Annotated in this window: 48 protein-coding genes (1 of these 48 only partly in view); 22 read left to right on the top strand and 26 right to left on the bottom strand. The window is 60.9% G+C overall.

What is annotated here, in order from left to right; translation table 11 throughout:
- Positions 1-621 precede the first annotated feature (621 nt).
- Complete coding sequence (locus HX839_RS22055) at positions 622-1,056, top strand: hypothetical protein (protein WP_177067686.1); 435 nt, start codon at positions 622-624, stop codon at positions 1,054-1,056.
- A 92-nt stretch (positions 1,057-1,148) separates the two neighbouring features.
- Here HX839_RS22055 and ccoP (HX839_RS22060) read toward each other — a convergent pair whose 3' ends face one another.
- The 8 genes from ccoP (HX839_RS22060) to ccoN (HX839_RS22095) form a co-directional block, all read right to left on the bottom strand.
- Positions 1,149-2,126 carry a cytochrome-c oxidase, cbb3-type subunit III gene (ccoP, locus tag HX839_RS22060; RefSeq protein WP_177019528.1) on the bottom strand — a complete coding sequence of 326 codons (978 nt, stop codon included), beginning with the start codon at positions 2,124-2,126 and terminating at the stop codon, positions 1,149-1,151.
- The gene (locus HX839_RS22065) at positions 2,123-2,308 is read right to left on the bottom strand and encodes a CcoQ/FixQ family Cbb3-type cytochrome c oxidase assembly chaperone (RefSeq protein ID WP_008437575.1); all 186 of its coding nucleotides are present in this window, start codon (positions 2,306-2,308) and stop codon (positions 2,123-2,125) included. The genes ccoP (HX839_RS22060) and HX839_RS22065 overlap by 4 nt, the downstream gene beginning before the upstream one ends.
- A gap of 5 nt (positions 2,309-2,313) precedes the next feature.
- On the bottom strand, positions 2,314-2,922 hold the full coding sequence (gene ccoO / locus HX839_RS22070) for a cytochrome-c oxidase, cbb3-type subunit II (protein ID WP_003193167.1): 609 nt from the start codon (positions 2,920-2,922) through the stop codon (positions 2,314-2,316).
- Entirely contained in the window at positions 2,922-4,364 is a 1,443-nt protein-coding gene (gene ccoN / locus HX839_RS22075) for a cytochrome-c oxidase, cbb3-type subunit I (protein ID WP_003219015.1), read from the bottom strand. The genes ccoO (HX839_RS22070) and ccoN (HX839_RS22075) overlap by 1 nt, the downstream gene beginning before the upstream one ends.
- 473 nt (positions 4,365-4,837) lie before the next feature.
- On the bottom strand, positions 4,838-5,785 hold the full coding sequence (gene ccoP, locus HX839_RS22080) for a cytochrome-c oxidase, cbb3-type subunit III (RefSeq protein WP_003219014.1): 948 nt from the start codon (positions 5,783-5,785) through the stop codon (positions 4,838-4,840).
- Positions 5,782-5,988 (bottom strand): cbb3-type cytochrome c oxidase subunit 3, encoded by a 207-nt coding sequence (locus HX839_RS22085; RefSeq protein WP_003219012.1) that lies wholly within the window; start codon positions 5,986-5,988, stop codon positions 5,782-5,784. Before HX839_RS22085 ends, ccoP (HX839_RS22080) begins: the two co-directional genes overlap by 4 nt.
- Before the next feature lie 3 nt (positions 5,989-5,991).
- Entirely contained in the window at positions 5,992-6,600 is a 609-nt protein-coding gene (gene ccoO, locus HX839_RS22090) for a cytochrome-c oxidase, cbb3-type subunit II (protein WP_003219010.1), read from the bottom strand.
- Between the two features lie 10 nt (positions 6,601-6,610).
- Positions 6,611-8,035: a cytochrome-c oxidase, cbb3-type subunit I gene (ccoN, locus tag HX839_RS22095; RefSeq protein ID WP_003219009.1), complete on the bottom strand. Its 1,425-nt coding sequence runs from the start codon at positions 8,033-8,035 to the stop codon at positions 6,611-6,613.
- Between the two features lie 79 nt (positions 8,036-8,114).
- On the opposite strand from ccoN (HX839_RS22095), the gene HX839_RS22100 reads away from it, so the two are divergent.
- Positions 8,115-8,804, top strand: a complete 690-nt coding sequence (locus HX839_RS22100; protein ID WP_177067687.1) for an alpha/beta family hydrolase — start codon at positions 8,115-8,117, stop codon at positions 8,802-8,804.
- A gap of 81 nt (positions 8,805-8,885) precedes the next feature.
- Here the strand turns inward: HX839_RS22100 and HX839_RS22105 are convergent, their stop codons facing one another.
- The 3 genes from HX839_RS22105 to acnA all read right to left on the bottom strand — a co-directional run bounded on the left by HX839_RS22105 (position 8,886) and on the right by acnA (position 14,181).
- Positions 8,886-10,451, bottom strand: coding sequence for a PAS domain-containing methyl-accepting chemotaxis protein (locus HX839_RS22105; protein ID WP_177067688.1), 1,566 nt, complete (start codon positions 10,449-10,451; stop codon positions 8,886-8,888).
- An 85-nt stretch (positions 10,452-10,536) separates the two neighbouring features.
- The gene (locus tag HX839_RS22110) at positions 10,537-11,328 is read right to left on the bottom strand and encodes a CPBP family intramembrane glutamic endopeptidase (protein ID WP_003219003.1); all 792 of its coding nucleotides are present in this window, start codon (positions 11,326-11,328) and stop codon (positions 10,537-10,539) included.
- Positions 11,329-11,439: 111 nt separating this feature from the next.
- Complete coding sequence (acnA, locus tag HX839_RS22115; protein ID WP_017477189.1) at positions 11,440-14,181, bottom strand: aconitate hydratase AcnA; 2,742 nt, start codon at positions 14,179-14,181, stop codon at positions 11,440-11,442.
- A 191-nt stretch (positions 14,182-14,372) separates the two neighbouring features.
- Between acnA and rlmM the strand changes: the two genes are divergently transcribed.
- Positions 14,373-15,446: a 23S rRNA (cytidine(2498)-2'-O)-methyltransferase RlmM gene (gene rlmM / locus HX839_RS22120; RefSeq protein ID WP_003219000.1), complete on the top strand. Its 1,074-nt coding sequence runs from the start codon at positions 14,373-14,375 to the stop codon at positions 15,444-15,446.
- 108 nt (positions 15,447-15,554) lie between these two features.
- Positions 15,555-15,806 carry a sulfurtransferase TusA gene (gene tusA, locus HX839_RS22125; RefSeq protein WP_003218998.1) on the top strand — a complete coding sequence of 84 codons (252 nt, stop codon included), beginning with the start codon at positions 15,555-15,557 and terminating at the stop codon, positions 15,804-15,806.
- Here the strand turns inward: tusA and HX839_RS22130 are convergent.
- Entirely contained in the window at positions 15,803-17,191 is a 1,389-nt protein-coding gene (locus HX839_RS22130; RefSeq protein WP_032899660.1) for an MATE family efflux transporter, read from the bottom strand. The two genes, tusA and HX839_RS22130, sit on opposite strands and share 4 nt — an antisense overlap.
- Before the next feature lie 309 nt (positions 17,192-17,500).
- Between HX839_RS22130 and pdxB the strand changes: the two genes are divergently transcribed.
- On the top strand, positions 17,501-18,643 hold the full coding sequence (gene pdxB / locus HX839_RS22135; protein ID WP_177067689.1) for a 4-phosphoerythronate dehydrogenase PdxB: 1,143 nt from the start codon (positions 17,501-17,503) through the stop codon (positions 18,641-18,643).
- 51 nt (positions 18,644-18,694) lie between these two features.
- Here pdxB and HX839_RS22140 read toward each other — a convergent pair whose 3' ends face one another.
- On the bottom strand, positions 18,695-18,868 hold the full coding sequence (locus HX839_RS22140) for a PA1571 family protein (RefSeq protein WP_003218992.1): 174 nt from the start codon (positions 18,866-18,868) through the stop codon (positions 18,695-18,697).
- A 216-nt stretch (positions 18,869-19,084) separates the two neighbouring features.
- Here HX839_RS22140 and HX839_RS22145 point away from each other — a divergent pair, with 216 nt between their 5' ends.
- The gene (locus HX839_RS22145) at positions 19,085-20,893 is read left to right on the top strand and encodes an ABC transporter transmembrane domain-containing protein (protein WP_177067690.1); all 1,809 of its coding nucleotides are present in this window, start codon (positions 19,085-19,087) and stop codon (positions 20,891-20,893) included.
- A 63-nt stretch (positions 20,894-20,956) separates the two neighbouring features.
- Here the strand turns inward: HX839_RS22145 and HX839_RS22150 are convergent, their stop codons facing one another.
- Positions 20,957-22,885 carry a transglycosylase SLT domain-containing protein gene (locus HX839_RS22150; protein ID WP_008437594.1) on the bottom strand — a complete coding sequence of 643 codons (1,929 nt, stop codon included), beginning with the start codon at positions 22,883-22,885 and terminating at the stop codon, positions 20,957-20,959.
- 212 nt (positions 22,886-23,097) lie between these two features.
- On the opposite strand from HX839_RS22150, the gene HX839_RS22155 reads away from it, so the two are divergent.
- Entirely contained in the window at positions 23,098-25,017 is a 1,920-nt protein-coding gene (locus HX839_RS22155; RefSeq protein ID WP_003218986.1) for an ATP-binding cassette domain-containing protein, read from the top strand.
- Between the two features lie 198 nt (positions 25,018-25,215).
- On the opposite strand, the gene HX839_RS22160 is transcribed toward HX839_RS22155, so the two are convergent.
- A complete protein-coding gene (locus tag HX839_RS22160) occupies positions 25,216-25,653 on the bottom strand; it encodes a universal stress protein (protein WP_003218985.1) in 438 nt (145 codons plus the stop codon).
- 104 nt (positions 25,654-25,757) lie between these two features.
- Here HX839_RS22160 and HX839_RS22165 point away from each other — a divergent pair, with 104 nt between their 5' ends.
- The 7 genes from HX839_RS22165 (at position 25,758) to HX839_RS22195 (ending at position 34,140) form a co-directional block, all read left to right on the top strand.
- Complete coding sequence (locus HX839_RS22165; RefSeq protein WP_177067691.1) at positions 25,758-26,195, top strand: hypothetical protein; 438 nt, start codon at positions 25,758-25,760, stop codon at positions 26,193-26,195.
- Positions 26,196-26,647: 452 nt separating this feature from the next.
- Positions 26,648-28,795 carry a fatty acid oxidation complex subunit alpha FadB gene (gene fadB, locus HX839_RS22170; RefSeq protein WP_003218979.1) on the top strand — a complete coding sequence of 716 codons (2,148 nt, stop codon included), beginning with the start codon at positions 26,648-26,650 and terminating at the stop codon, positions 28,793-28,795.
- Between the two features lie 29 nt (positions 28,796-28,824).
- Positions 28,825-30,000, top strand: a complete 1,176-nt coding sequence (gene fadA / locus HX839_RS22175) for an acetyl-CoA C-acyltransferase FadA (protein WP_003218978.1) — start codon at positions 28,825-28,827, stop codon at positions 29,998-30,000.
- Positions 30,001-30,097: 97 nt separating this feature from the next.
- Positions 30,098-30,334, top strand: coding sequence for a DUF1653 domain-containing protein (locus HX839_RS22180; protein ID WP_008437597.1), 237 nt, complete (start codon positions 30,098-30,100; stop codon positions 30,332-30,334).
- Positions 30,335-30,448: 114 nt separating this feature from the next.
- Positions 30,449-33,070 (top strand): type I DNA topoisomerase, encoded by a 2,622-nt coding sequence (gene topA, locus HX839_RS22185; protein ID WP_003218973.1) that lies wholly within the window; start codon positions 30,449-30,451, stop codon positions 33,068-33,070.
- Between the two features lie 126 nt (positions 33,071-33,196).
- The gene (locus tag HX839_RS22190) at positions 33,197-33,718 is read left to right on the top strand and encodes a DUF6586 family protein (protein ID WP_003218971.1); all 522 of its coding nucleotides are present in this window, start codon (positions 33,197-33,199) and stop codon (positions 33,716-33,718) included.
- 188 nt (positions 33,719-33,906) lie between these two features.
- The gene (locus HX839_RS22195) at positions 33,907-34,140 is read left to right on the top strand and encodes a hypothetical protein (RefSeq protein WP_003218969.1); all 234 of its coding nucleotides are present in this window, start codon (positions 33,907-33,909) and stop codon (positions 34,138-34,140) included.
- 112 nt (positions 34,141-34,252) lie between these two features.
- On the opposite strand, the gene sulA is transcribed toward HX839_RS22195, so the two are convergent.
- Together sulA and lexA are read right to left on the bottom strand one after the other, a co-directional pair.
- Complete coding sequence (gene sulA / locus HX839_RS22200; protein WP_003218967.1) at positions 34,253-34,726, bottom strand: SOS-induced cell division inhibitor SulA; 474 nt, start codon at positions 34,724-34,726, stop codon at positions 34,253-34,255.
- Positions 34,727-34,736: 10 nt separating this feature from the next.
- Complete coding sequence (gene lexA, locus HX839_RS22205; protein ID WP_003172575.1) at positions 34,737-35,345, bottom strand: transcriptional repressor LexA; 609 nt, start codon at positions 35,343-35,345, stop codon at positions 34,737-34,739.
- 262 nt (positions 35,346-35,607) lie between these two features.
- Between lexA and psrA the strand changes: the two genes are divergently transcribed.
- On the top strand, positions 35,608-36,315 hold the full coding sequence (psrA, locus tag HX839_RS22210) for a transcriptional regulator PsrA (RefSeq protein ID WP_003218964.1): 708 nt from the start codon (positions 35,608-35,610) through the stop codon (positions 36,313-36,315).
- A gap of 170 nt (positions 36,316-36,485) precedes the next feature.
- A complete protein-coding gene (gene nagZ, locus HX839_RS22215) occupies positions 36,486-37,496 on the top strand; it encodes a beta-N-acetylhexosaminidase (RefSeq protein WP_003218962.1) in 1,011 nt (336 codons plus the stop codon).
- Between the two features lie 112 nt (positions 37,497-37,608).
- Here nagZ and HX839_RS22220 read toward each other — a convergent pair whose 3' ends face one another.
- The 3 genes from HX839_RS22220 to mfd are packed head-to-tail and all read right to left on the bottom strand — an operon-like array spanning position 37,609 to position 44,339.
- Complete coding sequence (locus HX839_RS22220) at positions 37,609-40,299, bottom strand: DEAD/DEAH box helicase (protein WP_177067692.1); 2,691 nt, start codon at positions 40,297-40,299, stop codon at positions 37,609-37,611.
- Between the two features lie 9 nt (positions 40,300-40,308).
- On the bottom strand, positions 40,309-40,878 hold the full coding sequence (locus HX839_RS22225) for a CsiV family protein (RefSeq protein ID WP_003218957.1): 570 nt from the start codon (positions 40,876-40,878) through the stop codon (positions 40,309-40,311).
- An 11-nt stretch (positions 40,879-40,889) separates the two neighbouring features.
- A complete protein-coding gene (gene mfd, locus HX839_RS22230; RefSeq protein ID WP_003218956.1) occupies positions 40,890-44,339 on the bottom strand; it encodes a transcription-repair coupling factor in 3,450 nt (1,149 codons plus the stop codon).
- Between the two features lie 339 nt (positions 44,340-44,678).
- Here mfd and HX839_RS22235 point away from each other — a divergent pair, with 339 nt between their 5' ends.
- On the top strand, positions 44,679-46,142 hold the full coding sequence (locus HX839_RS22235) for a glyceraldehyde-3-phosphate dehydrogenase (protein ID WP_023659083.1): 1,464 nt from the start codon (positions 44,679-44,681) through the stop codon (positions 46,140-46,142).
- 162 nt (positions 46,143-46,304) lie between these two features.
- Here HX839_RS22235 and HX839_RS22240 read toward each other — a convergent pair whose 3' ends face one another.
- Positions 46,305-47,603 (bottom strand): MFS transporter, encoded by a 1,299-nt coding sequence (locus HX839_RS22240; RefSeq protein WP_003218952.1) that lies wholly within the window; start codon positions 47,601-47,603, stop codon positions 46,305-46,307.
- Positions 47,604-47,889: 286 nt separating this feature from the next.
- On the bottom strand, positions 47,890-48,432 hold the full coding sequence (locus tag HX839_RS22245) for a chalcone isomerase family protein (protein WP_177022895.1): 543 nt from the start codon (positions 48,430-48,432) through the stop codon (positions 47,890-47,892).
- 236 nt (positions 48,433-48,668) lie between these two features.
- Between HX839_RS22245 and sthA the strand changes: the two genes are divergently transcribed.
- A complete protein-coding gene (sthA, locus tag HX839_RS22250; protein WP_003218947.1) occupies positions 48,669-50,063 on the top strand; it encodes a Si-specific NAD(P)(+) transhydrogenase in 1,395 nt (464 codons plus the stop codon).
- A 42-nt stretch (positions 50,064-50,105) separates the two neighbouring features.
- Here the strand turns inward: sthA and HX839_RS22255 are convergent, their stop codons facing one another.
- Positions 50,106-50,828, bottom strand: a complete 723-nt coding sequence (locus HX839_RS22255; RefSeq protein ID WP_003218946.1) for a glycerophosphodiester phosphodiesterase family protein — start codon at positions 50,826-50,828, stop codon at positions 50,106-50,108.
- Positions 50,829-50,894: 66 nt separating this feature from the next.
- Positions 50,895-51,479 carry a PilZ domain-containing protein gene (locus HX839_RS22260; RefSeq protein ID WP_003218944.1) on the bottom strand — a complete coding sequence of 195 codons (585 nt, stop codon included), beginning with the start codon at positions 51,477-51,479 and terminating at the stop codon, positions 50,895-50,897.
- A 94-nt stretch (positions 51,480-51,573) separates the two neighbouring features.
- Between HX839_RS22260 and HX839_RS22265 the strand changes: the two genes are divergently transcribed.
- The 3 genes from HX839_RS22265 to HX839_RS22275 are packed head-to-tail and all read left to right on the top strand — an operon-like array spanning position 51,574 to position 54,818.
- Entirely contained in the window at positions 51,574-52,824 is a 1,251-nt protein-coding gene (locus HX839_RS22265; protein WP_003218943.1) for a lipoprotein-releasing ABC transporter permease subunit, read from the top strand.
- Between the two features lie 7 nt (positions 52,825-52,831).
- Positions 52,832-53,515: a lipoprotein-releasing ABC transporter ATP-binding protein LolD gene (lolD, locus tag HX839_RS22270; RefSeq protein ID WP_003218941.1), complete on the top strand. Its 684-nt coding sequence runs from the start codon at positions 52,832-52,834 to the stop codon at positions 53,513-53,515.
- 58 nt (positions 53,516-53,573) lie between these two features.
- A complete protein-coding gene (locus HX839_RS22275; protein ID WP_003218940.1) occupies positions 53,574-54,818 on the top strand; it encodes a lipoprotein-releasing ABC transporter permease subunit in 1,245 nt (414 codons plus the stop codon).
- A 118-nt stretch (positions 54,819-54,936) separates the two neighbouring features.
- On the opposite strand, the gene HX839_RS22280 is transcribed toward HX839_RS22275, so the two are convergent.
- Positions 54,937-56,289, bottom strand: a complete 1,353-nt coding sequence (locus HX839_RS22280) for a heavy metal sensor histidine kinase (RefSeq protein ID WP_177067693.1) — start codon at positions 56,287-56,289, stop codon at positions 54,937-54,939.
- A complete protein-coding gene (locus HX839_RS22285; protein ID WP_003218936.1) occupies positions 56,289-56,969 on the bottom strand; it encodes a heavy metal response regulator transcription factor in 681 nt (226 codons plus the stop codon). Before HX839_RS22285 ends, HX839_RS22280 begins: the two co-directional genes overlap by 1 nt.
- A 156-nt stretch (positions 56,970-57,125) precedes the next feature.
- On the opposite strand from HX839_RS22285, the gene HX839_RS22290 reads away from it, so the two are divergent.
- A protein-coding gene (locus tag HX839_RS22290) for a plastocyanin/azurin family copper-binding protein (protein ID WP_177036327.1) crosses the window boundary here: on the top strand, positions 57,126-57,349 show its beginning. Its footprint extends 301 nt past the window's final position; only the first 224 of its 525 coding nucleotides appear in the window; it begins with the start codon at positions 57,126-57,128; its stop codon lies beyond the right edge, outside the window.

Below are 57,349 nucleotides of genomic sequence, written 5' to 3' on the forward strand. Positions count from 1 at the left end.
GGTGTTGAGTAAGTAAATCAGGAGAGGTCTACGGGCCGGTGTGGTGGCGTTTTTATAACTGCTTTTTGCGCTGTTAAATAACCTACAACGATTGGTTAGGAAGCTGACGCTTCTGCGATATCAGTTCTTAGGCCCAAACGAGCCTTTGTTTACACAGAATGAAACGTTTGTTGTAGGAACGCTGATCGCGTTATTGCCACGCAGGAAATGCCGACGTTGAGATCAAGTCTGGATCAGTGTTCGGCAATGTTTTGTAGCAGCGCGTAGCGTTACCACGATGAAACCTTTGATGAGCAATTGTTGAACGTTATGCCTAGGTCTCTTGCGCGCCGATAAATTTATTTTGTTTTGACGTTATTCAAATCGAGGAAACCAATGACCATTCAACGTGCTAATGACACGCATAATGTTGGAGCCGTTCCACCATCGGCTTCGACGCTGCCAGTATCCTCTGGCATCAGCGTAGAGCAATTCAGTAGTTGAAATGATTATCGGGTGGCCGACCGTCTACTCAGAAACTTTGATAAGTATGCCGACCCTGCGCAACCAGACTACATCACCCGCGACTCTCTACGACAGGTAGCGTATGCCTCTGCGCAGAGTGGCTACAGCAGTGACGACATGAATTTCGCCCGTTCGCTGCTGGAAAATCCTGTACTCATGGAGAAACTCGATGGGTACGGAAAGCATAAGCACGATGGCAAAATCGATCGTGAAAGTATCATAACCGTGGGTCAGAATATGGGGTTTCCCCTGGCCACGATGAGTGATAAAGAACTGGCGCAAAAGCTCCTGAATGAATATGACACCTATTACCCGGAGCGCGGTTGGGGTGGGATTGATCGCAGGGAGGGTGTGACTTACGCTTCACTGAAGAACATCGCGGATGGGACGCGTCATGATCGCGGCCCAGATGAAGCGATGGTCGCGCGGGAAATCTTGAGTCGTCCTGAGTTAGTGGCACAGTTAGGACTGACGGATTGGTCTAAATCGGCTGATCGGGGGGCGATCAACGCTGCTATTAAAAGAGTGGACCAAGTGCATGAAGAACGGTAACGCCTCGTCCTCGGGGTAAGTTGAGTTCCACCAATGCCCATTACCAAAGCCCCGCGCAGCATTGGCTGCGCGGGGCTTTTTGGTTTTAATGCTTACTGCTCCTCAGCTGCCTTGTCTCCATGGGACAGGCTGTAAACATACGCCGCCAGCAAGTGCACCTTGTCATTGCCCTGCAACTGCTCCTGCGCAGGCATCTGGCCCTGACGGCCATAACGGATGGTCTGCTGCAGTTGCGCGAAGCTCGAGCCGTAGATGAACGCGCCAGGGTGGGTCAGGTCAGGTGCACCCATGGCGGGGGTACCTTTACCGGCGGGACCGTGGCACGCCACGCAGTTGGCGGCGAAGAGTTTCTCGCCGTTGGCCACGTCTGCCTTCGCGCCTTCCGGCAATTTGCGGCCATCGAGGTTGGTCACCACAAAGCCGGCCACATCGGCCACGCCTTGCTCGCCAATGACTTCGGCCCACGCCGGCATCACCGCGTGGCGGCCCTTCATGATGGTTTCCTTGATGGTGGCCGGGTCGCCGCCCCAGCGCCAGTCGGCGTCGGTCAGGTTGGGGAAGCCGTAGGCACCCTTGGCGTCGGAACCGTGGCACACCGAGCAGTTGGAGGCGAACAGGCGGCCACCCATCTTCAAGGCTTGCGGGTCCTTGGCCACTTCTTCGATCGGCATGGCGGCGAACTTGGCGAAGATCGGCCCGAACCGGGCGTCCGACTTGGCCATTTCCTTTTCCCATTCGTGCACGCCGGTCCAGCCGGTCTGGCCATTGGCAAACGGGGTTTGCTTGTCGTTGTCGAGGTAGCTGTAGCCCGGCAGCAGGCCTTTCCAGTTGCCCAGGCCAGGGTACAGCGCCAGGTAACCGAGGGCGAAGATGATGGTGCCGACGAACAGCATGAACCACCATTTGGGCAGCGGGTTGTCGTACTCCTCGATGCCGTCGAACGAGTGGCCGACGGTTTCATCGGTTTGCTCGGCGCGCTGGCCCTTGCGGGTCGACAGCAGCAGCCAGGTCAGGGCGAAAATGGTACCCAGACTGAGGACTGTGACGTACAGACTCCAGAACGTAGTCATTCTTTGTTACTCCTAGACGCTTCTACGACGTGCTTGATGGCTTCGGGATCATCCGCGAAGGGCAGCAACGTCGCGTCTTCAAACTCCGACTTGCGTTTGGGGCTGAACACCCACAAGGCCAGGCCGATAAAGGCCACCATCACGACAACGGTGCCCAGGCCTCGAATCATCCCGATATCCATCCAGATCACCGTTTGCTTTTGATGATGGTGCCAAGGCCTTGCAAGTAGGCCACCAGTGCGTCCATTTCGGTCTTGCCCTTCACGGCCGCTGCCGCGCCGGCGATGTCTTCGTCGGTGTAGGGCACGCCCAGGGTGCGCAAGACTTCCATCTTCTTGGCGGTGTCCTTGCCGTCGAGTTTGTTTTCGACCAGGAACGGGTACGCCGGCATTTTCGATTCGGGCACCACGTTGCGCGGGTTGTACAAGTGCGCACGCTGCCAGTCATCGGAGTAACGACCGCCGACCCGGGCCAGGTCCGGGCCGGTACGCTTGGAACCCCACAGGAATGGGTGGTCCCACACGCTTTCACCGGCGACCGAGTAGTGGCCGTAGCGTTCGGTTTCGGCACGGAACGGGCGGATCATCTGCGAATGGCAGCCGACACAACCGTTGGCGATGTAGACGTCGCGGCCTTCCAGTTCAAGGGCGGTGCGCGGCTTCATGCCTTCCACCGGCTTGTTGGTCACGTCCTGGAAAAACAGCGGAACGATCTGGGTCAGGCCGCCGATACTCACGGCGATGACCATGAAGAAGGCCAGCAGGCCGATATTCTTCTCGACTACTTCATGCTTCATCAGTGAGCTCCCACAACGGCGATCTTGGTAGCGGCTTCGGCTTCTACAGGGTCGGAGGCACGCACGGTGCGCCACACGTTGTAGGCCATGAACAGCATGCCGCTGGCAAAGATCGCACCGCCCAGGGCGCGCACGATGTAACCCGGATGGCTGGCTTGCAGCCCTTCGACGAAGGAGTAGGTGAGGGTGCCGTCATCGTTGATTGCACGCCACATCAGGCCCTGGGTGATGCCGTTGACCCACATCGAGGCGATGTAGAGCACGGTACCGATGGTGGCCAGCCAGAAGTGCGTGTTGATCAGGCTGACGCTGTGCATCTGCGCACGGCCGAACAGTTTCGGGATCATGTGGTACAGCGCGCCGATGGAAATCATCGCTACCCAACCGAGGGCGCCGGCGTGTACGTGGCCGATGGTCCAGTCGGTGTAGTGGGACAGCGAGTTGACCGTCTTGATGGCCATCATCGGGCCTTCGAAGGTCGACATGCCGTAGAACGCCAGGGAGACCACCAGGAACCGCAGGATCGGGTCGGTGCGCAATTTATGCCAGGCGCCCGACAGGGTCATCATGCCGTTGATCATGCCGCCCCAGCTTGGCGCGAGCAGGATGATCGACATCGCCATGCCCAGGGACTGGGCCCAGTCCGGCAATGCGGTGTAGTGCAGGTGGTGCGGACCGGCCCAGATGTACAGGGTGATCAGGGCCCAGAAGTGCACGATGGACAGGCGATAGGAGTAGATCGGACGCTCGGCCTGTTTCGGCACGAAGTAGTACATCATCCCCAGGAAGCCGGTGGTGAGGAAGAAACCTACGGCGTTGTGGCCGTACCACCACTGGATCATTGCGTCCGTCGCACCGGCGTAGGCCGAGTAGGACTTGAAGAAGCTGACCGGCAAGGACGCATGGTTGACGATATGCAGCATCGCCGTCACCAGGATAAACGCCCCGTAGAACCAGTTGCCGACATAGATGTGCTTGGTCTTGCGCTTGACGATGGTGCCGAAGAACACCACTGCGTAGGTCACCCAGACAATCGCCAGCAAAATGGCGATCGGCCATTCCAGCTCGGCGTATTCCTTGGTGGTGGTGTAGCCCAGCGGCAGGGTGACGATCGCGCCCACGATGACCGCTTGCCAACCCCAGAAGGTAAAGGCCGCCAGTGCATCGGAAATCAGTCGCGTTTGGCAGGTTCGCTGCACGACGTAGTAAGAAGTGGCAAACAGTGCACATCCACCGAAGGCGAAAATCACCAGGTTGGTGTGCAACGGGCGCAGGCGTCCAAATGTCGTCCATGGCAGGCCAAAATTCAACTCTGGCCAAACCAGTTGCGAGGCAATGAAAACGCCGAGCCCCATGCCAAGGATCCCCCAGACCACCGTCATGATGGCGAACTGGCGGACTACCTTATAGTTATAAGCAGTCGGACTGATTGCTGTGCTCATTCTAAGGTTCCACGGTTTAGTTTTTTTATAGGGTAAAAATCGGTCGCAAGTATGGAGAAAGCAAGATTCCATTGCAACGCAAGGTGACCTGCGTCAATGCGTTCCAAACCAGATTCTGCGCCCTTTCCATGTTTGGCGTAAGGACAAAATTCAGGGTTAAAAGCTGACGACTTGGACAGGATTTTAAACGGGTCGAAGGTACTTGTAACTGAGTGTGTGTAAACAAGCAGCTCGGGTGACGAATGGCCAGTGGCACGACAGCCGGTAAGTACCAGCCTTTGCGCCTGTCATCGAGCAGAAATGTTTCAACCCATCGAGTGCAAGTCGGCCGTCGACCGGCCAATGCCAGTCCACTGTGCAAACAAGCGTAGACCCGAATGGCAGGAGGGGAAAGTCAGCGATCGGAAGGGTGCGACAATGGGTCGCAAAAAAAGCCGCGCCTGAATCAGGCGCGGCTTTTGGGGGGTGCAGGATTACTCGGGTTGGCTGTCAGGCGTTGCGCCATCAGCATTGTGGGACAGGCTGTAAACATAGGCGGCCAGCAGGTGCACCTTGTCATTGCCTTGCAGTACTTCCTGCGCAGGCATCTGGCCCTGGCGGCCGTGGCGAATGGTCTGCTGCAACTGCGCCAGGCTGGTGCCGTAGATAAAGCCGCCTGGCTGCGTCAGGTTCGGCGCGCCCATGGCTTCCACGCCATGGCCTTCCGGCCCGTGGCAGGCGACACAGGTGGTGCTGAATGCCACCTGGCCCGCGGCGACATCCGCAGTGCTGTCAGCCGGCAGCGGCAGGCCCGCCAATTCATGACGCACATAGGCTGCGACGTTCTTCACACCGTCCTCACCCAGCACTTCACCCCAGGCCGGCATCGCGGCATGACGGCCATTCATGATGGTCATCTTGATTGCATCCGCCGAACCGCCCCAGCGCCAGATGTTGTCTGCCAGGTTCGGGAAGCCGTAGGCGCCCTTGGCGTCCGAGCCATGGCACACCGCGCAGTTGGAGGCGAACAGGCGGCCGCCCATTTTCAGCGCCTGCGGGTCCTTGGCAACTTCTTCCACCGGCATGGCCGCGAATTTGGCGAAGATCGGTCCGAATTTGGCGTCGGCCTTGGCCATTTCCTTGTCCCATTCCTTGGTCTGGGTCCAGCCATCTTCATAGCCCGGCAACACGCCTTTCCAGTTGCCCAGGCCCGGGTAGAGGATCAGGTAGCCGACGGCAAACACCAGGGTGCCGGCGAACAGCATGAACCACCATTGTGGCAGCGGGTTGTCGTACTCCTCGATCCCGTCGAAGGCGTGGCCCATGGTCTGGTCCACGCTGCCCTTGGTCTCGCCCTTGCGGGTGCCGATCAACAGCCAGGTCAGGCCGATCAGGCTGCCGAGGGTCAGTACACAGATCCATGTACTCCAGAAGGTAGTCATGGCCGGTTGCTCCTTGTTGCAGGCTCTTCTTGAGCGTCGGGGGTTGGCGGTAGCGGTTCATCGGCAAACGGCAGCAGGCACGCCTCGGCGAACTCTGCGTTGCGCCGGGAGTTGAACACCCACAGCGACAGGCCGATGAAGGCGATGGCCACGACCAGCGTGCCAAGGCCGCGGATGGTTCCAGCATCGAATTCAAATCCCATGGCTCACCTCTTGCTCTTGATGGCAGTGCCGAGCACTTGCAGGTACGAAACCAGCGCGTCCATCTCGGTCTTGCCCTTGAGGGAGGCCACGGCACCGGCGATGTCGTCGTCGGTGTACGGCACGCCGAGGGTGCGCATCACCTTGAGCTTGGTCTCGGTGTGGCTGCTGTCGACCGGGGCGGTGACCAGCCATGGGTACGCCGGCATCTTCGATTCCGGTACCACGTTGCGCGGGTTGTACAAGTGCGCGCGGTGCCAGTCGTCCGAGTAGCGCGCGCCGACGCGGGCCAGGTCCGGCCCGGTACGCTTGGAGCCCCACAGGAAGGGGTGATCCCACACGCTTTCACCGGCCACCGAGTAGTGGCCATAACGCTCTGTTTCGGCGCGGAACGGGCGGATCATCTGCGAATGGCACTGTACGCAGCCTTCGCGGATATAGATGTCGCGACCTTCCAGTTGCAGCGCGGTGTAGGGCTTCATGCCTTCCACCGGCTTGTTGGTCACATCCTGGAAGAACAGCGGCACAATCTGGGTCAGGCCGCCGATACTCACGGCGAGCACCATCAGCAGCATCAGCAGGCCGACGTTCTTTTCAATGGTTTCGTGTTTCATCATCGACTCCTCAGGCCATCTGCGCCGCAGCGGCGACTTCGGCGGGTTGTGCCGAACGCACGGTGCGCCAAGTGTTGTAAGCCATCAGGAACATGCCGCTGAGGAAGATCGCCCCGCCCACCAGTCGCACGATGAAGCCTGGGTGGCTGGCCACCAGGGTTTCGACGAAGGAGTAGGTCAAGGTGCCGTCTTCGTTGACCGCACGCCACATCAGGCCCTGGGCGATGCCGTTGACCCACATCGAGGCGATGTAGAGCACGGTGCCGATGGTGGCCAGCCAGAAGTGCGCGTTGATCAGGCCGAGGCTGTACATCTGCTCGCGACCGAAGATTTTCGGGATCATGTGATACAGCGCGCCGATGGAGATCATCGCTACCCAACCCAGCGCCCCGGCGTGTACGTGGCCGATGGTCCAGTCGGTGTAGTGGGAGAGGGCGTTGACCGTCTTGATCGCCATCATCGGCCCTTCAAAGGTCGACATGCCGTAGAAGGCCAGGGAAACCACCAGGAATCGCAGGATCGGGTCGCTGCGCAACTTATGCCAGGCGCCCGACAGGGTCATCATCCCGTTGATCATCCCGCCCCAGCTCGGTGCCAGCAGTACCAGCGACATCACCATGCCCAGGGACTGTGCCCAGTCCGGCAGCGCGGTGTAGTGCAAGTGGTGCGGGCCGGCCCAGATGTACAGGGTGATCAGTGCCCAGAAGTGCACGATGGACAGGCGATAGGAATACACCGGACGTTCGGCCTGTTTCGGCACGAAGTAGTACATCATCCCCAGGAAGCCGGCGGTGAGGAAAAAGCCTACCGCGTTATGCCCGTACCACCACTGCACCATGGCATCCGTCGCACCGCCGTACAGCGAGTAGGACTTGGTCAGGCTGACCGGGATTTCCAGGTTGTTGACGATATGCAGGATCGCTACGGTGATGATGAACGCACCGAAGAACCAGTTACCGACGTAGATGTGCTTGGTGTTGCGCTTCATCACCGTGCCGAAGAACACGATGGCATAGGCCACCCAGACGATGGTGATCAGGATGTCGATCGGCCATTCCAGCTCGGCGTATTCCTTGGAGCTGGTGTAGCCCAGCGGCAAGGTGATCGCGGCCAGCACAATCACCAGCTGCCAGCCCCAGAAGCAGAACTGCGCGATCTTTGGCGCGAACAATTGGGTCTGGCAGGTGCGTTGCACCGAGTAGAAGGAGCTGGCAAACAGCGCGCAACCGCCAAAGGCAAAGATCACCGCGTTGGTGTGCAGCGGGCGCAAGCGGCCGAAACTGGTCCAGGGCAAATTGAAGTTGAGTTCGGGCCATACCAACTGGGCAGCGAGAAAAACCCCGAGCCCCATGCCGACGATGCCCCACACCACCGTCATAATGGCGAATTGGCGGACCACCTTGTAGTTATAGGCGGTACTTAAAGTAGTGTTCATGGTTCCCCATCCACGGTTCAACCCAAGCAAATGCGGCACTTGGGCTGGAGTTATAGGCAGACTAAAAAGCGAGGCAAGCATGGGCAAAGAGCACAAGGCCAGTATTGACGGGGATCAATGGGCGCAGTGTGTGCGGGAACGCGGCTGGTTGTGGAATGCCGCGACAGGGTCTATCGCGCGTACGCCCGCGACGCTGATCCTGGCCCACGGCGCGGGCGCGCCAATGGACTCGGGCTTTATGGAAGACATGGCTGCACGCCTTGCCGGGCATGGCGTGAACGTATTGCGCTTCGAGTTTCCGTACATGGCCCAGCGTCGTGTGGATGGCGGTAAACGTCCGCCGAACCCGGCGCCGAAACTGCTGGAATGCTGGCGTGAGGTGTATGCCGAGGTGCGACGTCATGTCGCTGGGAAACTGGCGGTGGGCGGCAAGTCCATGGGCGGGCGGATGGCCAGTTTACTGGCGGATGAATTGGGCGCGGATGCGCTGGTGTGCCTGGGTTATCCGTTTTATGCGGTGGGCAAACCGGAGAAACCCCGGACCGAGCATCTGGCCGGGCTGAAGACGCCGACGTTGATTGTGCAGGGCGAGCGGGATGCGCTGGGCAATCGGGCGGCGGTGGAAGGGTATGTGTTGTCGCCGGGTATCGAGGTGATGTGGCTGGTGGCGGGGGATCATGATTTGAAGCCGTTGAAGGCTTCCGGGTTTAGTCATGAGCAGCATCTGGAGGCTGCGGCGGTGAAGGTGGCCGGGTTTCTCGGCGCCTGATAGGGCCCTTTCGCGAGCAAGCCCGCTCCCACATTTGAAATGCATTCCAAATGTGGGAGCGGGCTTGCTCGCGAAAGCGGTTTACCGGTTAAAGCGTTCTACCAGCGAATACTGAGTATTGGCGGTATGCGTCAGCTCTTCACTCAACTGCGCCGAGTTCAACGCCTGTTCCGACGTCTGATCCGCCAACAGCGCAATAGTGCTGATATTACGGCTGATCTCTTCCGCCACCGAGCTCTGCTCCTCGGTCGCCGCCGCAATCTGCGCTGTCATGTCGGTGATGTGCGCCACCGCTTCACTGATCCCGATCAGCGCCTGGTCCGCTTCCATCACCCGTGCCACACCTTCCTCGGCCTGGCGATGCCCGGCGTCCATGGTCTGTACGGCGGCATTGGCGGTCTGTTGCAGCTTGGCGATCAGCGCGTGAATCTGCCCGGTGGACTCGCTGGTACGCTGGGCCAGTTGCCGCACTTCGTCGGCCACCACCGCAAAGCCGCGACCCATCTCCCCGGCACGGGCCGCTTCGATGGCCGCGTTCAGCGCCAGCAGGTTGGTCTGGTCGGCGATGCCCTTGATCACATCCACCACGCCACCGATTTCGTCACTGTCCTTGGCCAGTTGGGTCACGGTCACGCCGGTCTCGCCCACGGCCACCGACAGGCGCTGAATCGCTTCGCGGGTTTCGCCGGCGATATCACGGCCACGCCCGGTCAGGCGATTGGCTTCCTGGGTGGCATCGGCGGTGCGTTGCACATGGCTGGCGACTTCCTGAGTCGTCGCGGCCATCTGGTTGACCGCAGTGGCCACCTGTTCGGTTTCCACGCGCTGGCGTTCAAGACCGCTGGAGCTGTTATGCGCCAGGGTATTGGACTGCGCCGCCTGGGAGTTGAGGTGTTCAGCCGTGTCCTGCAAACGGGTAAGACACGTCTTCAGGCGCGCCTCCTGGCTGAGGATCGACATTTCCAGGCGCGCCTGGGCGCCGCGGCTGTCGGTGTACATCTGCGCGATCAGCGGGTCTGAGGTGGTCTGTTCGGCCAGGCGCAGCAAGCGCTTGAGCCCGCGTTGTTGCCAGCTCAGGCCCAACAGGCCCAGCGGTACCGACAGCGCCGCTGCCAGGGCAAAGCCCCAGTGGGAATTGAGCCAGACGCCAATCAGGAAGCTCAACTGGCTGACCAGGATAAACGGCAGCCAGTCCTGCAACACCGGCAGCCACTTGTCGCGGCGCGGGATGGCCGGCTTGCCCTCGTTGATGCGCTGGTAAAGCGCTTCGGCACGACGGATCTGCTCGGCGGTGGGCTTGACCCGCACCGACTCGTAGCCGATCACCTGGTTGCCGTCGAAGACCGGTGTCACATAGGCGTTGACCCAATAGTGATCACCGCTCTTGCAGCGGTTCTTGACGATGCCCATCCATGGCAAGCCTTGTTTGAGCGTGGACCACATGTGTGCGAACACTGCCGCCGGCACATCCGGATGACGAACCAGGTTGTGCGGGGCACGCAGCAGTTCGTCATGGGAAAACCCACTGATCTCGACGAAGGCGTCGTTGCAGTAGGTGATCACGCCTTTGGCATCCGTGGTGGAGATCAACCGTTGCTGAGCGGGGAAGGTACGTTCGCGCTGGGTAACGGGTTGGTTATTACGCATGATTGTTCAATCCGCAAGGCTTTGACAGGTTGTCGACCGTCGCGGGGTTTTATTTAACTTATTTTTTGCAACAATCGGCGCAGCCTCAGCCCGCCAGCATCGGATAGGTAAACAACCCGAAATGCAGCAGGTTCAGCCCGAAGTGCGTAACGATCGCCGCGCCCAATCCGCCAAAGCGATACGCCAGGCCGTAGCCCAGGCCTGCGATGGTCGCCAGCAGGGTCCACTGCCAGCCTGCGCCCAGGTGTACCAGTCCGAACAGCAGGGCGGCCAACAGCAATGCGAGGTTTTCACCATAGGGCAATTGCTTGAACCGTCGGCTCAGGCCGCCCTGGATATAACCGCGGAACAGCGCTTCCTCCACCAGGGTCACCAGCAGCAAGTTATTCAACACCCACAGCCAGGCCTGCTCCGGCCACTTCGGAGCCCAACTGATGACGCCCAGCAACGCAGCGCCGCCCAGGGCGGCAATCGCCGTCAGTGTCAACGCCAGGGCGGTGGCGTAGATCGACAGGCGCAGGGACCGGCGCGCAACAATCCACGGGCAGGCCAGCAGCAGCCAGAAGCCAATCAGCGGCTTGTCCTGGTTCAGGTACATCGAGAAAGGCACGGCGTCGTCCGTAAAGCGCTGCGGCGCGATCCCGCGACCGTTGTAGAACCCCGGCAGCCAATGCATCGCCAGCCCCAGCGCCAGCACGATAAACAGCCCGTGGCCCAGATAGCGTACCCACGGGTTTCGCTGTTGCCGCACGGCAAACCCGGCCAACAGCAGCATGGCGACAGACAGTGCCGCCATTAACCCCAATTGCCCGTAGCTCAAGGCAAGTACATAGCCGATGGAAAGAAGCGCCAGGTACAGCCATGGCAATGCAAGCATGGGGAATCCTTGTGACAGTCAAAATCTGAGGGCGGCAGTATACCGAGCGTCACCGACGGTAAAAATGAAAACACCGCCAGGGAAGGCGGTGTTTTGGGTAGCGCGTGTCAGTTACGAGGCAATCAACTGCCGCAACACGTAGTGCAGGATCCCGCCGGCCTTGAAGTACTCGACCTCATTGAGGGTGTCGATGCGGCACAGCACTTCGACCTTCTCGCTGCTGCCATCCTCACGGGTGATCACCAGCGTCAGGTTCATGCGTGGCTCGATCTCGGCGTGGGTCAGCCCGAGGATGTCGATCTTCTCCTTGCCGGTCAGCTTGAGTGCCTTGCGGTTCTGGTCCAGCTTGAACTGCAGGGGCAGCACGCCCATGCCCACCAGGTTGGAACGGTGAATCCGCTCGAAACTCTCGGCGATCACCGCCTTGACCCCCAGCAGGTTGGTGCCCTTGGCCGCCCAGTCACGGCTTGAGCCGGTGCCGTATTCCTGGCCGGCGATCACCACCAGCGGGGTGCCCGAGGCCTGGTATTTCATGGCGGCGTCATAGATCGGCATTTTCTCGCCGGTAGGGATGTAGATCGTGTTGCCGCCTTCCTCACCGCCGAGCATTTCGTTGCGGATGCGGATGTTGGCGAAGGTGCCGCGCATCATCACTTCATGGTTGCCGCGACGCGAGCCGTAGGAGTTGAAGTCCCGCGGTTCGACGCCTTGCTCGCGCAGGTATTTGCCCGCCGGGCTGTCGGTCTTGATGTTGCCGGCAGGGGAGATGTGGTCGGTGGTCACCGAGTCCCCCAGCAATGCCAGCACGTTGGCGCCCTTGACGTCTTCGATCACCGGCAGCGGGCCGCCGATGTCGTCGAAGAACGGTGGGTGCTGGATGTAGGTGGAGTCCTTCTGCCACACGTAGGTCGCAGCCTGCGGCACTTCAATGGCCTGCCACTGTTCATCACCGGCAAACACCTCGGCGTATTCCTTGTGGAACATCTGGGTGCTGACTTGCGCAACGGCGTCGGCGATTTCCTTGCTGCTGGGCCAGATGTCCCGCAGGTACACCGGTTTTCCGTCAGAGCCGGTGCCCAGTGGTTCGCTGCTGATGTCCATGCGCACGGTGCCGGCCAGGGCATAGGCCACCACGAGGGGCGGGGAGGCCAGCCAGTTGGTTTTCACCAGGGGGTGCACCCGGCCTTCGAAGTTACGGTTGCCCGAGAGCACCGAGGCCACGGCCAGGTCGGCTTTCTGGATGGCTTTTTCGATCGGCTCGGGCAGCGGCCCGGAGTTGCCGATACAGGTGGTGCAGCCATAACCCACCAGGTCGAAGCCCAGCTTGTCGAGGTATTGGGTCAAGCCTGCCGCTTTGTAGTAATCAGTCACGACTTTGGAGCCCGGCGCCAGGGAGGTTTTCACCCAGGGCTTGCTCTTCAGTCCTTTCTCCACGGCCTTTTTCGCCACCAGGCCCGCCGCCATCATCACGCTCGGGTTGGAGGTGTTGGTGCAGGAGGTAATGGCCGCGATCACCACCGCGCCGTTTTTCAAGCGATAGGTCTGGCCTTCGAAGTCGTAGTCGGCTTCACCGATCAGGTCGGCGTTGCCCACCGCAACACCGCCGCCGCCTTCGCTCTCCAGGCGGCCTTCTTCCTTGTTGGTGGGTTTGAATTGCAGGTCGAGGAAGTCGCTGAAGGCTTGGCCGACGTTCGGCAGGGAAACGCGGTCTTGCGGACGTTTTGGCCCCGCGAGGCTGGCTTCGACGCTGCCCATGTCCAGCGCCAGGCTGTCAGTGAAGATGGGCTCCTGACCGGCGTTGCGCCATAGGCCCTGGGCCTTGGTGTACGCCTCTACCAGCTTGACGGTTTCCGCAGGACGGCCTGACAGGCGCAGGTAGTCCAGAGTCACGTCGTCCACCGGGAAGAAGCCGCAAGTGGCGCCGTATTCCGGGGCCATGTTGGCGATGGTGGCGCGGTCTGCCAGGGGCAGGTCAGCCAGGCCATCACCATAGAATTCGACGAATTTCCCGACCACGCCTTTTTTGCGCAACATCTGGGTGACGGTCAGCACCAGGTCGGTGGCGGTGATGCCTTCTTTCAGCTTGCCGGTGAGCTTGAAGCCGATCACTTCCGGGATCAGCATCGACACCGGCTGCCCGAGCATCGCGGCTTCCGCTTCGATCCCGCCCACTCCCCAGCCCAATACGCCGAGGCCGTTGATCATGGTGGTGTGGGAGTCGGTGCCTACCAATGTGTCGGGGAAGGCGTAGGTGCGGCCGTCTTCATCCTTGGTCCACACGGTGCGGCCGAGGTATTCCAGGTTGACCTGGTGGCAGATGCCGGTGCCCGGTGGCACTACGCTGAAGTTGTCGAAGGCGCTCTGGCCCCAGCGCAGGAAGGCGTAGCGTTCGCCGTTGCGCTGCATTTCGATGTCGACGTTTTCCTGGAAGGCGCCGGTGGTGGCGAACTTGTCGACCATCACCGAGTGGTCGATCACCAGGTCCACCGGTGACAGCGGGTTGATGCGTTGCGGGTCACCGCCGGCCTTGGCCACGGCGGCGCGCATGGCGGCCAGGTCGACCACGGCGGGCACGCCGGTAAAGTCTTGCATCAGCACCCGGGCGGGGCGGTACTGGATCTCGCGGTCGGAGCGGCGCTCCTTGAGCCAGGCGGCAATGGCCTTGAGGTCGGCGCCGGTGACGGTCTTTTCGTCTTCCCAGCGCAGCAGGTTTTCCAGCAGCACCTTGAGGGACATCGGCAGCTTGTCCAGATCACCCAGGCTCTTGGCGGCTTCGGGCAGGCTGAAGTAGTGATAGGTCTTGTCGTCGATCTGTAAGGTTTTAAGGGTTCTCAGACTATCAAGGGATGACATTACATGACTCCTTATGGTCCGCACGGCTACGGACCTGACGGGACGAACAGAGCTTACAAATTAGCCCTGTTTTAAGTAGCTGGCTAATTACTGGACTCTATCAATAAGTCCAAGGTTCCGAACTCGGCTATCATGCGCGCGTTTTCATGACAGGCATTGCGCTATAGCAAGCCCGTGATCCAGGAGAGTTGATGAACACCCTTTTTATGCACTGCCGCCCGGGTTTTGAAGGCGAAGTCTGTTCCGAGATCGCGGAACACGCCGCACGCCTGAACGTTTCGGGCTATGCCAAGGCCAAGACCGGCAGCGCCTGCGCCGAATTTGTCTGCACCGAAGAAGACGGCGCCCAGCGCCTGATGCGCGGCCAACGCTTTGCCGAGCTGATCTTCCCGAGGCAGTGGGCGCGCGGGGTGTTCATCGACTTGCCGGAAACCGACCGTATCAGCGTGATCCTCGCGCACCTGCGGGATTTCCCGGTGTGCGGCAGCCTGTGGCTGGAAATGGTCGACACCAATGACGGCAAGGAGCTGTCGAACTTCTGCAAGAAATTCGAAGTTCACTTGCGCAAGGCGCTGATGGCCGCCGGCAAACTGGTGGAAGACGCCAGCAAGCCGCGCCTGCTGTTGACCTTCAAGAGCGGCCGCGAAGTGTTCATGGGCCTGGCCGAGTCGAACAACTCGGCCATGTGGCCGATGGGCATCCCGCGCCTCAAATTCCCGCGGGACGCGCCAAGCCGCTCGACCTTGAAGCTGGAAGAGGCCTGGCACCACTTTATACCCCGAGACCAGTGGGACGAGCGCCTGCACAGCGACATGACCGGCGTCGACCTCGGCGCAGCGCCTGGCGGCTGGACGTGGCAACTGGTCAACCGCGGCATGCTGGTGACCGCCATCGACAACGGCCCGATGGCCGAAAGCCTGATGGACACCGGGCTGGTGCAGCACTTGATGGCCGACGGCTTCATCTACACCCCCAAGCAGCCGGTGGACTGGATGGTCTGCGACATCGTCGAGAAACCGGCGCGCAATGCGGCCCTGTTGGAAACCTGGATCGGCGAGGGACATTGCCGCGAAGCGGTGGTCAACCTGAAGTTGCCGATGAAGCAGCGTTATGCCGAAGTGAAGCGCCTGCTTGAACGCATCGCGGAAGGCTTCAAGGAGCGTGGCATCCGGGTGGAGATCGGCTGCAAGCAGCTGTACCACGACCGTGAAGAAGTGACCTGCCATTTGCGCCGGTTGGATGTGAAGAAGCCGAAGGCCCGGTAAACGCTGCTCAATGTAGGAGCGAGCTTGCTCGCGAAAAAACCGAGGGCGCCGCTGGCTACCTGGCGCCCCGCGTTACCGTTAAAATGCCGGCCTGTTTAGGAGTAAACCATGAGCCTGACCCCTGATTTACCCGTCGATGCCGTCCTCGACGCCACCGGCCTCAACTGCCCGGAGCCAGTGATGATGCTGCACCAGCACATCCGCGACCTAGCGCCCGGTGGCTTGCTCAAGGTGATCGCGACCGATCCGTCGACCCGTCGCGACATCCCCAAGTTCTGCGTGTTTCTCGACCATGAACTGGTGGACCAGCAGGAGCAGGCCGGTACCTACCTATACTGGATCCGCAAGAAATCGGCTTAAGCCCGGCGAATCCGCTTGCGTGCGCTGCGCACCAGGCGGATCACCAACATCGCCGCGGCACAGCTCAGGCCCACGATCAACCCCTGCCACAAGCCGCTCGGGCCGCGGGCGTCGCCCAGCCACTCGGTCAGCCCCAGCGCGTAGCCCACCGGCAAGCCCACGCCCCAATACGCAAACAGCGTCAGCACCATGGTCACCCGAGTATCCTGGTAACCACGTAGTGCGCCGGCGGCCGTGACCTGGATCGCGTCCGAGAACTGAAACAGCGCCGCAAACACAATCAGCATCGCCGCCACCTGGATCACCAGCGGGTCCTGGGTGTAGATGGTGGCGATCTGTTCGCGAAACAGCAGCATCAGGCTGCAGGACAGGCAGGCATACACCAGCGCGGTGCCCATTCCGACACCTGCGGCAAAGCGCGCCTCACGGGGTTCGCCACGGCCCAGGGCCTGGCCCACGCGCACGGTGACCGCCATGCTCAGGGAGTAGGGGATCATGAACACCAGCGAGCTGAAGTTCAGCGCGATCTGGTGTCCGGCCACCACCGTGGCACCGAGGCTGCCGATCAGCAGCGCGATCACCGCAAAAATGCTCGACTCGGCAAACACCGCGATCCCGATGGGCAAGCCAATGCTCAACACACGCTTGATCACCGACCATTGCGGCCAGTCAAAGCGCTTGAACAGCTCGCTGCTCTGATACACCGGCGCCCAGCGGGTCCAGGCGGCCAGGCCGAGCATCATCACCCACATCACGATCGCCGTGGCCCAGCCGCAACCGATGCCGCCCATGGCCGGCACGCCGAAGTGGCCGTAGATAAACACATAGTTCAGCGGAATATTCAGCGCCAGCCCGCACAGGCCCATGACCATGCTCGGCCGCGTTCGGCCCAGCCCGTCGCTGAAGCAGCGCAGCACGTAATACAACGCAATGGCCGGCATGCCCGAAGCGATGCCGTGCAGGTAGCCCATGCAGGGCTTGATCAACTCGGGATCAACCTTCATCAGGTGCAGGATCGGTTCGGCGCTGATCAGCAACAGCAGCGCGGTAATTCCCACCACCAGTGCCAGCCACATCGACTGGCGCACCAGCGGGCCGATTTCACCGTGGGTGCCGGCGCCAAAGCGCTGGGCGACTTTCGGCGTGGTGGCTAACAGGGTGCCGGTCATCAGCAGGTACACCGGGATCCAGATGGAGTTGCCCAGGGCGACCGCCGCCAGGTCTCGGGAGCTGACACGCCCGGCCATCACGGCATCGACGAACCCCATGGCGGTGGTCGCCAGTTGCCCGATCATGATCGGCAGCGCCAGGGCCAGCAGGTTGCGCACTTCAAGGCTGACGCGGGCGGGGCGAGAAAGGGCGGTGGTGGTTGTGGCAGTGTTCACGTACAGATGTCCGATAGGGGGAGCGCAGGACGGCGCATTCTACGCCTTGACGTGTTGGTCAGGAAAAAACCTGTGTTGTGGATTTGTAAACACATCCCCGCGCAGATGCAGCGTTTTGTGGCGAGGGCGCTTGCTGTGGCGAGGGAGCTTGCTCCCGCTGGGCTGCGCAGCAGCCCCATAACGGGCAACCGATGTGTACCTGAAAAAACACGGTGCTGCATTTGGGAGCGCTCCGCACTCCAGCGGGAGCAAGCTCCCTCGCCACAAGGAAAACCGCTGTACACTGCTGATCCGCGAAAGGAGCCTGCCATGCTGATTGTTGCCGACGAAAATATCCCGCTGCTCGATGCATTCTTTGAAGGATTCGGCGAGATTCGCCGGGTTCCGGGCCGGTCCATCGACCGCGCGACGATCGAACAGGCCGATGTGCTGCTGGTACGTTCGGTGACCAACGTCACCCGTGCCTTGCTCGAAGGCACGCCGGTGCGGTTTGTCGGCACCTGCACCATCGGCACTGATCACCTCGACCTCGATTACTTCCAGCGCGCCGGCATCCAGTGGTCCAGCGCCCCCGGCTGCAATGCCCGTGGCGTGGTCGACTATGTGCTGGGCAGCCTGCTGACCCTGGCCGAGATCGAAGGCGCCGACCTGGCCCAGCGCACCTACGGTGTGGTGGGGGCCGGTGAAGTCGGCGGGCGTCTGGTCAAGGTGCTCAAGGCGTTGGGCTGGAACGTGCTGGTGTGCGACCCGCCCCGGCAGATCGCCGAGGACGGTGATTACGTCAGCCTGGAGCAAATCGTCGAGCAGTGCGATGTGATCAGCCTGCACACGCCGCTGAACAAATCCGGCAACGGCTCCACCTGGCACTTGTTCGACCGCGAGCGCCTCAACCAGCTCAAGCCCGGTACCTGGCTGATCAACGCCAGCCGCGGCCCGGTGGTGGACAACGCCGCCCTCAAGGAGGTGCTGCTGGCGCGCGAAGACCTGCAGGCCGTGCTGGATGTGTGGGAAGGCGAGCCGCAGGTGGACGTCGACCTGGCCGACCTGTGTGTGCTGGCCACCCCGCATATCGCCGGCTACAGCCTGGACGGCAAGCAGCGCGGCACGGCGCAGATCTATCAGGCGTTTTGCCGGCATCTTGGTCAGGACCCGACGATTCAATTGAGCGACTTGCTGCCGGAGCCGTGGCTGGCCGAAGTCAGCCTCAATGCCAATACCGATCCGGCCTGGGCCCTGGCGACCCTGTGCCGCAGCGTGTACGACCCGCGCCGTGATGACGCGGATTTCCGCCGCAGCCTGGTAGGCACAGTGGATGAGCAGCGCAAGGCCTTCGACCTATTGCGCAAGCACTACCCCGAGCGGCGTGAGATTGACGGCTTGAAAGTGCGGATCAACGGCGAGTCTGCCGCCTTGTCGAGCATCGTGGCAGCATTGGGCGCACAGGCAATCTGAAGGCATAAAAAACCCGGCCATCAAGGCCGGGTTTAAGAGAGCGTGGGCGAATCAGCCTCGCTTGGCAGGCTTGACCAATTTCTGTTCCAGTTCGGCGCACGCGCTCTGGATCATTTCTTCGGTGATTTGCACTTCGCGGCCCTGAGCGTCGATATACGAGCAAGGCAATTGCTGCGGTTGGCGGATCACTTGAATTTTGGCGTTGCTGCTGTTTTGCAAGGACATGGCCCGTCTCCTCATCAGGTTGTGTACCTACTTTAAAACCCCCGCGTGACCGCGTTGTTACAACTCCTTGCGCGGCCCGCAGATCGAATGCCCAGTCCAGCAGAAACCGATACAAATTTCCAGCCGATCCTTAGACCGATAGCCTCTAGGGCCTAGGTTCGGTGAGCATAATTAACCTGACTCATTGTGATTCGCTCAAGTTCCCCCCATGTAGCTATGCAGGTTCCCGTCTCCAACCTTCAGGTGAAACCCTCCATGCTCTCAGCCCGTCAACGCCGCGCGATTCGCCTGGCCAGTCGCTTCGTCGCTCCCTACCGCTGGCAGGCCCTGGGCGCCTTGTTGGCGCTGATCGTCACCGCCGGCATTACCTTGTCCATGGGCCAGGGTATTCGCCTGCTGGTGGACCAGGGGTTCATGACCCAGTCGCCGCACCTGCTCAACCAGTCCATCGGTCTGTTCATGATCCTGGTGCTGGGCCTGGCGGTGGGCACCTTTGCGCGGTTTTACCTGGTGTCGTGGATCGGCGAGCGGGTGGTGGCGGACATCCGGCGGCAGGTGTTCAACCACTTGATCTACCTGCATCCGGGCTTCTACGAAAACAACCGCAGCTCGGAAATCCAGTCCCGGCTGACCACCGACACCACCTTGCTGCAATCGGTGATCGGCTCCTCGCTGTCGCTGTTCCTGCGCAACGCCTTGATGGTGATCGGCGGGATCGTGCTGCTGTTTGTCACCAACCCCAAGCTCACCAGCATCGTCGTGATAGCGCTGCCACTGGTGCTGGCGCCGATCCTGATCTTCGGCCGCCGGGTGCGCAGCCTGTCGCGCCAGAGCCAGGACCGCATCGCCGATGTCGGCAGCTATGTGTCCGAGACCCTCGGCCAGATCAAGACCGTGCAGGCCTACAACCACCAGGTCCAGGACGAACAGCGCTTCGCGCTGACGGTGGAAGAGGCGTTCACCACCGCCCGCAAACGCATCGTGCAGCGCGCCTGGCTGATTACCCTGGTGATCATGCTGGTGCTGGGCGCCGTGGGCGTGATGCTCTGGGTCGGCGGCATGGACGTGATCGGCGGGCGCATTTCCGGTGGTGAGCTGGCGGCGTTCGTGTTCTACAGCCTGATCGTCGGCAGTGCCGTCGGTACCTTGAGTGAAGTGTTGGGCGAGTTGCAGCGCGCCGCCGGTGCGGCGGAGCGGATTGGCGAATTGCTGCAGTCGAGCAATGAGATCAAGGCGCCCGAAGCCAACGTGATCGAGCTGCCGGAGCGGGTCAGCGGCCGCCTGGAAATCCAGGATTTGCGCTTCTCCTATCCGTCGCGCCCGGATCGTTTTGCCATCGACGGCTTGAGCCTGAGCATCAATGCTGGCGAAACCCTGGCCCTGGTCGGTCCGTCCGGTGCGGGTAAATCGACGATGTTCGATCTGTTGCTGCGTTTCTACGATCCCCAGCAAGGCCGCATCCTGCTTGAAGGCCACCCGCTGACCGAGCTGGATCCGCTGGACCTGCGCCGCTGTTTCGCCCTGGTGTCCCAGAGCCCGGCGCTGTTTTTCGGCAGCGTTGAGGAGAACATCCGCTACGGCAATCCGACGGCCACCTTTACCCAGGTCGAGGAGGCGGCGCGCATCGCCCACGCCCACGACTTCATTTTGCAAATGCCCGACGGCTACCAGACCCACCTGGGCGACGGCGGCATGGGCCTTTCGGGCGGCCAGCGCCAACGCCTGGCCATCGCCCGGGCCTTGTTGGTGGATGCACCGATCCTGCTGCTGGACGAAGCCACCAGCGCGCTGGACGCCCAGAGCGAACACCTGATCCAGCAGGCGCTGCCGCAGTTGATGGAAGGGCGCACCACCCTGGTCATCGCCCACCGGCTGGCCACGGTGAAGAATGCCGACCGGATTGCCGTGATGGACCAGGGCAAGCTGGTGGCGGTTGGGACGCATCAGCAACTGATCGCCAGCAATCCGCTGTATGCACGGCTGGCGGCGTTGCAGTTCAGTGATGGTGAGTCGACCACCCACTGATTCACCGCCCACAAAAAATGCCCGCATCTCTCAATGTGGGCATTTTTTATGGGACAGCGTTACTTACTGATCATCAAAATACCGCTCATGCCAATCCACCAGCGGCTGCGGTGCATTGAGCTTCTGCCCGTAGATCACCGAATAAGACAGCACGTTCTGCACATACTGGCGGGTTTCGTCGAACGGGATGCTTTCCACCCACACATCGAAACTCAGGTGATCGGCGCCGCGCAGCCATTGGCGTACACGGCCCGGGCCGGCGTTGTAGGCAGCGGTGGCGAGCACGCGGTTGCCGTTGAACTGGGCGTGGACCTGGCTCAGGTAGGCGGCGCCGAGCTGGATGTTCTTGTCCGGGTCGAGCACCTGCTGTTGCGAAGCCAGCGGGATGCTGAACTTTCGCGCAGTCTCCTTGGCGGTACCGGGCATCAGTTGCATCAGGCCGGTGGCGCCGACGCCGGAGCGCGCGTCGTCCATGAAGGCGCTTTCCTGGCGGGTGATCGCAAATACCCAGCTGGAATGCACGCCGCGGACCTTGGCTTCGCGCACGAGGGTGTCGCGGTGGGCCATTGGGAAGCGGATGTCCAGGTCGTCCCAGTACTGCGCCTGGCTGATGGTGCGGATCGCCGGGAAGTACCACTTCATGTCGTAGGCCAACTTGGCCTGGGCGACCATTTCGTCGCGGTTGAAATGCCGGCTGACGTGGTACCACTCGCGGCGGCCATCAACGATCTGGCCACGGGCGTAGAACTCCAGGGCGCGGCGCACGCCCGGTGTGTTGCGTACCTTGTTCATCAGCGCCTGGCTCATCACCAGTGGCTTGTTGTTCAGTTGGTACGGGGACTGGGAGCGATCCGCCGCCAGGAAACCGTAAAAGTCTCGTTCCTTGGCCAGACCCTTGTACATCACCAGGGCTTGCGGGTTCTTCGGCTCTGCCAGTTCCAGGCTGCGGGCCTGCCAGTAGCGCCAGCGGTTGGTGGTGGCCAAATCCTGGGGCAGCTTGCGGGTCAACTGGTAGGCGTCTTCCCAGCGGGCCAGGCGCAACAGCAGGCGCAGGCGCCATTCGGAAACGGTGTTGTCCCGCAATTCCGGATCGTATTTGGTCATCACGTCGAGGGCGCGCGGGTCGTAGCGACGCGCCAGGGTCAGGCCGATTTCCCGGGCGATCGACACTTTTTCGTCACGAGAGAAGTGCATGCTGCTGGCATAACCGTCGAGCAGGGCCATGGCCTTGTCCGGGTCCTGGCGTGCCAGGCGGCGCAGGCCCAGGCCTACGGCGTCGGACATGGCCTCGTTGGCCGGCAGGAAGCGCGATGGGTCGCCGAGCATGTCGGGCTTCTGCGCCACGTCCACCATCAGGCGGCCCTGGGCGCCGAGGGTCGGCAGGGTCTTCACCAGGCTGTTGGCCAACGGATAGTTGCGGGCTTCGGCGGCCAGCTTGGCGCGGTCCCAGATCTTCTGTTCGGTCAGTTGGCCGTCGGCGGCCCACTGGCCAAAGGTGGCATCACAGGCCGCAGGCTGGGATTTACCGGTCAGCCACAGCTTCTCGGTGGTTTTATAACCTTCGGCTTTTTGGTTGTGGGTCAGCTGGAATTGGCCATGGAGGCAGTCCAGTTCGACGAAATTGAGTTTGGCGTCGTAGTACTTTTCAAAGGTTTGCCAGTCGCCACGGTCGGCCAGCCAGCGCAACCAGCGCAGTTTCATCCAGTTGGCCTGGGGCAGGTCGCCGTTCTTGGCGAGGAATTGTTCGATCTCCTCGTTGCTGGCGGTTTTCAGTCGCGCGGTCAGCTCGTCGTAGGCGAGGTACGGCGTCAACGGGTAGTCGGCCAGGGCCTGGCTGTATTGGAAATACGGGCCGCTGTCGCCTTTGGCGAGGGCTCGTTTGGCTTCATCGTAATATTGACGTTGGGTGGTGAGGTCCACGGCCTGGGCGGATTGAACGGCGGTGGCAGAAAGAAGCAGACAAGATAAAAAGCTGAAAAGGCGACTGCGCATGAGACGTCCGTGCAGAGGAATCTGGACTAGTGCCGACGTCGCCGACACTGATTGCCCCTAGCTTAGCCTTTTGCCCGCAACCGGTGAAAGCTTTGCCGGTCGCTTCGTTCAAGTTCATCTGAAATGTCCAACAGAACGTGTCAGCGGCGAAAATGCCGGCCGCCTCGAGCCCTAAGTCAGGTAGAATGCGCGCCCAGTTTTTGGAGAAGCGTATGACCCTGCTCAAATTCAGCGATGTGTCCCTTGCTTTCGGCGCTATGCCGTTGTTGGACAAGGTGTCCTGGCAGATCGCCCGTGGTGAGCGGGTGTGCATCATCGGCCGCAACGGCACCGGCAAGTCCAGCATGATGAAGCTGGTAAAAGGCGACCAGAAGCCCGATGACGGCTCTGTCTGGCGCGCCCCGGGCCTCAAGATTGGCGAATTGCCGCAAGAATTGCCGGTGGCCGACGGACGGACAGTGTTCGACGTGGTTGCCGAAGGCCTCGACGGCGTGGGCGCACTGCTCGCCGAATACCATCACCTGGCGCAGAACTGCGTCACCGAAGCCGACCTGGACAAGCTGATGCACGTCCAGCAAGACCTCGAAGCCCGCGACGGCTGGCGCTTGCAGCAATTGGTCGACAGCACCCTGAGCCGCCTGCAACTGCCCGCCGACAAGACCCTCGCCGAATTGTCCGGCGGCTGGCGTCGCCGCGTCCTGCTGGCCCAGGCCCTGGTTTCCGAACCGGATCTGTTGCTGCTCGACGAACCGACCAACCACCTGGACATCGGCGCAATCGCCTGGCTTGAAGAAGCCCTCAAGGATTTCCAGGGCGCCGTGCTGTTCATCACGCACGACCGTTCCTTCCTGCAGAACCTGGCAACCCGCATCCTCGAACTGGACCGTGGCGGCCTGATCGACTGGAACGGCGACTACGCCAGTTTCCTGGTGCACAAGGAAGCCGCGCTGTCTGCGGAAGAAACCGCCAATGCCCTGTTCGATAAGAAGCTGGCCCAGGAAGAAGTCTGGATCCGCCAGGGCATCAAGGCCCGCCGCACCCGTAACGAAGGCCGCGTACGTGCCCTGAAAGCCCTGCGTGTCGAGCGCAGCGAGCGCCGTGAACGCACCGGCAAGGCCAATATCCAGCTGGACACCGCCGACAAGTCGGGCAAGCAAGTGATGGTGCTGGAAAACGTCAGCTTCCATCACCCGGACGGCCCGTTCCTGATCAAGGACTTCTCCATGGTCCTGCAGCGCGGCGACCGTATCGGCCTGCTCGGCGCCAACGGTACCGGCAAGACCACCTTGCTCAAGCTGATGCTCAACGGCCTGCAACCCACCAGCGGTACCGTGGAAGAGGGCACGCGCATCGACGTGGCCTACTTCGACCAGTTGCGCCACCAGTTGGACCTGGAAAAAACCGTGATCGACAACGTCGCCGAAGGTCGCGACTTTATCGACATCGACGGCCAGAGCCGCCACGTGCTGAGCTACCTGGGCGACTTCCTGTTCAGCCCGCAGCGTGCACGTACGCCGGTCAAGGCCTTGTCCGGTGGTGAGCGTGCGCGCCTGCTGCTGGCCAAGTTGTTCAGCAAGCCAGCCAACCTGCTGGTACTCGACGAACCGACCAACGACCTCGACGTGGAAACCCTGGAACTGCTGGAAGAGGTCCTGCTGACCTTCAACGGCACCGTGCTGATGGTCAGTCACGACCGGGCATTCCTCGATAACGTGGTCACCAGCACCCTGGTCTTCGAAGGCGAAGGCAAGGTGCGTGAATACGTCGGTGGTTACCAGGACTGGCTGCGCCAGGGCGGCTCGCCGCGCCTGCTGGGCGTGACCGAGAGCAAGTCCGGCAAGGCTGACTTGACCTCGGCCGTGGTTGCTCCAGTGGCTGCTGCTCCGGCACCAGCCCAGGAAGCACCTGCTGCGAAGAAGAAGCTCAGCTACAAGCTGCAACGTGAGCTGGAAGCACTGCCGGGTGATATCGACGCCAAGGAACAGCAGATTGCTGCCGTTGAAGCTGAAATGGCTGACGCGGGTTTCTACCTGCGTCCGGCTGCAGAAACCGCCAAGGTGATTGCATCCCTCGAGCAGCTTAACAGCGAGCTTGAAGCCCTGGTTGAACGCTGGGCCGAGCTGGATGCCTGAGTGATTCAAGCGCAATAAAAAACCCGGCGCTCATTTGTATGAGCGCCGGGTTTTTTGTATGAAACGCGGTTCAGATGTGGGAGCGGGCTTGCTCGCGAATGCGGTGTGTCAGTCCATATATTTGTCGACTGATCCACCACTTTCGCGAGCAAGCCCGCTCCCACACAAGCCCGTTCCCACATTGGATTGCCGTTGGTCTTACGAGCTCTTGACCAGTTTCACGGCCAGCACATCGCAAGGTGCGCCGTGCAGCACGTCATTGGCGGTGGAGCCCAGCAGCAAGGCCAGGCCGTGACGGCCGTGGCTGCCGACCACGATCAGGTCGCAACCTTGCTCCTTGGCCAGGTGGTGGATTTCCTGGCGCGGCTGGCCGTAGGTCAGGTGGCTCTGGTCTTTTTTCAGGGCAGGGTACTTGTTGATCAGCCGGTCAAGGCGTTCCTTGGCCTGGTCGAACTGCTGCTGTTGCAGTTGGGAAAGGTCCATCGGTACATCGCCGCCAAAGGCCATGGCCATCGGTTCGACGATATGCACCAGGGACAGCTTCACCGAGTCGCCTGCAAGGCCTACGGCCCGCTTGATCACGGGGTCGCATTCTTCGGTCAGGTCCACGGCGACCAGAATATGTTCGTAGGGCATGAGGAGTCCTCCAAGGGAAAGCGATAAGTTCAGTATGGCTGGTTTCAAGCGGATGGGGTTGCGTCAGGTCAAATCCGCTCATCAAGAAATTCGGGAGTACACATATGACGGTCTGGATAGTGGTGTCAATCCTTGCGCTGGTTTTAAGCCCCCTGGCGTGGCTGCGTCCTTCGCGCCATTCGAGCGGGCGCATGGCTTTGCGCATGGAGGCGCGGCGCATTGGCCTGGCCATGCAACTGACGCCCCAGGAATGGCCACACTGGCTCAAGCACGAGCCGCCAAGCCCGTGTGCCCAGTATCACCGGCCACGGCGTGGCACCACGCGGGTGACCTGGAGTTACTGGCAGTTGGAGCCGGGGGTTTGGGTCAATCAGTGGCAGGAAACCTGCGTCGATGAAAAGTTGTTGCCACATTTTGCGACGCTGCCGGCAAACGTCTACAAAGTCGAAGCCGACAAGCAAATGATCACCCTGTACTGGGGCGAGAGGGGCGAGTTGAGCGTGTTGCAGGACATTGACGCAGTGCTCAAGGCGCTGGCCTGAGATTCCTGCGGGCATTAAAAAGCCCGAAAGTATCATCGGGCTGGAGTTGGCCAGGCAGGCCGGTAATTCGTTTTACGTGCCGCTAGCCTAGCCGCATATTCGGTTCTGTACAGCCCTTTAAATCAAAATTCACATTATTGATTTCGCGAATGATTAAACATTGGCGGGGCGATGCCGGCTGCCCCGGGTTCTGAAATGACTGAAAAGTCGCGTTTTTGCGGCCCTTTCGAGCGATTGACAATTCTTCGGATTTGGCTGAAGGTGACGTACCCAAATCAAACGGGCGTATGAATTGAGCGTTTGTCTTTCAGACCATTCGTACAGAATCCCGACTATCGCGTTGGCGGGTGTGCCTGGCAAATTGGCGTTAGCATCGACGGTAACGTCAGTGCCTACGCTGAATCCTGCGTCCGACGTGTACTGTTCAGCTTCCATATCGTGGAGATCAGTTGATGATTTACGAAGGTAAAGCCATCACGGTTAAGGCTCTTGAAAGTGGCATCGTCGAATTGAAATTCGACCTCAAGGGTGAGTCCGTCAACAAGTTCAACCGTCTAACCCTGAATGAATTGCGTCAGGCCGTAGACACCATCAAAGCAGATGCTTCGGTCAAGGGCGTGATCGTCTCCAGCGGCAAGGACGTGTTCATCGTCGGCGCTGACATCACCGAATTCGTCGACAACTTCAAGCTGCCCGATGCCGAGCTTGTGGCTGGCAACCTCGAAGCCAACAAGATTTTCAGCGATTTCGAAGACCTCAACGTGCCGACCGTTGCCGCGATCAATGGCATCGCCCTGGGCGGCGGTCTGGAAATGTGCCTGGCCGCCGACTTCCGCGTGATGTCTGCCACCGCGAAAATCGGCCTGCCGGAAGTCAAGCTGGGCATCTACCCAGGCTTCGGCGGTACCGTGCGCCTGCCGCGCATCATCGGTGCCGACAATGCCATCGAGTGGATTGCCGCCGGCAAGGAAAACCGTGCTGAAGACGCGCTGAAAGTCGGCGCCGTGGATGCTGTGGTGGCTCCCGACAAGCTGGCAGAAGCCGCGCTGAACCTGATCAAGGGCGCCATCAGCGGCGAATTTGACTACAAGGCCAAGCGTCAGCCAAAGCTGGAAAAACTCAAGCTCAACGCCATCGAACAGATGATGTCGTTCGAAACCGCCAAGGGGTTCGTGGCTGGCCAGGCCGGCCCGAACTACCCGGCGCCGGTTGAAGCGATCAAGACCATCCAGAAGGCCGCGAACTTCGGTCGCGACAAAGCCCTGGAAGTCGAAGCCGCTGGTTTCGTCAAACTGGCCAAGACCTCTGCCGCGCAGAGCTTGATCGGTCTGTTCCTGAACGATCAGGAACTGAAGAAAAAGGCCAAGGCCTACGACGAAATCGCTCGCGACGTGAAACAGGCTGCCGTACTCGGCGCCGGTATCATGGGCGGCGGTATCGCCTATCAGTCGGCGTCCAAAGGCACGCCGATCCTGATGAAAGACATCAACGAGCACGGCATCGAGCAGGGTCTGGCAGAAGCCGCGAAGCTGCTGGTAGGCCGCGTTGATAAAGGCCGCATGACTGCAGCGAAAATGGCTGAAGTGCTTAACGGCATTCGTCCGACCCTGTCCTACGGTGATTTCGGCCACGTCGACCTGGTGGTCGAAGCGGTTGTCGAGAACCCGAAGGTCAAGCAGGCGGTACTGGCTGAAGTTGAAGCCCAGGTGAAAGAAGACACGATCCTGGCGTCCAACACCTCGACCATTTCCATCACCTTGCTGGCCAAGGCGCTCAAGCGTCCGGAAAACTTCGTCGGCATGCACTTCTTCAACCCGGTGCACATGATGCCGCTGGTGGAAGTGATCCGTGGCGAGAAGTCCAGCGAGCTGGCCGTTGCCACCACCGTTGCCTACGCCAAGAAAATGGGCAAGAACCCGATCGTCGTCAATGACTGCCCGGGCTTCCTGGTCAACCGCGTACTGTTTCCGTACTTCGGCGGTTTCGCCAAGCTGGTCAGCGCCGGTGTGGACTTCGTGCGCATCGACAAGGTCATGGAAAAATTCGGCTGGCCAATGGGCCCGGCGTACCTGATGGACGTGGTCGGCATCGACACCGGCCACCACGGTCGCGACGTAATGGCTGAAGGCTTCCCGGATCGCATGAAAGACGACCGCCGCTCGGCGATCGACGCGCTCTACGAAGCCAAGCGCCTGGGCCAGAAGAATGGCAAGGGCTTCTACGCCTACGAGACCGACAAGAAGGGCAAGCAGAAGAAAGTGGCCGACCCATCGGTTCACGAAGTACTCGCGCCGGTCATCTACGAACAGCGTGAAGTGTCCGACGAGGACATCGTCAACTGGATGATGATCGCCCTGTGCCTGGAAACCGTGCGCTGCCTGGAAGACGGCATCGTTGAAACCGCAGCCGAGGCCGACATGGGCCTGGTCTACGGTATTGGTTTCCCTCCATTCCGTGGTGGTGCGCTGCGTTACATCGATTCCATCGGTGTGGCCGAGTTCGTTGCCCTGGCTGATCAATACGCTGATCTGGGCCCGCTGTACCACCCGACTGCGAAGCTGCGCGAGATGGCCAAGAACGGCCAGAGCTTCTTCGGTTAAGTGCCCAGACGACTAGAGCGAGAATATTTATGAGCTTGAATCCAAGAGACGTCGTGATTGTCGACTTCGGTCGTACTCCGATGGGCCGCTCCAAGGGCGGCATGCACCGCAACACCCGTGCCGAAGACATGTCGGCGCACCTGATCAGCAAATTGCTGGAACGCAACGTCAAGGTCGACCCGAACGAAGTCGAAGACGTGATCTGGGGCTGCGTCAACCAGACCCTGGAGCAGGGCTGGAACATCGCCCGCATGGCTTCCCTGATGACGCAGATCCCGCACACCGCTGCCGGCCAGACCGTCAGCCGGCTGTGTGGCTCGTCCATGAGCGCGCTGCACACCGCTGCCCAAGCGATCATGACCGGTAACGGTGATGTGTTCGTGGTCGGCGGCGTGGAGCACATGGGCCACGTCAGCATGATGCACGGTGTGGATCCGAACCCGCACATGTCCCTGTACGCGGCGAAAGCCTCGGGCATGATGGGCCTCACCGCTGAAATGCTCGGCAAAATGCACGGCATTACCCGCGAAGCCCAGGATGCATTCGGCCTGCGTTCCCACCAGTTGGCCCACAAGGCAACCGTGGAAGGCAAGTTCAAGGATGAAATCATCCCGATGAACGGCTACGACGAGAACGGTTTCCTGAAACTGTTCGACTACGACGAAACCATTCGTCCGGACACCACCCTGGAAAGCCTGGCGGCCCTGAAGCCGGCCTTCAATCCAAAGGGCGGCACCGTGACAGCCGGTACTTCGTCGCAGATCACTGACGGTGCTTCGTGCATGATCGTGATGTCGGCCCAGCGTGCCCAGGACCTGGGTATCCAGCCGATGGCCGTGATTCGTTCGATGGCAGTCGCAGGTGTGGACCCGGCAATCATGGGCTATGGTCCAGTACCGGCCACACAAAAAGCATTGAAGCGCGCAGGCCTGACTATCTCCGACATCGACTTCTTCGAGCTCAACGAAGCTTTCGCCGCACAGGCCCTGCCAGTGCTGAAAGATTTGAAAGTGCTCGACAAGATGAACGAGAAGGTTAACCTGCACGGCGGCGCGATTGCCTTGGGTCACCCGTTTGGGTGTTCCGGCGCTCGTATCTCCGGCACGTTGCTTAACGTGATGAAGCAAAATGGCGGCAACCTTGGGGTTGCAACCATGTGCATTGGCCTCGGCCAAGGCATCTCCACCGTCTTCGAACGTATCTAAACGTTTCGTTGACGGAAGCCGGGGCCCAGTGCCCCGGTTTTTGTTTTTTGGAATTTTTTATATTTTTTTTTAACAAATTTTGTAAGAGGGCCAGAGCATGAAAGTCGAACCAGGGCTCTACCAGCATTATAAAGGTCCGCAGTACCGCGTTTTTAATGTGGCGCGGCATTCCGAGACCGAAGAGGAAGTGGTGTTCTACCAAGCACTGTATGGCGATTACGGCTTTTGGGTGCGTCCCTTGAGCATGTTCCTGGAGACCGTCGAAGTTGACGGCGAACAGGTCCCGCGCTTTGCTTTGATGCAGGCCGAACCCAGCCTTTTTTCCGTGCAATAAAGGCAGGCCGCGCAGAATGCTGCGCTTGACCTCACCTTGTTGCCACTATATATAGCGTTGCCGCGTCAGGCGCCAACCGCCTTTCACTTCTCGAATTCAGGAATTTTCCGATCCATGGGCAAATCGCTGGTCATTGTGGAATCCCCGGCTAAGGCCAAGACCATCAACAAGTACTTGGGTAACGAGTACGTGGTGAAGTCGAGTATCGGCCATATCCGAGACCTGCCCACCAGCGGTTCGGCTAGCGCCAGCAAGGAGCCTGCCGCCAAGCGTGGCAAGGCGGCTGCGGGCGAAGGTCCGGTGCTCACGCCTAAAGAGAAAGCGCGCAAGCAGCTGGTCTCGCGCATGGGTGTCGATCCCGATCATGGCTGGAAAGCCAAGTACGAGATCCTCCCGGGCAAGGAAAAGGTCATCGAAGAGCTGCGCCGGCTCGCCAAGGATGCTGACACCATCTATCTCGCAACCGACTTGGACCGCGAAGGGGAGGCTATTGCCTGGCACCTGCGGGAAGCCATCGGGGGTGACGACAGCCGCTACAAGCGCGTGGTGTTCAACGAAATTACCAAGAAGGCGATCCAGGAAGCCTTCTCCAAGCCGGGCGAACTGGACATTGACCGCGTCAATGCCCAACAGGCGCGTCGCTTCCTCGACCGTGTCGTGGGTTACATGGTCTCGCCGCTGCTGTGGGCGAAAATCGCCCGTGGCCTGTCCGCCGGCCGTGTGCAATCGGTTGCGGTAAAGCTGGTGGTGGAGCGTGAACGCGAGATTCGTGCGTTCAACCCCGAAGAATACTGGGAAGTGCACGCTGACCTGGGCACCGCCAAGGGCAACAACGTGCGCTTTGAAGTGGCCCGCGAGAAAGGCGAGGCCTTCAAGCCGCTCAACGAAGCCCAGGCCATGGCCGCGCTGGAGAAGCTCAAGGCTTCCAGCTACAGCATCGTCAAGCGTGAAGACAAGCCCACCAGCAGCAAGCCGTCGGCGCCGTTCATCACCTCCACCCTGCAACAGGCCGCGAGCAACCGCCTGGGCTTCGGGGTGAAGAAGACCATGATGATGGCCCAGCGCCTGTATGAAGCGGGCTACATCACGTATATGCGTACCGACTCCACCAACCTGTCGCAAGACGCGGTGGCGATGGCGCGTACTTATATTGAAAGCGAGTTCGGCAAGAAGTACCTGCCGGAGAAGCCGAACGTCTATAGCAGCAAGGAAGGCGCACAAGAGGCTCACGAAGCGATTCGTCCCTCCGACGCCAATACCGAGCCAAGCAAGCTGAGCGGCATGGAGCGCGACGCTGAGCGCCTCTACGAGCTGATCTGGCGCCAGTTCCTGGCTTGCCAGATGCTGCCGGCGCAATACCTGTCGACGACTGTCAGCGTGGGTGCTGGTGACTTCGAGCTGCGTGCCAAGGGCCGTATCCTCAAGTTCGACGGTTACACCCGCGTAATGCCGCAAATCGCCAAGCCGGGCGACGACGATGTGCTGCCGGACATGGCTCAGGGCGATGTGTTGAAGCTGATCAAGCTCGACCCGTCCCAGCACTTCACCAAGCCGCCGGCGCGTTATTCGGAAGCGAGCCTGGTCAAGGAGATGGAAAAACGCGGTATCGGTCGTCCTTCGACCTATGCGGCGATCATCTCCACCATCCAGGACCGCGGCTACGTGGCCTTGCACAACCGTCGTTTCTACTCGGAAAAGATGGGCGACATCGTCACGGAGCGCCTGTCCGAGAGCTTCTCCAACCTGATGGACTACGGCTTCACCGCCGGCATGGAAGAGAACCTCGATGACGTGGCCCAGGGCGAACGCGACTGGAAAAACGTGCTCGACGAGTTCTACGGCGACTTCAAGAAGAAACTTGAAGTGGCTGAAAGCGCCGAGAACGGCATGCGGGCCAACCAGCCGGTGATGACGGACATTCCGTGCCTCACTTGCGGTCGCCCGATGCAGATTCGTACCGCCTCCACCGGTGTGTTCCTCGGTTGCTCGGGTTACAGCCTGCCGCCGAAAGAGCGCTGCAAGGCCACCGTCAACCTGGTGCCGGGCGATGAAATCGCGGCCGATGACGAGGGTGAATCCGAGTCACTGGTATTGCGTGGCAAGCACCGTTGCCCGATCTGCAGCACGGCAATGGATGCCTACCTGCTGGACGAGAAGCACAAGCTGCACATCTGCGGTAACAACCCGGATTGCAACGGCTACGAGATCGAAGAAGGCACTTACCGCATCAAGGGCTACGAAGGCCCGAGCCTGGAATGCGACAAGTGCGGCAGCGAGATGCAGCTCAAGACCGGCCGTTTCGGCAAGTTCTTCGGTTGCACCAACCCGACGTGCAAGAACACCCGCAAACTGCTGAAAAGCGGTGACGCGGCGCCGCCGAAGATGGACCCGGTGAAGATGCCTGAGCTCAAGTGCGAGAAGGTCAACGACACCTACATCCTGCGTGATGGTGCTTCGGGGCTGTTCCTGGCTGCCAGCCAGTTCCCGAAAAACCGTGAGACCCGTGCACCGCTGGTGATGGAGATCGTGCCCCACAAGGACGAGATCGATCCGAAGTACCACTTCCTCTGCGAAGCGCCGAAGAAGGACCCGGACGGTCGCCCGTCCGTAATCCGCTACAGCCGCAAGACCAAGGAGCAGTACGTGCAGACCGAAGTGGAAGGCAAGCCTACCGGCTGGAAAGCGTTCTACGACGGTGGCAAGTGGAAGGTCGAGGACAAGCGCCAGGGCGCTTGATACGATCAGCTACATGCACAAAGGCCGCCTTGATAGGCGGCCTTTTTTTGCGCTTGCAGTGGCCTTGGCTGATCCGTGACACTGTTCAGCCAGCATCACGCCTTATTCGTTGTGGAGACTGCCTTCATGGCCAACGAACTCTATACCCGTACCAACCAGAAAATTTACTTCGCGGGTTTGTCCCTGGAAGCCCTTGGCCGTGCCGAGGAAGGAAAGGAGATGAACGCTATCGCGCTGGTACAGGCCGGGCGTGAAGCCGCGCTGTTCCACCTGTATGGCGCCTTGCTTGGCTTGTGCCATGAGATTGCCGGGTTCTACCGTCTGCCGCAGGCCGGCTCGCCGCGTGCGGAAATGATCATCCACCGGGATGTGCTGGAGTCCATGGCCATCCCGGAGTTGGCCGAACTGGTGGAGATGGCGCAAAGCCCGGACAGTTGGCTGGCGCGCTTGCTGGTAGCCCACGCGGAGATGTTCCAACCGCCACGGGTGAAGCACACGCCCAAAGGCGATGTGACCCAGCCGCTGATCGTGGCCGTAAGCCTGGACGAAGAAGGACCCGAGCCGTTGAGCCGGGAAGAGCTGGAAAGCTGGCGGCAGGAGCTGAAGAAGTTGGCCATTCGGTTTCGGGATGGATTGAACGAGTGCTGAAGGCTTCTCGCTGACAACTACCGCTCTTGTGGCGAGGGAGCTTGCTCCCGCTGGGTTGCGAAGCAGCCCCAAGGCTTTTCAGGCCTGGCAGTGTCAGCTGTCGGAGGGCCGCGGCTCAGCCCAATGCGGGCAAGCCCGCTCGCCACAAGACTGATATAATGCCGGCCTTTCGTGGAGAACAGACTTTTATGCCAACGTCCTTTCTGGAAATTGTTGAGTTGCCCGACGGCCGAATCGAGCTGCGCCGGGCTGAGGACGAGGGTTCTCTGGTGATCTTGGATTTTTCCGAGGACGCAAAAGCGTTCCTGCAGGGCCAGCACGTGGAAGTGGCAAAAGCCATGTTGAGCGTAGGTGTGCAGATGGCGGGGCGCCTGGCTGAAGGCGAACCGGAAAAGGAAGACGGCCCGCGGATTCTTCACTGAGTCCGTCTGTCGACTTTTTTACAGGCTTCAATTGTGCAGATCGGCTTCTCAATTCTGAAGAAGCCTCGCGTCATGGCGGATCCTGACAGCTGTCAGTTACCCGCGTATCGTTTTATCCCAACCGAATGTTCAAGCTTTGCGCATCACCTGTGCGGGCGGCGCTGATCAGTTGCTGCCTGGCCGCTGTGGTCAGCGGGTTCAGCCAGCTGACCACCGTATGGCTACGGCCCAGGCGCAAGGCTTCGCAGGTCAACTGCTGGGCGCTTTGAGCACCACGGGGTTGCAGCAACAGGATGCGTTCGCGGTTCAGGCCGGCATCCCGCAACCAGGCCTGGGTCAGGCTGGATGGCGGGGCGATCAGCGTCAGCCAGCGGGCGTCCTGTTCCTCGCTCAGTTCGCGAAGGATCGGCGCCAACAGGCTCAGGCAGTTCCCGGCAGCACCGCGCAACGACAGTTCACTGAACGCCTCGGGTTCGGCGCTCCAGGGCGCTTCGACCACTTCCTTGAGGATGGGCGCAAGGGGCTGGGCCATAAAGGCCTCAAACAGCGACAGTTGAGTGTGTTGTGGGGTCTGTAGGAACTGCATGATGCCTCCGTTAGCGGCGAATAACGCCGACGCTCAAGCCTTCAATCACCAGGTCCTGATCCTTCAGGTTCACTTCAATCGGCGCGAATTCGGGGTTCTCGGCCAGGAGCCAGACCTTGCTGCCTTCGCGCTTGAAGCGTTTGACCGTCACTTCATCGCCGATACGGGCGACGACGATCTGGCCATTGCGGGCTTCACGTGTGGTGTGGACGGCCAGCAGGTCGCCGTCGAAAATGCCCACGTCCTTCATGCTCATGCCATGGACCCGCAACAGGTAGTCGGCACGGGGATGGAAGAAGGTCGGGTTGATGTTGCAGGATTCCTCGACGTGCTGTTGCGCCAGGATCGGCGCACCGGCTGCGACGCGGCCGATGATCGGCAGTGTCGACTCGTCGGCCTTGGCTTCGAAGCCAGGGATGCGAATACCGCGTGAAGCACCCGGGGTCATCTCGATCGCGCCTTTGCGGGCGAGGGCCTTGAGGTGTTCTTCAGCGGCGTTGGGTGACTTGAATCCCAGTTCCAGCGCAATTTCCGCCCGGGTCGGCGGGTAGCCGTTGTCATCGAGGCAGCGCTTGATAAAAGCCAGAATCTCAGCTTGGCGTGGCGTCAGTTTTAGCATGTTGATCGCTCTGTCTTTTTATACAGTGACTGGGATTATATACAGTGGACTGCGCTTGGCAATCACCGTTTTCAGTCACTCCGCTGGACGGTCATTTATCACCTGTCCTACACACTGGAGACAGCGCTGCCTACAGACCTTGGCGAATGTGATTAAATGGCCATGAAATAGCTGACCGGCCAGCCGCAAACCGACCTGCAGGCTTGACAAGACATAGCTTGAAACGTATGTTTCAAACAAGTGTTTGTCAGGCGGAGTAGCCATGGCCCAGTCGGAAACCGTTGAACGCATTCTCGATGCTGCCGAGCAGTTGTTCGCGGAAAAAGGATTTGCTGAAACTTCATTGCGGCTGATTACCAGCAAGGCCGGGGTCAACCTGGCGGCAGTGAACTACCATTTCGGCTCCAAGAAGGCGCTGATCCAGGCCGTGTTCTCACGTTTCCTGGGGCCTTTCTGCATCAGCCTCGACCGTGAGCTGGAGCGTCGCCAGGCCAAGCCTGAAAACAAGCCAAGCCTGGAAGACCTGCTGGAGATCCTCGTCGAACAAGCCCTGGTGGTTCAGCCACGCAGCGGCAACGACCTGTCGATCTTCATGCGCCTGTTGGGCCTGGCGTTCAGCCAGAGCCAGGGCCACCTGCGCCGCTACCTTGAAGACATGTACGGCAAGGTGTTCCGCCGCTATATGTTGCTGGTCAACGAAGCCGCCCCGCGTATCCCGCCAATCGAACTGTTCTGGCGCGTGCACTTCATGCTCGGTGCCGCGGCATTCAGCATGTCCGGGATCAAGGCACTGCGTGCGATTGCCGAGACCGACTTCGGCGTCAACACCTCCATCGAGCAGGTGATGCGCCTGATGGTGCCGTTTCTCGCTGCGGGCATGCGTGCCGAAACCGGCGTCACCGACCAGGCCATGGCCGCCGCCCAATTGCGCCCGCGCAGCAAGTCAGTACCGGTCCCGGCCAAGGTTTAACCCCTCCCGGGTGTGCGCGGCCGCTTGCATCCGCTAAGCTAGCCGCCCATGCCGATTTCAGCTATCTATCCACAGCCCGTTGCGCTCGCTGAGCGTCCGTCTCCAGGTTCAATCCTGGCGATGCGATCTCGCGGGGGCTTCGGGCTGCGTGCGTTATTTAAGGAAGCTATATGACCCAAGCCCTGCAAGGCTCTTTGATGGTGGACGTTGCCGGCACCTGGCTGACGGCTGAGGATCGCCACTTGTTGCGTCAGCCCGAGGTGGGCGGCCTGATCATTTTTGCACGCAATATCGAGCATCCTCGGCAGGTGCGTGAATTGAGCGCGGCGATTCGCGCCGTGCGCCCGGACCTGTTGCTGGCGGTCGATCAGGAAGGCGGCCGAGTGCAACGCTTGCGTCAGGGGTTTGTGCGTCTGCCGGCGATGCGTGCCTTGGCCGACAACCCGAATGCGGAGCAACTGGCCGAGCAGTGCGGTTGGATCATGGCAACCGAAGTGCTGGCGGTTGGCCTGGACCTGAGCTTCGCCCCGGTGCTGGACCTCGATTACCAGCGCAGCGCCGTTGTGGGCACTCGCGCCTTCGAAGGCGACCCCGAGCGCGCCGCCGTGCTCGCGGGCGCCTTCATCCGTGGCATGAACAGCGCCGGTATGGCGGCCACCGGCAAGCACTTCCCCGGCCACGGCTGGGCCGAAGCCGATTCCCACGTCGCCATTCCCAACGACGAGCGCAGCCTGGAACAGATTCGCGCCAATGACCTGGTGCCTTTCGCGCGCCTGAGCAAGCAACTGGCGGCCGTCATGCCGGCCCATGTGATTTATCCACAAGTGGACGCGCAACCGGCCGGCTTCTCCCGGCGCTGGTTGCAGGACATCCTGCGTGGCGAGTTGCAGTTCGACGGGGTGATCTTCAGTGACGACCTGTCGATGGCGGGGGCTCATGTGGTCGGTGATGCTGCCAGTCGTATTGAGGCGGCGTTGACTGCCGGTTGCGACATGGGCCTGGTGTGCAACGACCGCGCCGCCGCCGAGCTGGCCCTGAGTGCTGCCCAGCGCATGAAGGTCACGCCGTCGGCGCGTATCGCGCGGATGCGTGGCCAGGCGGTGGCGTCGACCGAGTACAAGCAGGATCCGCGTTGGTTGGCGGCGTTGGGTGCGCTGCGGGATGCTCAGTTGATCGACTGACAACTGCGGTGCGCCCTTCGCGAGCAAGCCCGCTCCCACATTCGACCGTTTATCTCCTGAGGAAATGCGGTCGAATGTGGGAGCGGGCTTGCTCGCGAAGGCGATCTAACAGTCAGCGCTTTTCCTGCTTGTGCGGCAACGGCGCAAACAACGCCTCGATATCCTCATTCCCCAACTTCCAATCCCCCGTCGTCCGCCCATCCAGAACGCCCGCCGCCAGATCAGACTTTTCCTGCTGCAAATGCTGGATTTTCTCTTCCACGGTGCCCCGGGCAATCATCTTGTAGACGAATACCGGCTTCTCCTGGCCGATGCGGTACGCACGGTCGGTGGCCTGGTTTTCCGTGGCCGGGTTCCACCACGGGTCGTAGTGAATCACCGTGTCGGCTTCCGTCAGGTTAAGTCCGACGCCGCCTGCCTTCAGGCTGATCAGGAAGATCTGCAGCTTGCCGCTCTGGAAGTCTTTCACCGGCGTGCGCCGATCCCGCGTCTGACCGGTAAGCAGCGCATAAGCCACGCCACGCTTCTTCAACTCGGCCTCGATCAGGCTCAGCATCGAAGTGAACTGGGAAAACAGCAGAATCCTGCGGCCTTCGGCAAACAGCTCTTCGAGCATCTCCATCAAGCTGTCGAGTTTGCCCGAGCTACTGCCCTTTGCCGGCAGGGATGCATCATTGACCAGGCGTAAATCACAGCACACCTGGCGCAACTTGAGCAGCGCCTCCAGGATGATGATCTGGCTGCGCGCCACACCCTTGCGGGTAATCTCGTCGCGGACTTTCTTGTCCATCGCCAGGCGCATGGTTTCGTACACGTCGCGTTGGGCTTCGTTGAGGTCGACCCAGTGGATGATCTCGGTCTTGGGCGGCAGCTCGGTCGCCACCTGTTCCTTGGTGCGACGCAGCAGGAACGGCTTGATCCGACCATTGAGGTGCTGCAATCGCACATCGCTGCCGCGCTTTTCGATCGGTACGCGGTAATCGCGGTTGAAGCTCTTCACGTCCCCCAGCCAACCCGGCAGCAGGAAGTGGAACAGCGACCACAGCTCGCCCAAGTGGTTTTCCAGCGGTGTACCGCTGAGGCACAGGCGCTGGCGGGCGTTCAGCTCGCGGGCAGCCTGGGCGGCCTTGCTGTTGGGGTTCTTGATGTACTGCGCTTCGTCAAGGATCAGCACGTGCAAGGGCAGGGCGGCCAGTTGCTCGATGTCCTTGGGCAGCAGGGCGTAGGTGGTCAGCAGCAGGTCGTAGTCCTGCAACTGAGGGAAATGTTTCTTGCGCCCCGCGCCGTACAACGCCATGACTTTGAGCTGCGGCGTGAAGTGCGCCGCTTCGTCGAGCCAGTTCGGGATCAGGCTGGTGGGCATCACCACCATGCACGGGCGGTCCAGGCGTCCGGCGATTTTCTCGCTGAGAATATGCGCCAGGGTTTGCAGGGTTTTGCCCAGGCCCATGTCATCCGCGAGAATCCCGCCGACGTCGAGTTGGCGCAGCGACTGCATCCAGCTCAGGCCTTCCAGTTGATAAGGGCGCAACGTTGCGTTCAAGCCTTCCGGCGCTTCGCAGCTGAAATCCTTGATGTCCCGCAGGCGCTGGGCGAAGTTGCGGATCTTTTCGCCGCCTTCCCATTGCAGCGGCAGGTCTTCCAGCGGGTTCAGGCGAATCGCGTCGGCCTTGGCCAGGCGCAGCGCGGTGGTGCCGGGCTCTTGCAGGTAGAACTCGCCCAGGGTTGCCAGCACCGGTTTCAGCCGGCCATAAGGCAGCGCCACTTGCAGCGGGCCGTGGCCGTTGGGCAGGCCGGGAATGTTCACCAGGATCAGTTCGTCATCACGGCGCCGGGCGAGTTTTTCCGGGTTGAGGATCTCGGTGTGAGAGCGCATCAGGTTCAACAGGATCGGCAGCAAACTCAGGCGTTCGCCGTTGACGATGATGCCCAGCTCCAGGTCGAACCAGTCGCGCTCCGGCATCTCGTCGACGCTGGCGTACCAGTCGTCGACGGCGCTCAGGTCAAAACCGAAATCTTCGTCGATCTGTAGTTCCCAACCCTGGGCGCGCAGGTTCGGCGAGGCATTCAGGGTGAAGTTCAGCCACGCGCTGTCGTTGACCATCTCGAACAGCTCGCCGGCGCTTTCCGGCAGGGCCTTGCTCTGGCGGGTGGCGATCTTGAAGCCCAGCAGGCGCAGCTGTTCGCGAAACTGCTGCTCCACCTCGGGGTGGCGCTTGATCCGCAGGCTCTGTTGTTCCTGGCGCACGATAATGTCGGCGTTCTTCTGGCCGCTGACGTAGTTGCCCAAATAGTTGAAGGACAACGCCGCGCGATGCTGGATATAACGCTGCATCTTGCCGTTGCGCGGTTCGAAGGCACTGAACTCGATACTCGCCAGCCACAGGCGCGGCACCGGTTGCACGTCTTCCATCACCACTTGCGGCAACACCACGCGGTTATCCAGCACCGCCTGGAGCTTCTCCAGCAACTCGGCATCCTGGGCCGCCGCCGGGTAGGCCAGGGTTTCCTGGACCTTGAGCAGCACAGCGGCGATGTGTTTGCAGTTGGTGTGCACGGGGCACGTGCAGCGGCTGTCCACCAGGATCAACGTGCCCTTGGCGGATTCGCGCAGCGAAATGGTCTGGCGGTAGACATTGCCACCCGAGCCTTCGCAGCTGGCAATGATAGTGCTGTCGCCGGACTCGACGATACGCACACGGTTTTCCAGGGCGTAGCGCCGGCCACGCTCGAGGCTTTGCTCTTTAAAGCGATTGGCCCACGAAGGGGCCAGGGGTTTGGTCAACGACGACGTCAGGGGCATGGTGCTGGATCAGTCCTGGACATCGGGCGGTGGAGCGCTGGGCGGCTTGGCGGTCAGCGAAGTGATCTTGATCAGCAGGGCGAGGTGGCCGCCGTCCAGGTAGTTGAGCTGGTTGTTCTTTGTGCGCACGTCTTGCTGGCTGAGGTGTTCGCTGGCGATGACGCTGCCGTTGGCGTCGAACTGGTTGACCCAGAAGTCTGCGTCGATATCGGTAAAGCGTCCAAGCTGCAGGTTCAGGGTACCTTCGATGGGGAACTGGCCGAACTGTTCCTGGCCATCGCTGATGGCCAGCTTCACCGGTTGCTCACCGAGATTCTGTTCCCAGGACTTGTGCAGCAATACGGTGTAGTCGCTGCTGGCTTGCAGCTTCTCGACAATATTGCCCAATCGTGGCGGGCTCATTTTGTCAGTCCCCAGGCGTGGTGCGCCGGCGTCCCAGTTTTCCGGCGCCGCACGGCTGTTGATCACCGGCTCGGCGTTCTGGCGCACCAGGATCATCTCCACCAGGTACGGGCTGTCGGCGAACGCCGAAGGGGCAACGACCACCAACAACAAGCTCAAAATGCGGAACAGGCGCATTGGGGCGTCCTTCAAGCAGATTTCGGGATGAGGCGCTCAAACAGCGCCTCCAGTGTATTAAAGCGTTCTTCGGCGCGTTCCATCGGCACCATGAATTTGAACAGCGTAGCCCCTTCGAACTTGTAGCGATTGGGCTGGCCCTGAATCAGCTTGATCAGCACCAGTGGGTCCACCGGCGTCTGCGCTTCGAATTCGATACGCCCGCCTTGCGGCCCGGCGTCGACCTTCTTGATGCCCAGTTGCTCGGCCTGCAGTTTGAGCAGGGTCAGGCGCACCAGGTTCTTGGTCGGCTCCGGCAACAGGCCGAAGCGATCGATCATCTCCACTTGAAGGTCCTTGAGACCTTCTTCGTCGGTGGCCGAGGCGATGCGCTTGTACAGGATCAGTCGCGCGTGCACATCCGGCAGGTAGTCTTCGGGGATCAGCGCCGGCAGGCGCAGGTTGATCTCCGGGCCGCCACCCAGCGGTTGGTCGAGGTTCGGTTGTTCGCCCTTGCGGATGGACTTCACCGCGCGCTCGAGCATTTCCATATACAGGGTGAAGCCGACGGCCTGGATCTGCCCGCTCTGGCCGTCGCCCAGCAGTTCGCCGGCGCCGCGGATTTCCAGGTCGTTGGTGGCCAGCACAAAGCCGGCGCCGAGGTCCTGGGTGTTGGCGATCGCTTCCAGGCGCTTCTCGGCGTCGGAAGTGATCTGCTGGCGCGGCGGCGTCAGCAGATAGGCATACGCCTGGTGGTGACTGCGCCCGACCCGGCCGCGCAACTGATGCAGCTGCGCCAGGCCGAACTTGTCGGCGCGCTCGATGATGATGGTGTTGGCGCTCGGCACGTCGATGCCGGTCTCGATGATGGTCGAGGCGATCAGCACGTTGAAGCGCTTGTGATAGAAGTCGCTCATCACCTGTTCGAGTTCGCGCTCGCGCATCTGCCCGTGGCCGATGGCGATCCGTGCTTCCGGCACCAGTTCGGCGAGGTCGGCGGCGCATTTCTCGATGGTTTTTACATCGTTGTGCAGGTAGTACACCTGGCCGCCGCGCAGCAACTCGCGCAGCAGGGCTTCCTTGACCGTGCTTTTGTTCTGCTCCATGACGAAGGTGCGCACCGACAACCGGCGCGCCGGCGGCGTGGCGATGATCGAGAGGTCGCGCATGCCCGACACCGCCATGTTCAGCGTGCGCGGAATCGGCGTGGCGGTGAGCGTCAGGATGTCGACTTCACTGCGCAGGGCCTTGAGCTGTTCTTTCTGGCGAACCCCGAAGCGGTGCTCTTCGTCGATGATCACCAGCCCGAGGTTCTTGATCTTCACGTCATCCGACAGCAGCTTGTGAGTGCCGATGACAATGTCGATCTTGCCTTCCGCCAGGTCGGCGATGGCCGCATTCACTTCCTTGGCCGATTTGAAGCGGCTCATCACCTCCACAGTCACCGGCCAGTCGGCAAAGCGGTCGCGAAAGCTGTTGTAGTGCTGCTGGGCGAGCAGGGTGGTGGGGACGAGGATCGCCACTTGGCGGCCACCGTGCACCGCAATAAACGCTGCGCGCATTGCCACTTCGGTCTTGCCGAAGCCCACGTCGCCGCACACCAGGCGGTCCATCGGCTTGGGCGCCAGCATGTCGGCGCGCACGGCATCGATGGTGGTTTGCTGGTCCGGGGTTTCTTCGAAGGCGAAGCCCGCGCTGAAGGTGGCGTAGTCGGCTTTTGGGTCGGCAAACGCATAACCTTCGCGGGCGGCGCGGCGGGCATAGATGTCGAGCAACTCGGCGGCCACATCGCGTACCTGTTCGGCGGCCTTGCGCTTGGCTTTCTGCCAGGTCTCGGAGCCCAGGCGGTGCAACGGCGCGAGGGCGTCGTCGCTGCCGGTGTAGCGGGCGATCAGGTGCAGGTTGGCCACGGGCACGTAGAGCTTGGCGCCCTCGGCGTATTCCATGGTGAGGAATTCGGCCACCTGGTTGTCGATCTCCAGGGTCTGCAGGCCCAGGTAACGGCCCACGCCGTGGTCGATATGCACCACCGGCGCGCCTTCGCGCAGCTCGGTGAGGTTCTTGATCACCGCATCGTTGTTGGCATCGGCGCGCTTTTCCCGGCGGCGGCGCTGCATCACCCGCTGACCGAACAGCGGGCTCTCGGCAATCAGTGCCAGGGCCGGGTCGTCCAGCAGCAGCCCTTCGTCCAGCGGTGCGATGGTGATCGCCAGGCGATCCTTGCTCGCGACAAAGTCCGGCCAGCTGTCGACGGTTTTCGGCCGCAGCTTCAGGCGTTCCAACAGCTCCAGCAGCACCTCGCGGCGCCCGGCGGACTCGGCGGTAAACAGCACGCGGCCGGGGAAGTCACCGAGGAAATTCGACAGCGCTTCCAGCGGCTGGTTAGCCTTGGCTTCAATCGCCAGGTTCGGCAGCGCTTGCGCCGGAAAGCGCTCGCGGCCGGCGCCTGCATCCACGTCCTGCTGGCTGGCGACTACTCGCGGCCAGTTTTTCAGGCGAGCGAAACAGTCTTCCACCGGCAGGAACAGCTCGGCCGGTGGCAATAAAGGACGGGACGGGTCGACGCGGCGTTCTTCATAACGGTTGCGCACGTCATTCCAGAAATTCTCCGCCGCCTGTTCGATGCCTGGCAGCGAGAACACCTGGGTGTCCTGGGGCAGGTAATCGAAGAGCGTGGAAGTTTCGTCGAAGAACAGCGGCAGGTAGTACTCGATACCGGCGGGGGTAATCCCGCTGCTCAAGTCCTGGAAGATCGGGCAGCGACGGAAGTCCACGTCGAAGCGCTCGCGGAAACGTGCCTTGAAGCGCGTGACCGCGTCTTTTTGCAGCGGGAACTCCCGGGCCGGCAGCAGCTTGATCGACTGCACCTTGTCGATGGAGCGCTGGTTTTCCGGATCGAAGGTGCGCAGGGTTTCGATTTCGTCGTCGAACAGGTCGATCCGGTAGGGCAGTTTGCTGCCCATCGGGAACAGGTCGATCAACGCGCCACGCACGGCGAACTCACCGTGCTCGTACACCGTGTCGACGCAGCGATAACCGCTGGCCTCAAGCCGGGTGCGCATTTGCTCCACATCGAGCTTCTGGCCGATATCCAGCACCAGGCTGCTGCCCAGCAGGAACTTGGTCGGTGCCAGGCGGTGCAGGGCCGTGGTGATTGGCACCACCAGCACGCCGTGGGCCAGTTCCGGCAAGCGGTACAGGCTGGCGATGCGCTGGGAAATGATGTCCTGGTGCGGCGAGAACAGATCGTAGGGCAGGGTTTCCCAGTCCGGGAAATGCAGTACCGGCAAATCGGGGGCGAAGAAACTCAGCTCCTGTTCCAGCCGCTCGGCACTTTGGCTGTCGGCGGTGAGCAGCAGGGTAAAGCGCTTGGCAGCGCTGGCAGCCTCGGCGATGGCCAGGCTCAGGGCGGCACCGGGCAGATTGCCCCAGTGCTGTTTACCTGCCGCGGCAGGGAGAAGCGGTAGACGCAGAACGGGCACGGAAGGTTGAGCTCCAAGCGTTGCGACAAAGTCGGTAATTGTAACGGCCCGGAGTGCCGCCTGTCAGTTGCTGACTGAGCCTATTACGGTTTGTAGGAAATGTAGTGGCTAAGACAAACAAAGGTGCCTTTTGACTCATTATGTAGTGCCGAAATCGGTGTATGTTTCGGAGGGTTACGGACACTTTGTCACATTGGTCCAACAGGGGGTGCGCTGGAAGCCGCGTATTTACTGGGCTGCAGAGGGGCGATATTTTTTTGCAAGGGGTTTTGTTGCGGGCCGCGCATTGCTCCGAGGGCGGTCGGGCGGCATAATGTAGCCCCTTTTTTCTGCCCCTACATGTGGAAGGTTCCCGTGACTCAGAAGCCCGACCAGTGTCTTGGTGAATGGATCGACCGTGAAGCACTCGCTGAAGCGATGATTCCGCTTATCGGTCAGCTATACCGCAATAACAACGTGGTGAGCTCGATCTATGGCCGCAGCCTGATCAACCAATCAGTCATCGCGATTCTCAAGGCTCATCGCTTTGCTCGCCATCGTTCTGCCGACGATAGCGAACTCTCCGTCCACGAAACATTCCCTCTGCTTAAAGCCATGAGCGAGCTCAAGCTCGGCGCGGCTTCGGTAGACCTGGGCAAGCTGGCCTATAAATTCCGCAAGGAAGGCGCTGGCCGCACCGCCGAGCAGTTCGTACGTGAAGAAATGGCCGACGTGGTTGGCCAGCAAAACGCCGCAGCCCGCAAAGGCACCGACGTTGTGCTGTACGGTTTCGGTCGTATCGGCCGCCTGCTGGCGCGCATCCTGATCGAAAAAACCGGTGGCGGCGACGGCCTGCGCCTGCGTGCCATCGTGGTGCGTAAAGGTGCTGAAAACGACCTGACCAAGCGCGCGAGCCTGCTGCGTCGTGACTCGGTCCACGGTCCGTTCAACGGCACCATCGTCATCGACGAAGAAAACAACACCATCACCGCCAACGGTAACCTGATCCAGGTGATCTACGCGAAGAACCCGTCTGAGGTGGATTACACCCAGTACGGCATCAAGGACGCACTGCTGGTGGACAACACCGGTGTGTGGCGTGATGCCGAGGGCCTGGGCCAGCACCTGGCGTGCCCGGGTATCGACCGCGTTGTCCTGACTGCGCCTGGCAAGGGCAAGCTGAAGAACATCGTGCACGGCATCAACCACGGTGAAATCACCGCTGACGACAAGATCGTGTCCGCCGCTTCCTGCACCACCAACGCCATCGTGCCGGTGCTGAAGGCTGTGAATGACAAGTTCGGCATCGTTAACGGTCACGTTGAAACGGTTCACTCGTACACCAACGACCAGAACCTGATCGACAACTTCCACAAGGGCGATCGCCGTGGCCGTAGCGCCGCGCTGAACATGGTGATCACCGAGACCGGTGCTGCCACCGCTGCTGCCAAGGCCCTGCCTGAGCTGGCCGGCAAGCTGACCGGTAACGCGATCCGTGTTCCGACGCCGAACGTGTCGATGGCCATTCTCAACCTGAACCTTGAGAAAGCCGCCACCCGTGAAGAGATGAACGAGTACCTGCGCTACATGGCGCTGCACTCCGATCTGCACAAGCAAATCGACTTCGTCAATTCGCAGGAAGTGGTTTCCACCGACTTCGTGGGCTCGCGCCACGCCGGTGTGGTGGACGCTGAAGCGACCATCACTCAAGACAACCGCGTTGTTCTGTACGTCTGGTACGACAACGAATTCGGTTACAGCTGCCAGGTGGTTCGTGTGATGGAAGACATGGCCGGGGTTAACCCGCCAGCATTCCCGCGCTAAGCATCAGCGGTAAATGAAAAAGCCCCGACTGGTTCGGGGCTTTTTTATGTCTGTTGTTTTTGTGTTGCTTGTACCGGCCTCATCGCAGGCAAGCCAGCTCCCACATTTGAATGTATTCACAAATCAAAATGTGGGAGCTGGCTTGCCTGCGATAGCGATCCATCAAGCGCCGCCGACTATCGAAGCCTGCGCGGTACGCAGTTCATGCCGGTTGCCCTTGAACAGGATCAATGTGGCGATCAAGCCCAGCACCGCCGCGCCGCTGAGCCAGATGCCCGGTGCGGCCTTGTTGTCCAGCACGTGGATCAGGTAGGTACACGCCGCCGGAGTAAAGCCACCAAAGGTTGCCGTCGCCAGGCTGTAGGCCAGGGAGAAGCCGGTGGTGCGCACTTCTACCGGCATGATCTCGGTCAGCGCTACAACCATAGCGCCGTTGTACGAGCCATACAGGAACGACAGCCAGAGCAGCACGATCAGCAGATGGCTGAAACTCGGGTTGGCTACCAGCCAGGACAGCGCTGGATAAGCGGTGAGGATCGCCAGAATAGTCGCCCCCAGCAGCAGGGGTTTACGCCCGATCTTGTCGGACACCGCCCCCATCACCGGCAGCCAGATGAAGTTCGAGATGCCCACGCACACAGTGACCAGCAGCGCGTCGAAGTCCGACAGGTGCAGTTCGGCCTTGCCGAAGGTCGGGGTGTAGGCGGTGATCAGGTAGAACGACACGGTGGTCATCACCACCAGCGCCATGCCGGCGATGACGATGCCGAAGTTCTGGCCGATCGAGCGGACGATTTCCTGCAGGGTAGGGCGGTGTTTGCGCGCCTGGAATTCCGGGGTTTCTTCCAGGGAGCGACGAATCACGAAGATCACCGGCACGATCAGGCAGCCGATCAGGAACGGCACGCGCCAGCCCCAGTCACCCATTTCTTCCGGGCTGAGCCAGTGGTTGAGGCCTACGCCCAGCAGGCCGGCGAATACCACCGCAGCTTGCTGGCTGGCGGACTGCCAACTGACGAAGAAGCCTTTACGGCCTGGAGTGGCGATTTCCGCCAGGTACACCGACACGCCGCCCAGTTCGACACCGGCGGAGAAACCTTGCAGCAGGCGGCCGAACAACACGATCAGCGGCGCCGCGACACCCAGGGTGGCATACCCGGGAACGCAGGCGATCAGCACGGTACCGGCGGCCATCATCGCCAGGGTGATCACTAGGCCCTTTTTACGGCCGTGACGGTCGATATAGGCACCGAGGAAAATCGCGCCCAGCGGACGCATCAGGAACCCGGCACCAAAGGTCGCCAGGGACAGCATCAGGGACGCGAACGCGCTGTCGGTGGGGAAAAATGTCTTGGCAATGGCCGTGGCGTAGAAGCCATAGACCATGAAGTCGAACATCTCGAGGAAGTTACCGCTGACAACGCGAAAGATCGCCTTGCCCTTGCCCGTTGTAGTGGACATGTCATGCACTCATTTTGGCTATCTTATTAGTAATCCCTGGTCGCAACCGTCCTTGCTGTTAAAGCCTTGGCACGAGGCTGGCGCTGAACAGTTTTGTAACGATATGTGTATAAGCCACCACAGGCAACAAAAAACCGATAGCAAGCTGGCAAATTGCCGCAGGCCTCCCGGTGATGAAAATACAATGCGGGAGCGGGCTTGTTCGCGAAAACGGTGTGTCAGTCAGCTTATGAGCCACTGACACACCGCATTCGCGAGCAAGCCCGCTCCCACAGGGTTTTTGCGATCAGTTGAGGAGGGTGCTACGCAGGCTGTCGGACAAGCCTTTTGGTGCCAGCCAGATGCCGAGATAAGCCTTGGCCAGTTCGTCATTGCGACTGCTGAACACCACCGTGCCGTTGATTTCCAGGTTCAGGCCGCGCTGAGGCTGGAAGTCCAGCGCATAACGGTCGCCGCTGCGGATGTTGCGGAAGCTTTTGTGCAATTGATCCAGTTCAGGCTTCAGGCGGGCGAGGGTGGCGGGTGTTTGCTGACGTTCGAGGGTGGCAGTGGCGGCCTTGATCACATCGTTGCGGTCGATATCGCGAAAGTAATACAGCTCCAGGCGCAGGTCTTTTTGCTGATCCAGGGCTTGTTTGGCGCTCAGGTCAGCCGGGGCGAACAATGCCGCCGCATAGACGTCTGCCCACAGGTAGGTCAGGACGGCCTGGTTTTTCAGCACCAGTTGATGAGATTGCGCCGGAAAATCGGCTTGTTTGAGGCGATCAGCCTCATTCGCCAGAACCGGGACCGAAAACATCAGCAATAAACAAATGACGACATGCTTCATAATGGCCAGTCCTGAAAAGGTGCTTGCCTACAGGTTAATTCAATAACGAGCGCCGTGTAGTAAAGGCAAAACTGGCCTACGACGCGACCAAGGGTTAATGTGCGCGACGTTGAGCGTTCTATAGACTGTGCCCCGGCTCACACACTTGAGCCACATTGATCCTTCATGACCGCTGGCCGCGGCATGATTTAGCCAGGCGTCCAACCGTGCGCCCTGGCCTGTTCTGAGGAGTACGCATGGCTGTCTACAACTACGACGTGGTGGTACTGGGTTCCGGCCCAGCTGGAGAAGGTGCGGCGATGAACGCCGCCAAAGCAGGGCGCAAGGTGGCGATGGTCGATAGCCGTCGCCAGGTCGGCGGTAACTGCACCCACCTGGGTACCATCCCGTCCAAGGCCTTGCGTCACTCGGTGCGCCAGATCATGCAGTTCAACACCAACCCGATGTTCCGGGCCATTGGTGAGCCGCGCTGGTTCTCGTTCCCGGACGTGCTCAAGAGCGCTGAAAAAGTCATTTCCAAACAGGTTGCCTCGCGTACCGGCTTCTATGCCCGTAACCGCGTCGACCTGTTCTTCGGCACCGGCAGCTTCGCCGACGAGCAAACCGTCGAAGTGGTCTGCGCCAACGGCGTGGTCGAGAAGCTGGTAGCCAAGCACATCATCATCGCCACCGGCTCGCGTCCGTATCGCCCGGCGGATATCGATTTCCACCACCCGCGTATCTACGATAGCGACACCATCCTCAGCCTGGGCCACACCCCGCGCAAACTGATCATCTACGGCGCCGGCGTGATCGGCTGTGAATACGCCTCGATCTTCAGCGGCCTGGGTGTATTGGTCGAGCTGGTGGATAACCGCGACCAGTTGCTGAGCTTCCTCGACTCGGAAATTTCCCAGGCGTTGAGTTACCACTTCAGCAACAACAACATCACCGTGCGCCACAACGAAGAGTACGAGCGGGTCGAAGGCTTGGACAACGGTGTGATCCTGCACCTGAAATCCGGCAAGAAGATCAAGGCCGACGCCTTGCTGTGGTGCAACGGCCGAACCGGCAACACCGACAAGCTGGGCATGGAAAACATCGGGGTCAAGGTCAACAGCCGTGGCCAGATCGAAGTCGACGAGAACTACCGCACCTGCGTACCGAACATCTACGGTGCCGGTGACGTGATCGGCTGGCCAAGCCTGGCCAGTGCCGCCCATGACCAGGGCCGCTCGGCCGCTGGCAGCATTGTCGACAACGGCAGCTGGCGCTACGTCAACGACGTGCCGACCGGGATCTACACGATTCCCGAGATCAGCTCGATCGGCAAGAACGAGCACGAACTGACCAAGGCCAAGGTGCCTTATGAAGTCGGCAAGGCGTTCTTCAAGAGCATGGCGCGTGCGCAGATCGCCGGTGAGCCCCAGGGCATGCTGAAGATCCTGTTCCACCGCGAGACTCTGGAAGTGCTGGGCGTGCATTGCTTCGGCTATCAGGCGTCGGAGATCGTGCACATCGGCCAGGCGATCATGAACCAGCCGGGTGAGCTGAATACCCTCAAGTATTTCGTCAACACCACGTTCAACTACCCGACCATGGCTGAAGCCTATCGGGTAGCGGCCTACGACGGCCTCAACCGGCTTTTTTGAGCGGCTCCGGCCGGTGGCCTGAGCCGGCCGGGGAGACCGATTTCAGTAATTCCCGAGGGTGGCAGTGGCCAAACCGGGAAAGTCTGTAATCAGGCTATCTACGCCGAAGTCGGCGAGCCTGCGCATCAGCGCGGGTTCGTTGACGGTCCACACGGACACGTGCAAACCCTGGCGCTGGGCTTTTTCCAGACGCTCAGGGGTGCACAACGTCCAGTTCAACGCCAGAATCTCACAGCCATAGTTGGCCGCGACCTTCAACGGGTCGAGCCAGGCGTATTCGGCTACCAGCCCGCGGGACAGGTCCGGGGTGAGGTCCAGCGCCGCTTTCAACACTTCCCGCGAGCTTGAGGTCACGGTGACCTTGTCCATCAGCCCGAAACGCTGAGCCATTTCACGGATCGCCAGCACGGTGGTTGCCGCACGGGTGCGCGATGCGCTTTTGACTTCCAGTTGCCAGTGGTCGAAGTCGCACTGTTCGAACAGCTCTTCCAGGCGCGGGATCGGGCAAGGGTTGACCCAGCCCGGGCCGCCTTTGCGCGCGTCCATCTTGACCAGGTCGGCGGCTGAATACTCGACGACCTTGCCGCGCCGGTCGGTGGTGCGCTTGAGCGTCGGGTCGTGGATGACCATCAGCTCGCCGTCCATGGACAGGTGCAAATCCAGTTCGCAGCGGCGCACGCCGTGCTTGAGGCATTCCTGGAAGCTGGTCAGGGTGTTTTCCGGTGCTTCGCCTTTGGCACCGCGGTGGCCATAAATCAGGGTCACAGTTGCTCCTTTACGCCAGGGTTCCTGGCTGGATGGATGACGCGACGCGCCATTCAATGATCGTATTCAGGTGTCGGATTCGTCGCTTTTTTCCCGCGCCAGGCGCCGTTCCTGGGCCTGTTTCTGCAGGATATAGCGTGCCAGCAACTGGCGTTGGGCATCGGTCATGGCTTCGAATTCCGTGCCGATTTCAAAGCCACCGGTCTTGGCATCGCAATGGGTAACCTTGGCTCGCAGCAACAGCCCGAGGGCTTGCGGCATCAGCACCAGCTTGACCGCCAGGTGACTGTCGGGCTGGATCGCCGTGGGGTTCAGAAATTCGATGCCGCCTTCGGAGATGACCACGGGCTGCGGCGTACCGATCTCGCCCAGCAGGCTTTGCGCCATGATCTGGCTGAGCAAATCCATGCGTTTGTTCTGCACTTTGAGGAAGGCGGCCAGGGTGCGGTCCCGCTCGCCAATCTGGCGCAGCAAGTGCTGGGATTCAAATTCACTCAGGTGCAACTCGCTGAGCAGATTGAACAGCGGCGAATCATCCAGCAACACTTCCTTGCTCAGCGCTTCCGGGCCCGACAGTGGGGTAATTTCCAGTGCGATCATGTCCTCGATACGGTAGTATTCGCGGCGATCTTCTTCATCTAATGTCGACATGGCGAACCCAAGGCAGCGGTGATGGTCTGAGTGTAAAGCTGCTTACCTGACCCCGCCACAAGGACGTCTTCTTTTCCTCCGAACAAGCCCCGACATGTTCAGACCTCTCTTCGTATTTATTGGCACGCGTTATACCCGTGCAAAACGTCGCAATCATTTTGTGTCGTTCATTTCCCTGACCTCGATGATCGGGCTCGCCCTTGGCGTTGTCGTGATGATTGTGGTGCTGTCGGTGATGAACGGCTTCGATCATGAGATGCGCACCCGCGTGCTGGGCATGGTGCCCCACGCGACCATCGAGTCGGGTGAGCCCATCAGCGACTGGCAAAGCCTGGCCGCGAAGGTCAAGCAGAACCCCAAAGTGCTGGCGGTTGCGCCCTTCACCCAGATGCAGGGCCTGTTGACCAACGACGGCAAGGTGCAGAAAGTCCTGCTCAATGCCATCGACCCGGCGCAGGAACGCAATGTCTCGATCATCGATAACTTCATGCAGCAGGGCAAACTGGACGACTTGTCGCCCGGCAGCTTTGGCATCGCTATCGGTGACAAGGCGGCGGCCAAGCTCGGCGTGGGCATCGGCGACAAGCTGACCTTCGTCGCGCCGGAAGTCACCGTGACTCCGGCGGGCATGTTCCCGCGCATGAAGCGCTTTACCGTGGTCGGCATCTTCCATGTCGGCGCCGGTGAGATCGACGGCTACCTGGGCCTGACCAACCTGACCGACCTGGCCCGCCTGCATCGCTGGAAGCCGGACCAGGTCCAGGGCTTGCGCCTGAAATTCAACGACCTGTTCGACGCGCCGCGTACCTCGTGGGAAATCGCCCAGCACCTGGGTGAAAACCAGTACTACGCCCGCGACTGGACCCGTACCCACGGCAACCTGTACCAGGCCATCCGCATGGAAAAAGCCATGATCGGCTTGCTGTTGCTGCTGATCGTCGCCGTCGCCGCCTTCAACATCATCTCCACGCTGGTGATGGTGGTGAACGACAAGAAGGGCGACATCGCGATCCTGCGCACCCTTGGCGCCACGCCGGGGCAGATCATGGCGATCTTCATGGTCCAGGGCACGGTGATCGGCGTCGTCGGCACCTTGATCGGCACCGTGGTGGGGATTCTCGCCGCGCTGAACGTCAGCGCTGCTATCGCCGGGCTGGAAGTGTTGATCGGCCACAAATTCTTGAACTCCGACGTCTACTTCATCGACTACTTGCCGTCCCAGGTGCAGAGCCAGGACGTATTGATGGTCGGCGGCGCCGCGTTGGTCCTGAGTTTCCTTGCCACCCTGTATCCAGCCTGGCGCGCGGCACGTACCCAGCCGGCGCAGGCTTTACGTTATGAGTGAATCGGGCATGAGTGAAAAAGCAATCCTGAGCTGCCGCAACCTGGGCAAATCCTACGAGGAAGGCCCGGAGTCCGTGGTGGTGCTGTCCAACCTGCAGCTGGAACTGCACCCGGGCGAACGCGTGGCGATCGTCGGCAGTTCCGGTTCCGGTAAAAGTACCTTGCTCAACCTGTTGGGCGGCCTTGATACGCCGTCCCAGGGCAGCGTCTGGCTGGCCGGCGAAGAGTTGTCGGCCCTGGGCGAGAAGGCCCGTGGCCAGTTGCGCAACCGTTCGCTGGGTTTTGTGTACCAGTTCCACCACTTGCTGCCCGAGTTCACCGCCCTGGAAAACGTCTGCATGCCGCTGTTGATCGGCAAGACCGCGATCCCGGAAGCACGCCAGCGTGCCCAGGCGTTGCTGGAGCGCGTCGGCCTGGGTCATCGCCTGGAGCACAAACCGGCTGAGTTGTCCGGCGGCGAGCGCCAGCGTGTGGCGATTGCCCGTGCCCTGGTCAACAACCCGGGCCTGGTGATGCTCGACGAGCCGACCGGCAACCTCGACTCCCATACCGCCCAGGGCATCAAGGACTTGATGCTGGAGTTGAGCACTCAGATGCGCACTGCGTTCCTGGTGGTGACCCATGACATGAGCATGGCCCGCCAGATGGACCGTGTGTTGCACCTGCAGGAAGGTCATCTGGTCGCCATCTGACCTGTTTCAAGCCCGGCGCCCGGCGCCGGGTTTTCTATTTTTTCAACGGTGCCCGCGAATGTTCAGACCGTTATCGATTTTCATCGGCACGCGCTATACCCGCGCCAAGCGCCGCAACCGTTTTGTTTCGTTTATCTCGATGACCTCGATGATCGGCCTCGCCCTCGGCGTGCTGGCGATGATCGTGGTGTTGTCGGTAATGAACGGTTTCCAGCGGGAGATGAGCTCACGCATCCTCGGCATGGTGCCCCACGCGACCATCGTTGGCGTGAAGCCCATCAGCGACTGGCAGCCGGTGGCAGATGCCGCGATGAAGAATCCGGAAGTCACCGCTGCCGTACCGTTCACACAGATGGACGGCATGCTCTCCTACAAGGGCGCGATGCAGCCGATCGAGATCAGTGGCGTTGATCCGGCCCAGGAAGGCAAGGTGTCGATCGTGGCCCAACATATTGTCCAGGGCCATCTGGAAGACCTGAAACCGGGCGAGTTCGGTGTGGTGATCGGCGAAATCACCGCCCGGCGTTTTCGCCTGAATGTCGGTGACAAGCTGACCCTGATCGTGCCGGAAATCAGCAGTGCGCCCGGTGGCATCACCCCGCGTATGCAGCGTTTGAACGTGGTGGGTGTGTTCAAGGTGGGCGCGGAGCTGGATGGCTCCATGGCCCTGATCCACATGGCCGACGCCGCCGAGATACAGCATTGGGAGCCGAACCAGGTGCAAAGCGTGCGCCTGGCGGTGAAAGACTTGTATGCCGCACCCAAGGTATCGGCGGATATCGCCGCCAGCCTCGGTGCCGACTACAAGGCCGACGACTGGACCCACACCCAGGGCAGCCTGTTCAGTGCGATGAAGATGGAAAAAACCATGATCGGCCTGCTGTTGCTGATGATCGTTGCCGTGGCAGCGTTCAACATCATCGCGACCTTGATCATGGTGGTGAACGACAAGGGCGCCGACATTGCGATCCTGCGCACCATTGGCGCGACGCCGCGGCAGATCATGGCGATCTTCATGGTGCAGGGGACGGTGATCGGGATCGTCGGTACCTTGATCGGTGGCATCCTTGGCGTGATTGCGGCGCTGAACGTCAGTGAACTGGTCGGTTGGCTGGAGCGGGTCACCGGGCAGCATATCTTCAGTTCGGACGTGTATTTCGTCAGCAACCTGCCTTCGCAGTTGCAGGGTGGGGATGTGTTGCTGATTTGCTCGGCGGGGTTTGTGTTGAGCTTTTTGGCGACCATCTATCCGGCGTATCGGGCGGCGAAGATTGAGCCGGCGCATGCCCTCAGGTATTCGTAATTCTTAAGACCGCCTTCGCGAGCAAGCCCGCTCCCACATTTTGACCGCGTTCTTCCTGAATGCACCCGGTCAAAATGTGGGAGCGGGCTTGCTCGCGAAAGGGCCGCTACAGCTTGCATCAATACCCCTGCGGCAACGCCATCACAAACCTCGCCCATCCCGCCCCCGACTCACAGAAAATCCGCCCCCCATGGGCCCGCACAATCGACTGGGTAATCGCCAAACCCAGCCCCGCATGCTCGCTGCTCCCTTCATGACGCGCCGGATCTGCCCGGTAAAAGCGGTCAAACAACCGTGGCAACAATGCCTCGGGAATGCCTTCCCCGGTGTTTTCCACACTCAGCGTCACGCCTTGCATCCCCTCGACAATCCGCACGCTGACTTCGCCACCCGGCGGGGTGAACCGCAACGCGTTATCCAGCAGGTTGGAAATCGCCCGGCGCAACATGCTGCGGTCACCTGAAGTGCTGGCGCTGCCTTCCCGAACCAGCCGCACCTGGACGTCCTCCGCCAGCGGCGCGAAAAACTCCAGCAATGCCTCCACCTCGTCCGCCAGCACCAGGGTTTCGCGCTTGGGCACCAGCAGCCCATGGTCCGCCTTGGCCAGGTACAGCATGTCGTTGACCAACTGCGCCATCCATTGCAGTTCTTCCAGGTTGCTGTGCAGGGCTTCGCGGTAGTCCTCCAGCGCCCGTGGCTGCGTGAGGATGACTTGGGTCTGTGTCAGCAAATTCGACAGTGGCGTGCGCAGTTCATGGGCGATGTCGGCAGAAAACGCCGAAAGGCGCTGGAAGGCATCGTCCAGGCGCCCAAGCATCGCGTTGAAGGACTGGGCGAGTTCCGCCAGTTCGGCGGGCATTTGTTCCTGGGGCAGGCGTTGGGTCAGGGAGTGGGCAGAGACGCCGCTGGCGACTTCGCTCATGCGCCTCAGCGGTCGCAACCCGCTGCGGGCGGCCCAGGCGCCGAGCAGGGCGGTGGCCAGGGCGGAAAGGCCGACGGTCAGCCAGATCAGATGCTGCATGCGTTGCAGGAAGTGTTGGTGATGGGTGATGTCGAGCATCAGCGTCAGTTGTGGCGATTCGCGATTGCCAGGTACCAGGGGCACGTTATACACGCGGTAATCGGTCCCGGCATTCTGCAAACTGTGCAGGCCAGGCTCCTGCGGCAGGGCGACGCCCGGGGCGCCGTCGAACCAGCGCCGGTCGCCTGCGGTGATGCGCAAGGCCAGGTCAGGCTGGCGATTGAGTTCTTCGCGCAGCTTCCCTTCCCGCAAGGCGAATAGCTCGGGCGTGTCCGCATCCTGCAAGGTACTGCGCAGCGCTATCAGCTTGCCGTCGAGCAACTGCTGGTCCAGCTCGATAAAGTGCGCCTCGCTGGCATGGTTGAACAGCACGCCGGCCAGCAATGAAACCACGGCGGTACAGCCAGCAAACAGCAGTGCCAGGCGGCTGGCAAGGGAAATCCGTTTCATCAACTGAACCGCTCCTCAAGCACGTAGCCCATGCCGCGTACCGTATGGATCAGCTTGTTGGGAAAGTTGTCGTCGACCTTCAGGCGCAGGCGGCGGATCGCGACTTCGATGATGTTGGTATCGCTGTCGAAGTTCATGTCCCACACCTGGGAGGCGATCAGCGACTTGGGCAGTACTTCGCCCTGGCGGCGCAGCAGCAGTTCCAGCAGGGAAAACTCCTTGGCCGTCAGGTCGATGCGCTGGCCGTCGCGCTCTACCCGGCGGCGGATCAGGTCCATGCGCAGGTCGGCCAGTTGCAGGCTGGTTTCCTGGGGGGGGCTGCTGCCACGGCGCAACAGGCTGCGCACCCGGGCCAGCAGTTCGGAGAAGGCGAAGGGCTTGACGAGGTAATCGTCGGCGCCCAGTTCCAGGCCATGCACCCGGTCTTCCACGGCATCTCGCGCGGTAAGGAATAGTACCGGCATGTCGAGCCCGGCGTTGCGTACGGCCTGGAGGATCTGCCAGCCATCGCGACCCGGCAACATCACATCGAGGATCAACAGGTCGTAGTCACCGGTCAGCGCCAGGTGCTGGCCGCTGGTGCCGTCGGCCACCAGTTCGGTGTTGAACCCGGCCTCGGCCAGGCCCTGGCGCAGGTAGTGGCCGGTTTTCGGTTGGTCTTCGACGATCAGCAGTTTCATGGGCGGCTCATGGTTTTACGGGAACACAGACGTTATACAGCGCAGGTCCGGCGGCAGGCTCAAGCTGACAAAGTTGTAATCTGGCCGTCAGCTGGCTGGCAGCGGCGCGTTCGTAAAGTGTCCCACAGACTGATTCCGAACCTTTGGAGTGTGACCATGTTTTTGCGTAAATCCTGGCTGTTGGCGGGCTGCCTGATGGCGCTGAGTCTTCCGGCGCTGGCTTCCCCGGCTGAAACCTTCGCCTTCGGTGAGGCCGCGCCCGCCGCCAAGGCCACGCGCACCGTGGAAGTGGTACTGCAGGATATTTCCTTTTCGCCCAAGGCTATTGATGTAAAAGCCGGTGAGACTGTGCGCTTTGTGCTGGTCAACAAAGGCCAGTT

Source organism: Pseudomonas sp. I8001 (assembly GCF_013385345.1).
GTDB lineage: Bacteria > Pseudomonadota > Gammaproteobacteria > Pseudomonadales > Pseudomonadaceae > Aquipseudomonas.

Coding starts and splice junctions, on each gene's coding strand:
- HX839_RS22055 (WP_177067686.1), top strand. CDS start 622: ATGAATTTCGCCCGTTCGCTGCTGGAAAATCCTGTACTCATGGAGAAA.
- ccoP (WP_177019528.1), bottom strand. CDS start 2,126: ATGACTACGTTCTGGAGTCTGTACGTCACAGTCCTCAGTCTGGGTACC.
- HX839_RS22065 (WP_008437575.1), bottom strand. CDS start 2,308: ATGGATATCGGGATGATTCGAGGCCTGGGCACCGTTGTCGTGATGGTG.
- ccoO (WP_003193167.1), bottom strand. CDS start 2,922: ATGAAGCATGAAGTAGTCGAGAAGAATATCGGCCTGCTGGCCTTCTTC.
- ccoN (WP_003219015.1), bottom strand. CDS start 4,364: ATGAGCACAGCAATCAGTCCGACTGCTTATAACTATAAGGTAGTCCGC.
- ccoP (WP_003219014.1), bottom strand. CDS start 5,785: ATGACTACCTTCTGGAGTACATGGATCTGTGTACTGACCCTCGGCAGC.
- HX839_RS22085 (WP_003219012.1), bottom strand. CDS start 5,988: ATGGGATTTGAATTCGATGCTGGAACCATCCGCGGCCTTGGCACGCTG.
- ccoO (WP_003219010.1), bottom strand. CDS start 6,600: ATGAAACACGAAACCATTGAAAAGAACGTCGGCCTGCTGATGCTGCTG.
- ccoN (WP_003219009.1), bottom strand. CDS start 8,035: ATGAACACTACTTTAAGTACCGCCTATAACTACAAGGTGGTCCGCCAA.
- HX839_RS22100 (WP_177067687.1), top strand. CDS start 8,115: ATGGGCAAAGAGCACAAGGCCAGTATTGACGGGGATCAATGGGCGCAG.
- HX839_RS22105 (WP_177067688.1), bottom strand. CDS start 10,451: ATGCGTAATAACCAACCCGTTACCCAGCGCGAACGTACCTTCCCCGCT.
- HX839_RS22110 (WP_003219003.1), bottom strand. CDS start 11,328: ATGCTTGCATTGCCATGGCTGTACCTGGCGCTTCTTTCCATCGGCTAT.
- acnA (WP_017477189.1), bottom strand. CDS start 14,181: ATGTCATCCCTTGATAGTCTGAGAACCCTTAAAACCTTACAGATCGAC.
- rlmM (WP_003219000.1), top strand. CDS start 14,373: ATGAACACCCTTTTTATGCACTGCCGCCCGGGTTTTGAAGGCGAAGTC.
- tusA (WP_003218998.1), top strand. CDS start 15,555: ATGAGCCTGACCCCTGATTTACCCGTCGATGCCGTCCTCGACGCCACC.
- pdxB (WP_177067689.1), top strand. CDS start 17,501: ATGCTGATTGTTGCCGACGAAAATATCCCGCTGCTCGATGCATTCTTT.
- HX839_RS22140 (WP_003218992.1), bottom strand. CDS start 18,868: ATGTCCTTGCAAAACAGCAGCAACGCCAAAATTCAAGTGATCCGCCAA.
- HX839_RS22145 (WP_177067690.1), top strand. CDS start 19,085: ATGCAGGTTCCCGTCTCCAACCTTCAGGTGAAACCCTCCATGCTCTCA.
- HX839_RS22150 (WP_008437594.1), bottom strand. CDS start 22,885: ATGCGCAGTCGCCTTTTCAGCTTTTTATCTTGTCTGCTTCTTTCTGCC.
- HX839_RS22155 (WP_003218986.1), top strand. CDS start 23,098: ATGACCCTGCTCAAATTCAGCGATGTGTCCCTTGCTTTCGGCGCTATG.
- HX839_RS22160 (WP_003218985.1), bottom strand. CDS start 25,653: ATGCCCTACGAACATATTCTGGTCGCCGTGGACCTGACCGAAGAATGC.
- HX839_RS22165 (WP_177067691.1), top strand. CDS start 25,758: ATGACGGTCTGGATAGTGGTGTCAATCCTTGCGCTGGTTTTAAGCCCC.
- fadB (WP_003218979.1), top strand. CDS start 26,648: ATGATTTACGAAGGTAAAGCCATCACGGTTAAGGCTCTTGAAAGTGGC.
- fadA (WP_003218978.1), top strand. CDS start 28,825: ATGAGCTTGAATCCAAGAGACGTCGTGATTGTCGACTTCGGTCGTACT.
- HX839_RS22180 (WP_008437597.1), top strand. CDS start 30,098: ATGAAAGTCGAACCAGGGCTCTACCAGCATTATAAAGGTCCGCAGTAC.
- topA (WP_003218973.1), top strand. CDS start 30,449: ATGGGCAAATCGCTGGTCATTGTGGAATCCCCGGCTAAGGCCAAGACC.
- HX839_RS22190 (WP_003218971.1), top strand. CDS start 33,197: ATGGCCAACGAACTCTATACCCGTACCAACCAGAAAATTTACTTCGCG.
- HX839_RS22195 (WP_003218969.1), top strand. CDS start 33,907: ATGCCAACGTCCTTTCTGGAAATTGTTGAGTTGCCCGACGGCCGAATC.
- sulA (WP_003218967.1), bottom strand. CDS start 34,726: ATGCAGTTCCTACAGACCCCACAACACACTCAACTGTCGCTGTTTGAG.
- lexA (WP_003172575.1), bottom strand. CDS start 35,345: ATGCTAAAACTGACGCCACGCCAAGCTGAGATTCTGGCTTTTATCAAG.
- psrA (WP_003218964.1), top strand. CDS start 35,608: ATGGCCCAGTCGGAAACCGTTGAACGCATTCTCGATGCTGCCGAGCAG.
- nagZ (WP_003218962.1), top strand. CDS start 36,486: ATGACCCAAGCCCTGCAAGGCTCTTTGATGGTGGACGTTGCCGGCACC.
- HX839_RS22220 (WP_177067692.1), bottom strand. CDS start 40,299: ATGCCCCTGACGTCGTCGTTGACCAAACCCCTGGCCCCTTCGTGGGCC.
- HX839_RS22225 (WP_003218957.1), bottom strand. CDS start 40,878: ATGCGCCTGTTCCGCATTTTGAGCTTGTTGTTGGTGGTCGTTGCCCCT.
- HX839_RS22235 (WP_023659083.1), top strand. CDS start 44,679: ATGTGGAAGGTTCCCGTGACTCAGAAGCCCGACCAGTGTCTTGGTGAA.
- HX839_RS22240 (WP_003218952.1), bottom strand. CDS start 47,603: ATGTCCACTACAACGGGCAAGGGCAAGGCGATCTTTCGCGTTGTCAGC.
- HX839_RS22245 (WP_177022895.1), bottom strand. CDS start 48,432: ATGAAGCATGTCGTCATTTGTTTATTGCTGATGTTTTCGGTCCCGGTT.
- sthA (WP_003218947.1), top strand. CDS start 48,669: ATGGCTGTCTACAACTACGACGTGGTGGTACTGGGTTCCGGCCCAGCT.
- HX839_RS22260 (WP_003218944.1), bottom strand. CDS start 51,479: ATGTCGACATTAGATGAAGAAGATCGCCGCGAATACTACCGTATCGAG.
- HX839_RS22265 (WP_003218943.1), top strand. CDS start 51,574: ATGTTCAGACCTCTCTTCGTATTTATTGGCACGCGTTATACCCGTGCA.
- lolD (WP_003218941.1), top strand. CDS start 52,832: ATGAGTGAAAAAGCAATCCTGAGCTGCCGCAACCTGGGCAAATCCTAC.
- HX839_RS22275 (WP_003218940.1), top strand. CDS start 53,574: ATGTTCAGACCGTTATCGATTTTCATCGGCACGCGCTATACCCGCGCC.
- HX839_RS22280 (WP_177067693.1), bottom strand. CDS start 56,289: ATGAAACGGATTTCCCTTGCCAGCCGCCTGGCACTGCTGTTTGCTGGC.
- HX839_RS22285 (WP_003218936.1), bottom strand. CDS start 56,969: ATGAAACTGCTGATCGTCGAAGACCAACCGAAAACCGGCCACTACCTG.